Genomic DNA, 56,250 nt, shown 5'->3' with positions numbered 1-56,250 from the left:
GGCGGCACCTCCCGCATCACCCTCTATTTCGATCCCCTGGTGGAGAGCCTGAACCAGTGGCGCATCATCGATGCGCAGGGCTTCCAGACGGTGGTCGTCCTCAACAAGCTCGAGCGCGGACGCCGGATCGACCAGGATCTGTTCAAGATCCAGTACGAAGCCATCGTGGGCGGGAACAAATAGGCGCCACGCGTTCTGCCACGCTTCCCTCCAGCCCAAATCTGTCGTAGCCGGATAGGGTCTTTCGAAGGGCTCTTCCCGTGCAACTGACCGTCTCGACCTGGAACATCAATTCCGTTCGCCTGCGCCTCGATCAGGTAGGCCGCTTCCTGAAGGAGCGCCGCCCCGACATCCTGTGCCTGCAGGAGACCAAATGCCCGAACGACAAGCTGCCCCTGAAGGAGCTGCAGGCCTTCGGCTATCCCTTCGTCGTCCATATGGGCCAGAAGGGCTATAACGGCGTCGCCATCCTGTCCCGCTATCCGTTCTCCGAGAACAGCGTGATGGAGATGTGCGGCCGGCAGGATGCGCGCCACATCACCGTCACCTTGAGCCGGGAGGCCAAGGCGGCCGCGGGCCTGACGATCCATAACTTTTATGTCCCCGCCGGCGGCGACATTCCCGATCCGGGACTGAACGAGAAATTCAAGCACAAGCTCGATTTCATGGCCGAGATGCGCTCATGGGGCAGCAAGGCGAAACCCACCTCCGCACCGGCCATTCTCGTGGGCGATCTCAACGTAGCGCCGCTCGAACACGACGTCTGGAGCCACAAGCAGCTTCTCGACGTGGTGAGCCATACGCCTGTCGAGACGGAAATGCTGGAGGAACTGCGCCAGGAGGCCGAATGGATCGACGCCATGCGCGTCCTGCGCCCCGAACCTGAAAAGATTTATTCCTGGTGGAGCTACCGGTCACCCGGCTGGGCCGCCGCCGACAAGGGCCGCCGGCTTGATCACATCTGGCTGTCGAAGGGCATGAAGGACAGCCTACGCTCCATCGACGTCACCCGCGAAACCCGCGGCTGGGACCGTCCCTCCGACCATGCCCCTGTGACGGCGGTGCTGGAACTTTAGGTCTTATCATCCTCCGGGGTCTGCGCCGGGATTTCCTCGCCGTCGATGGCGATGAGCTGCTGGCGCACCCGCTCCAGGCCTTCCGTGAGGCGGTTCAGCTCCTCGGCCATGGTCTCCTGGATGGCCGCGGCAGCGTCCGGAAACTCCTCCAGCACCCGGCGCATGAGGCTCGGCGTCACGCGGATGATCGCCGAGGGCTCGCGGGCGGTGGCGGTGGCGCGACGTTCGATGCGGGCGAACAGGGCAGCCTGTCCGATGAGGGAGCCCGGACCGGCCAGGAAAGCTTCGGGCGAACCGTCATCGCTGGCATCGAGCGCGATGGCACCGCGACTCACCACGTAGCCGCCGTCCGAGCGGTCCCCTTTTTTGAACAGCACGTCGCCTTCGCGATAGGTCCGGTTCTCCGACGCGAAGGCGACGAGGCGCAGGGCATCCCGCTCCAGCAGGTTGAACAGCGGAGCCTGGCTTAAAACTGCGATATCGTCGTCGAGCGCCATGGGGTTTTAGGGAATCAGCTTGTAGCCGCCAGGCTCGGTGACCAGGATGCTGGCATTCGATGGATCGGATTCGATCTTCTGGCGCAGGCGATAGATATGCGTCTCAAGGGTGTGGGTGGTGACGTTGGAATTGTAGCCCCAGACCTCGGTGAGCAGCGTGTCGCGTCCGACGACCGCCTGACCGGCGCGGTAGAGATAGCGCAGGATCGCCGTCTCCTTTTCCGTCAGCTTGAGCTTGGAGCCCTTCTCAGTGGTCAACAGCTTCGAGCCCGGGCGGAAGATATAGGGCCCGATCTGGAACACTGCATCCTCGCTCGCCTCGTATTGGCGCAGCTGCGCCCGGATGCGGGCGAGTAGCACGGCGAACTTGAAGGGTTTGACCACATAATCGTTGGCGCCGGCTTCCAGGCCCATCACCGTATCCGTGTCAGATCCTTGGGCGGTGAGCATGATGATCGGGCTACGGAAGCCGTTCTGGCGCATAACCTTGACCGCCTCGCGCCCATCCATGTCGGGCAGGCCCACATCCATGATGGCGAGATCGACCCGGTCCCCCTTCACCGCCTCGATGGCGCCCGTGGCCGTCTCGGCGGTTGCGACCTGAAACTCGTCATAGAATCCGAGCTGTTCGGCTAGGGTGTCGCGCAGGTCCTGATCGTCATCGACGACGAGGAGGCGGCTGGCATTCGACATCTCAAACCTTTCAACACGATGAATCGTAAAGGCGTCAGCACGGCTTTCAAAAAGCGAAAACACGTCAGCCTTGAGCCGGTTCGTTCGCTCCCTTGTCGCCGCACATGATCCCGATCGAAAAATCGCAGCCTAGCGCGAGCTGGCGCGAACCTTGAGCTTTTAGATCATGCTTGACGCATAAGAGTAATCATTCCCAGCTTGACAACAAGGGGGCGTTCAAGGCCCTTCCACTGCCTATGAAATTGTCTCACGTCAATGTCATCCGCGTCTTCCGCTCCCCGCTCGACCACCGGCGCGGGCGGCTCGAGGCCGGCAATCTCGTCCTTCCTTGCGCGCTCGGACGCTCCGGGACGGCCCGAGCCAAGCGCGAGGGTGACGGCGCCTCGCCGGTCGGGCGCTTCAAGATTCTGCAGGCTTTTTACCGTCCCGATCACGGCCCGCGCCCCCGGACCGGCCTGCGCTTAAGGCCGATCCGTCCCACCGACGGCTGGTCCGACGACGTGAGGGACCGCCGCTACAACCGCCTCATCCCCCTGCCCAGTCCCACCAGCCACGAAAAGATGTGGCGCAACGATCATCTCTATGACGTGGTGCTCGACATTGCCTGGAACCGCGGCCCCATCGTCAAGGGCCGCGGCAGCGCCATCTTCCTGCATCTGGCCCGCCCCGGCCTCCTGCCAACGGAAGGCTGCGTCGCCGTGGAGAAACGCATGATCCGCCGGCTCTTGGAGCGGATCGGGCTGCAGACGCGGATCGAGATCGTGGGCTGATGACGGCCATCCTGATCGCCACCTGCTTGGAGTACCCGCATCCGACGCCGAACCTTGAGGCTTTGCTTGGTGCCCTGCGGTCCAGCGGTGCCGAGGCCTCCTATCTGCCCTGGAAGACAACGCCGCTGGAAACCTTCGCGGCGGCCGATGCCGTTCTGCCCCTATGCTGCTGGGACTATTACGACGATCCCGAGCGGTTCCTTAGGTGGGTCGATGCGCTTGAAGCCAAGGGTACACAGCTCATTAATCCCCCCACGCTTCTGCGTTGGAATTTCCGCAAGACTTATCTTCTGGAGATGGCGAAAGCAGGTCTTGCCGTCCCCAATACCTTTCACCTATCCGAGGTCAGCCGCGAGGCCATCGAGCAGCGGATGGAGGAGAAAGGCTGGCGCATCGCCGTTCTCAAGCCGGTGTCGGGCCAGAGCGGACACGGCGTTCGCAAATTGGATTGGGACAAGCGCGCCGAATGGTCTCTCAAAGGGATAACCGGTGAGTCGCTGCTGCAGGAGTATCAGGAGGATATCGGGGCGCTTGGCGAGACGACCCTGACCTTCATCGAAGGCGCGTTCTCCCATGCCGTCCGTCGTGTGCTCAAAGCCGGCGAATGGCGGGCCAACCAGCAGTTTGGCGCGACCTATGAGCACGTGGACGTGAGCCAAGACGTGATCGATGCCGCGCGGGACTACCTCAGCCATCTCGCGCAGGTGCCGCTTTACGCTCGTGTTGACGGACTCGTTCGTCCCGATGGCTTCATACTGACGGAGTTGGAGCTGATCGATCCTTATCTCTATCTCGAATTTTCTTCAGGGAGCGCCGATGTGTTGGCGCGGGCGCTCCTACGGCAGCTTGGATCATAGAGCAAGGAATCGCCGTCATGGCCGGGCTTGTCCCGGCCATCCACGTCTTCATCACAAACTCTCTCACCTCCTCAGGATGAGGATTATGCCAGGAAGAAGACGTGGATGCCCAGCACGATGCAGGGCATGACGCGTTGTGGTTTGCCAATACTGCTCAACCGACCACTGTCTCATAAAACATCTCCGGCCCGTCGATCTCGCGCAGCCTGCCCTTCTCAATAAGCAGGAAGCGTGTGCCGACGGTTTTGACGAAGCTGCGGTCGTGGGAGACGAGGATGCACGTGGCTTCCGTATCGAGAATTTCCGATTCTAGCTGCTCGCGGCCCGGAATGTCGACGTGGTTGGTGGGCTCGTCCATGAGATAGAAATTCGGCTCGGACAGGCGCAACGCCAGCAACCCAAGTCGCGCCTTCTGACCGGGCGACAATTTCGCGATGGGCAGCTTCTGCTTCTCGACGGAAAAGCCCGCTTCCGCCAATACCGCGCGGCTGCGCTGATCGCCGAGGCGGAAGCGCGACAGGATGAAATCGTGCGCCGTGTCCTTCCCGGGCAATTGCTGCATATCCTGATCCACATAGCCGAGGGCGAGGCTCGGACTCACGCGGATGCCGGCTAAACCATCGGGCTCATGCATCGCCTTGTGCAGTAGGCAGACGAGCTGCGACTTGCCCGCACCGTTGCGACCGAGCACCACGATCCGGTCGCCCTGCGCCACATCGAGCTTTGGAATCGCGAAGAGCTTGCGCCCGTCCGGCGCCTGCACGGTAAGGTTCTCCAGTGCCACCAGCACGCGCGCATGGGTGCCGCGGTTACCGAGCCTGATCTCGCCCGGCCGCTCCTTGTGCACGGCGCGCGCGCACTGCTCCAGCGCATCGGCGCGCCGTCTGATCTGCGCCGATTTCAACTGCGCTGCGTCGCTGCCGCTGTTGATGCCGACATTGCGCAATTCCTGCGCGCTTTGGCGCAGACGCTTCACCTCGCGCAGGGTCTTGTCGCGCTGCGTCTGTGCAACTGAATCGTGTGCGTCGAGCAGTTCGCGGGCGCGGCGATAGGGATGCGCGAAGGAGATCGATTCCTCCGGCCGCAGGAACAGCGTTTTCGTCGTGCAAGCATCGAGAAAGTCGCGGTCGTGGCTCGCCACCACGATCGGCGCCCTATAGCCCGCCGCATTGATCCAGGCTTCCAGTTTGAACAGCTTTTCGAGATCGAGATGGTTCGTGGGCTCATCCAGAAGCAGCAGATCGGGCTCGGTGATCCAGGCGCGGGCGATTAGCGCCAGCCGCTGCCAGCCGCCGCTGAGTGCGCGCATCGGAAGAGTGCGCAGATCGATGGGTGTCTCGAACTCGTCGAGCACCATGTCGACGCGCCATGCCTGATTTTCCCGCTCATCCGGCGGTAGGACGTTGAGCAGGACATCGTGCAAGGACAGGTTGAGCAGGCTGTCGGGAATGTCCTGCTCCACGAGCGCGACGCGCAATCCGCGCGAGCGGACGATGTCACCGTGCGTCGGCTCGATGAGACCCGCGAGACATTTCAGAAGCGTCGATTTTCCGGCGCCGTTCGCGGCGACGAGCCCGAGGCGGTCGCCCTCGCCGATGACGAGGTTCAGGTTCTGGAACAGGGGTGTATGGGCAATGACGGTGACATTGCGAAGGCTCAAGGAAGCCATGGGGTAAATCTCACTGGTGCGGCGCGCTCGGGTTCTGGGCCATCACAAGCGCGAAAAGTCTGGAACGTGTCGGACGCGCCGGATCCTTGCGGAGCTACGAGCGCGTTGAGCCGTTCAGAGCTGACCAGAATGAGGTGAGGACAATCAGAAGATTGTCAGATCCGCTCGGTGGTCGGCCCTGCAACAAGCTGCTGCAGGGCATGCCAGGGGCCGAACTTGCGTTGATGCATCGCTTCCAACATGCAGCCCTCCCTGGTTCGAATGAGATCGGAGCGTGAGGCTTAACCGGAAAATACCGTGGATGCAATGTCGCCGATGGGCGGATCCGGTCGGCGCTTGATGAAATCGACAAAGGCACGCAGGGGCGCCGGCATGTGCCGACGGCTCGCGTAATAGAGGAAGGGTCCGGAAAATGGCTGCAGCCAGTCTTCCAGCACTGGCACCAGGGCGCCGCTCTTCACATGCGGTTCGACGAATCCCTCAAAGGTGGCGATCAGCCCAAGTCCCTGAACAGCTGCCGCGATCTCGAGATCGATGCTGTTGGCGATCACGCGGGCATTCGGCGTGATCTTCACGATCTCGCCGTCGCGCTCGAACTCCCAGGGGTGCATGATTCCACTGGCGAAGCGGTGGCGGATGCAGGTGTGATTGAGAATGTCCTTCGGATGCGTGGGTCGGCCATGGGCGGCGAAATAGGCCGGCGCTCCGGCGACCACAAAGCGCTGCACGCGTGGGCCGATGGGCACGGCGATCATGTCTTTCTCCAGCCGCTCGTCATAGCGGATGCCGGCATCGAACCCGGCCGCCAGCACATCGACGAAGCTGTCCTCGGTGGTCACCTCGAGGATGATGCCTGGATGAGCGGCGAGGAACAGCCCGATGATCGGTGGCAGCACCAGCCGCGCCACGGCGGTGGGTACGTTGAGGCGCAAGGTCCCGGTCGGCGAATCGCGAAAGCCGTTGACCGCATCGAGCGCGGCCGCGACCTCGCCCAGGGCGGGGCTCAGACGCTCCAGAAGTCGCTGTCCGGCCTCTGTGGGCGTGACGCTGCGGGTCGTGCGGTTCAGCAATCGCACACCGAGCCGTGTCTCCAGTCGGCGCAGGGCCTCGCTCAGAGACGAGGCGGAAACCCCGCGTAGGCGGGCCACGCTGCGAAAGCTCCGCGCCCGCGCCACCGCCGCGAAGGCATCGAGATCCGCCAGATCCACATCGCTCATTGTTCGAAAATCCAAACAGCCTGTTCTTGTTATGCCGGATTATCGCACGAACCGGAAGCGGGCATATCCATTGACGCCAGCGAATACGCTGGCCGACATTTTCAGGAGATCATCAGATGCAACAGCGCCGTTTAGGAAAAACCGGCCCCTCCGTGTCCGCCCTCGGTCTCGGCTGCATGGGCATGTCAGGCATGTATGGACCCTCGGACCGGGCGGAGAGCATCGCCACCATCCATGCGGCTCTGGAAGCGGGCGTCACCCTGCTCGATACGGGCGATTTCTACGGCATGGGCCATAACGAGATGCTGATCGGCGAAGCGCTCCAGGGCCGCAGCCGCGATCAGGCGCTGATCAGCGTGAAGTTCGGCGCCCTGCGCGATCCGGCCGGGAACTGGCTCGGCTACGATGCACGGCCGAAAGCCATCAAGAGTTTTCTCGCCTATACCCTGCAGCGTCTGCGGGTCGATCACATCGACATCTACCGTCCCTCGCGTCTCGATCCGGATGTGCCGATCGAGGACACGATCGGGGCCGTCGCCGATCTGGTGAAGGCCGGCTATGTGCGCCATATCGGCCTCTCGGAGGTCGGCGCCGACACCATTCGCCGCGCTGCCAGCGTGCACCCGATCTGCGACCTGCAGATTGAATATTCCCTGATCTCACGCGGCATCGAGGACAGCATCCTGTCCACCTGTCGTGACCTCGGCATCGGCATCACAGCCTATGGCGTTCTCTCCCGCGGCCTGATCAGCGGCCATTGGCAGAAGGGCGGTCAAGGTCAGGGCGATTTCCGCAGTCACAGCCCGCGCTTCCAGGACGGCAATGTGGAGAAGAACCTCACGCTGGTCGAAGGCCTCCGGCGCTTGGCCGAGGCCAGGGGCGTCAGCGTCGCGCAGATCGCCATCGCCTGGGTGGCGGCGCAGGGCGAGGACATCATCCCCCTCGTCGGCGCTCGTCGGCGCGATCGGCTGACGGAGGCTCTCGGTGCGCTGGATGTAAAGTTCACGAAGGAGGACCTCGCCGCCATCGAGCAGATCGTCCCTAAAGGAGCGGCGGCCGGCGACCGCTATCCGTCCGCACAGATGGCGATGCTGGATAGCGAGCGGGTGTGAACGAGCGGAACACCGGCCTTGTGCCGGTGATGGCGATGGATTGAGGCCCCGCGCTTTTCACAATCGGGATGGCCGGGACAAGCCCGGCCATGACGAAGAGGCAGCAGATTTCCTACCCAGCTTCCACTTCTGGGCTGTGTGGGCATGCTGATGGTGTGCGATCTCACCGTCGGAAGGCATTTGTTCTGTTATAGCGAGCACTCCCTTGGTGAAGCGATCGCGAGGACATCCATGAAACGCGGACTGATCCTGGCCGTCGTGAGCGCCGGCCCCTCCTCGCTGCCCGTCTCAAGCACTCTATCGCAAGATTTCGGTTTCTGGCGAGCGCTCACGACCGAAGAGGAGAAGGCTCGCATTGGGGATGCGTCGGCCAATTCCATTGACCCTACGATGATCGAAGCCGACTTCGATGGCGATGGAAAGAAGGACAAGGCGCTAATCGCGATTCGAAAGATCGACGGGGCCCGCGGCCTCATCGCAGTCCTGAACGGTCGCGTTCATGTCATCAGTCCAGATGGCATGGAGCCGTCAGACGGCCTTGGATTGGCCAAGCGGGGCCCCTGGGATACGATCTGCGGCAATGCTTTTCGTGAGTTCCACGACTGCACGCATTATCCAAGTCGCGTCATGCTCAAAAATCCCGGGATCCTCTGGATCGGAAATGGCCGGACCAGCCTCCATTTCTGGGACAGGAAAAAGAAGCAGTTCGATACTGTCCTGATGGTCGATTGATGGCTCAAGCCTTCGGCCGGCTCCCGAAGATCGCGCTGCCGACCCGCACATGGGTGGCACCGAGCTGGATCGCGGCATCGAAATCGGCGCTCATGCCCATGGAGAGCCATGTCAGTCCGTGGCGCTTCGCGATGGTGCTGAGCAGGGCGAAATGTGGCGACGGTGGGTCCTCCGCCGGCGGGATGCACATCAAACCTTCGACACTCAGGCCATATTTGTTGCGGCAGGCATCGAGGAAAGCATCGATCTCGGTCGGGATCACGCCGCCCTTCTGCGGCTCCTCGCCGGTGTTGACCTGCACGAGCAGACGCGGCCTCCGGCCCTGCTTGGCGATTTCCTTTGCCAGCGCTTCAGCCAGCGACGGTCGGTCGAGCGTATGAATCACGTCGAAGAGCTCTACCGCCTCCTTGGCCTTGTTGGATTGGAGCGGACCGATCATGTGCAGCTCCACGCCGTCATAACGCTCGCGCAAGGCGGGCCACTTGGCCTTGGCCTCCTGCACATAGTTCTCACCGAAGACCCGCTGGCCCGCGGCGAGCACCGGCTCGATCGCTTCGGACGGAAAGGTCTTTGAGACCGCCACGAGGGTGATGGACGACGGGTCGCGACCGTAATCGGAGGCCGCGCGACGGATGCTCGCCCGTACCTGTTCCAAGCCTTCGACCGCGCTGTTCTCGCTCATGGACGTCCTCTCCTGCTCCTGTCATCCCCGGCCGGAGATGGCGAAGGCCATCGTAGGGGAAGGGGGTCCACGGTCAGGCACACCGCAATAGATCCCCTTCCCAGCCCTTCGGGCCGCCGGGGATGACACATGCGTCGAAACTTGACCGCCTCCGCGACGCGAAACCGTTGACCGCGCGGGAGAGCTGTGTCCTAGTCCGCGCCAATGCTGCGGCGCAAGCCGCTTGAATCGCTAAACGACGGATGGCTTAAGAAAAATGAGGCCTGAGCGCTACAACGCCAAGGAAGCCGAGCTGAAATGGCGGAAGGTCTGGAACGACCGCGACCTGTTCAAGACGAACAACGACGACCCGCGTCCGAAATATTACGTGCTCGAGATGTTCCCCTATCCGTCGGGGCGCATCCATATGGGCCACGTGCGCAATTATACCATGGGCGACGTGGTGGCCCGCTACAAGCGCGCCCGCGGCTTCAACGTGCTCCATCCGATGGGCTGGGACGCCTTTGGCATGCCAGCCGAGAACGCCGCCATGCAGAACAAGGTCCATCCGAAGGAATGGACCTATGCCAATATCGCCACTATGCGCGCCCAGCTGCAGTCCATGGGTCTCGCCATCGACTGGAGCCGCGAGATCGCAACCTGCGATCCGAGCTATTACAAGCATCAGCAGCGCATGTTCCTGGACTTCCTGGAAGCCGGGCTCGTCGACCGTAAGACCGCCAAGGTGAACTGGGATCCGGTCGATCATACCGTGCTCGCCAACGAGCAGGTGATCGACGGGCGCGGCTGGCGCTCAGGCGCACTCGTCGAGCAGCGCGAGCTGACCCAGTGGTTTCTGAAGATCACCGATTTCGCGCAGGATCTGGACGACAGGCTCGATACGCTCGACCGCTGGCCGGAGAAGGTGCGCCTGATGCAGCGCAACTGGATCGGCCGCTCGGAAGGCCTGCTGGTGCGCTTCGCCCTGAAGCCTGAGACCGTGCCGAACGGCGAGACCGAGCTGCAGATCTACACCACGCGGCCTGATACCCTGTTCGGCGCCAAGTTCATGGCAGTTGCGCCCGATCATCCGCTGGCGAAGGCCGCAGCCGAGAAGAACCCGGAGCTCGCCGCCTTCATCGAAGAAGCCAAGCGCATGGGCACGGCGCAGGAGGCCATCGACAAGGCCGAAAAGCTCGGATTCGATACCGGCATCCGCGCGGTGCATCCGTTCGACCCGGACTGGACGCTGCCGGTCTATGTGGCGAACTTCATCCTGATGGAATACGGCACCGGCGCCATCTTCGGCTGCCCGGCCCATGACCAGCGCGACCTGGATTTCGTCAATAAATACGGTCTGGGCAACACCCCTGTCGTTTGCCCGCCGGACGTGGACCCCGCCAGCTTCGTGGTCACGGACGTGGCCTATGATGGCGAAGGCCGGATGATCAATTCCCGCTTCCTCGACGGCATGACCATCGAAGAAGCGAAGGAGGAGGTCGCCCGCCGCCTGGAGAGCGAGGTCCGCGGCAACCGGGCGGTCGGCGAGCGCAAGGTGAATTTCCGCCTGCGCGACTGGGGCATCTCACGCCAGCGCTACTGGGGCTGCCCGATCCCGGTCATCCATTGTGATGCCTGCGGCGTGGTTCCGGTGCCGAAGGATCAGCTTCCGGTGGTGCTGCCGGAGGATGTGTCCTTCGACGTGCCGGGCAATCCGCTCGACCGTCACCCGACCTGGAAGCATGTCGACTGCCCGCAATGCGGCCGAAAAGCCCGGCGCGAGACGGACACTATGGACACCTTCGTGGATTCGTCCTGGTATTTCGCGCGCTTCACCGATCCGACCCTGACCGACAAGCCGGTCGACCGCGCGACCGTCGATTCCTGGCTGCCAGTCGACCAGTATATCGGCGGCATCGAGCATGCGATCCTGCACCTGCTCTATTCGCGCTTCTTCACCCGCGCGATGAAGAAGACCGGCCATGCCGGCCTCGACGAGCCCTTCGCGGGCCTGTTCACGCAGGGCATGGTGGTGCACGAGACCTATAAGGATGCGAGCGGCGGCTGGGTGCTGCCCTCCGACGTGCGCTTCGAGGCGGTAAGCAACACGCGCAAGGCCTTCCATGTGGAGACTGACGCACCGATCGAGATCGGCTCGATCGAGAAGATGTCGAAGTCGAAGAAGAACACGGTCGATCCGGACGAGATCATCGCGTCCTACGGCGCTGACACGGCCCGTTGGTTCATGCTGTCAGATTCGCCGCCTGAGCGTGACGTGATCTGGACAGAGGAAGGCGTGCAGGGCGCAGGCCGTTTCGTGCAGCGCGTGTGGCGCCTCGTCGGCGAGATCGCCGAGCGCATCGGCAGCGCCGACGGCGTTTCTGGTGATGGTCCGATTGCGCTCGCAGTGCGCAAGGCGGCACATAAGGCGCTCGCCAGCGTGGAAGAGGATGTGGAGCGCCTGCGCTTCAACCGCTGCGTCGCCCATCTCTACGAACTGGCCAATTCCCTGCAGGATCTGGCGAACCAGGCCAAGGCGAGCGACGAGCCGGGCGTGAATTCGGCCTTTGCCGAGGCCGGACGCATCTTCGTGCAGTTGCTGGCGCCGATGATGCCGCACCTGGCCGAGGAATGCTGGGAGTCGCTGGGCCAGCCGGGTCTCGTCTCCGACACGGCCTGGCCCGTTGTCGACCGTTCGCTTCTCGTCGAGAACACGATCACCCTGCCGGTGCAGGTCAACGGCAAGAAGCGCGCCGACGTGACGGTTGCCCGCGATGCGGATCAGGCTACTGTCGAGGCGGCTGTGCTCTCGCTAGACGCCGTGCAAAAGGCTATGGAAGGCAAGCCCGCCCGCAAGATCATCGTGGTTCCCCAAAGGATCGTGAATGTCGTCGCTTAAGTTCAAGGCTCTCGCCCACGTCGCTCTCGTGGCAGGCCTGTCTCTCGGCCTGTCCGCCTGCTTCCGGCCGCTCCATGGGCCGACCGTCTCGGGCCAGTCGCTTCAGACGGTGCTGGCCTCCATCGACGTGCCGGAGATCGAGTGGCCGCCGGCGCTCGCGAATACGGGGCATTACCTGCGCAGCGAGATGATCTATGCCCTCAATGGGTCGGGGTCGGATACGCCGAAGAAATACAACCTGAAGATGTCCATGCGCGAGAGCCAGTCGAGCCCGGTCGTCGACAGCGAGACCGGCACGGCCAGCTCCGTCATCGTCGGCGGAACGCTGACTTACACCCTGACGAGCCTGGACGGAAAAACCGTTGTGACGCAAGGGGTTGCGACGTCGTCGACCAGCTTCGACCGATTCCCACAGCGGTTCGCCAACATTCGGGCGGCGCGGGATGCGGAGATCAGGCTCGCCAAGGATCTGGCGCAGCAGGTGAAGACCCGGTTGTCGGCGACACTCGCAACTCAAAGCTGAGTCGATGGTCGCCGTCAAAGCGGGTGACGTGGATGGGGCGCTGCGGCGCCCCGATCCGCGCATCGGCGTGTTTCTGTTCTACGGGCCCGATATGGGCCTGATCAATGAGCGGGCGCGCATGGTCGCCGAACGCTCAGTGGACGATGCGTCAGACCCCTTCCAGCTCATCCGCATCGACGGCGACGACATCGCCGCCGATCCCGCCCGCCTCGCGGACGAAGCCGGGACGATGGGCCTGTTCGGGGCGAAGCGCGCGATCTGGGTGAAATCGACCTCGCGCAACATCGCACCCGCCGTCGATGCGGTCCTGAAGGGCGAGTTGCAGGATACGGTCATCGTCATCGAGGGCGGTGATCTGCAAAAATCCTCGCCGTTGCGGACACTCTGCGAGCGCTCGCAAAAGGCGCTCGCCCTGCCCTGCTACGCCGATACGGGCCGCGATCTCGGCACCGTCGTCGATGACACCTTGAAAGCCAACGGCTTTTCGATTCAACGGGAGGCCAGGACTGCTTTGATCGCAAGCCTCGGTGGCGACCGCCTCGCCACCCGCGGGGAGCTCTCAAAGCTCATGCTCTATGCCCACGGTCAGCATGAGATCACCGTCGCCGATGTGGACGCGATCATGAGCGACGTGTCGAGCCTCGCCATGGATGCGGTGGTCGATGCAGCCTTTGGCGGCGAAGGCACGGGCCTCGAGACCGGCTCCCGGCGTCTCGCGGCCGAAGGCGTGAATGCGTCCGTGCTGCTCGGCGCCGCACTCCGTCATGCCCTGATGCTGCTGAATGCCCGCTTTTCCGTAGAGGAGGGCCGCCCGATCCCGGCCGTGATGGAATCCATGCGTAGCCTGCATTTCCGGCGCAAACCCCTGGTCGAGCGTCATCTCCAACGCTGGACCAGCGACAGTCTCAAGAACGCCATCACGCTCCTGCAGACGAACCTTCTGCAGACCCGCCGCCTGTCCGATCTCGACGATACGATTGCGTCGAAGACCTTGCTCGACATCGCGCGCGCGGCACGGCGGTAGCCTTTATGTGATGCCTGGGCTTGTGCCGGCCATCTCGATACGGACACGCGCTTACGGGACGGGCGTGTCATTCCCGGCCGGAGATGGCGAAGCCATCGCAGGAGAAGGGAATCCATAACACTGAGCGCAGGACTGGATCCCCTTCCTGGCCCTGCGGGCCGTCAGGGATGACGCCCATCACGTCATGGCCGGCTTTGTGCTGGCCATCCCGATTTGAAGAATATCGCGCCTCATAGAAACGAGATCACCGGCATGAGACCGGCGATGACGGGGAATGTGACTTGCCTGATCGGGCTTCTTACGGATTCAGTCGCCGGCACAACCCGTCGAGCTGCTCCAGGGACTTGTATTTGATGCGCAATTCGCCGCCCTGGCCTTTATGGTCAATGCTGACGGTAAGACCAAGCACGTCCTGCAGTGCCTTTTCGAGGGCGCGGGTGTCCGGGTCCTTCTCGGCCTTACCGGGCTTGACCGACTTGGTTTCGAGCTTCGGCTGCGCATTGTCGCCCTGAGCGATCTCCTCGACCTGGCGTACGCTCAGTCCCTCGTTCAGGACGCGCTTAGCGACAGCAACCGGGTCCTGCACGGCCAGCAGCGCGCGGCCGTGTCCGGCAGTGAGCTTGCGGTCGACCAGGAGGGATTTGACCGGCGTAGGCAGATCCGTCAGGCGCATCATATTGGCGATGTGGCTACGACTCTTGCCGATGATCTTGGAGAGATTCTCCTGCGTGTAGGAGAATTCGGCCATCAGACGTGCATAACCATCCGCCTCCTCGATCGGGTTGAGGTCGGCGCGCTGGACGTTTTCGAGAATGGCGTATTCGAGCGAGGTCTTGTCATCGATATTGACGATGACCACCGGCACTTCATGGAGACCCGCCTTCTGTGCCGCGCGCCAACGGCGCTCGCCGGCAACGATCTCGTATGAATCGGCCTTGTTCGGCAGGGGCCGGACCACGATGGGCTGGATGATGCCGCGGTCCTTGATGGACTGTGTCAGCTCCTGAAGCTCCGAATCCTCGAAAGCCTTTCGCGGGTTGCGCGGGTTCGGGCGCAGGAACTCGACGGGCACCTTTTTCTGCCCGCCCTTGCTGCCCTGCTGCATGGTGCCGATTTCGTCACCGACCTCGCCGATCAATGCGGCCAACCCCCGGCCCAGCGATTTCATTTCCTTCGCCATGTCTTGTTCTCAACTCTCGTTACGCGGCGCGCAGAGCGCGTTCACGCTGAATGACTTCGGATGCTAAACGGAGATAGGCCTGCGAACCGGCGCATTTCAGATCGTAGAGCAGCACCGGCTTGCCGTGCGACGGAGCCTCGGACACGCGGACGTTGCGCGGGATCATGGTCTCGTAAACTTTGCTGCCCATGAACTCGCGCACATCGGCCACCACCTGGCCCGAGAGGTTGTTGCGCGGGTCGAACATGGTCAGCACGACGCCATGGATCGACAGATCCGAATTGAGGGCCGAGCGGACCTGTTCGACCGTCTTGAGAAGCTGACTGAGGCCTTCCAGGGCAAAAAATTCGCATTGGAGGGGGACCAGAACCGCGTCAGCAGCCACCAAGGCATTGATGGTCAAAAGATTAAGCGATGGCGGGCAATCGATCAAAACATAGGTAAAAGGTTCGCTTACCTCGGAGGCCGAAAGGCTCTGAATCGCCGAGCGGAGTCGATGCGACCGATTCCGTTCATTCGCGATCTCCAATTCAACGCCGAGCAGGTCGAGCGTCGAGGGCGCGACCGCCAATCCGGGCACGACGGTCTCGGTGATGCTCTCAGCCAGCGACGCTTCACCGGCGAGCACATGATAGGTCGACACCTTGCGGCTCTTGCGGTCGATGCCGAGACCGGTCGAGGCATTGCCCTGCGGGTCGAGATCGATAATCAGCACCTTCTCGCCGATGGCGGCGAGCGCCGTGCCGAGGTTGATCGCCGTCGTCGTCTTGCCGACGCCACCCTTCTGGTTGGCAAGCACGAGAACGCGCGGCTTCACGCCATGCGCACCTGCTTCGGGTCCGTTGCGGTCGGTCATCATGAATGGCTCTCGATGGAGGTTATGCGAAGAATCCTGGCGTCAGAATCGGTCAGGCTTGGCAGGATCTCTGCCTCGAATGTCCACTTTTTCCGAGCCTCGGTCAATTCGGTCTCGACGTCGCGACCCTTGGGAAACAGGCCCATTGTCCCCGCTTTCAACAAGGGTGCCGTCCAATCCAGCAGCATGCTTAATGACGCCAAGGCGCGGGCCGAGACCACATCGGCCTTGCCGACGAAGCCGGGCACCACAGTTTCCAGCCGCGCCTCGTGCACCGTAGCCGGAGCCTCCGTCAGGCGCGCGATCTGGCGCAAGAAAGCACATTTGCGCGAATTGCTCTCGACCAGATGGACCTTCAGCCCCCTCTCTGCGCCGACGATAGCGAGAACGAGACCGGGAAATCCAGCGCCAGAACCAAGGTCAAGCCAAGTCCTGGCATCGGGCGCAAGGTCCAGAAGCTGGAGAGAATCGACGATGTGGCGGTCCCAGATTTGGTCGAGCGTAGCCGGTCCGACGAGGTTTTTGATCGCCTGCCAGCGGAGAAGCTCGCGCTCCAGGAGTTCCAGCTTCTCGAATGTTTCACGTGAAACATTGAGGTCCGAGGCGGTGATTATGGCGGATTTCGTCACGATAGTGCCCCAGACGCGCGGGCGCTTCGTCCCGACCCTTTACGGGCATGAGCAGCCAACAAGGTCAGGGCTGCCGGCGTGATCCCTTCGATCCGGGCCGCTTGCCCAAGAGTCTTGGGGCGGACCAGATCGAGCTTGGCCTTGATCTCGTTCGACAGTCCGGGCAGCCCCTGGAAGTCGATGCTCTCCTCTAGCACCACACCCTCATCGCGGCGATAGGCGGCAATGTCGGCCTGCTGGCGGTTGAGATAAACCGCATAGGTGGCATCCGTCTCCAGCCGCTCCTGCGCCGATAGGCTCACCGGTCCCAGATCCGGCCAGACGCGCTTCAGGTCATTCCAGCCAATATTCGGATAGGACAGGAGCTGATAGGCGGAGCGGCGAACGCCATCCTGATTCAGTTCCAGACCATGGCGGGAGGCCTCTTGAGGGGTGAGGCTGAGAGCCTGCAGCCGCTGCCGCGTCTCGCGGATCTCATCTTGCGAGCGCCGGAAATGCGCCTCGCGCTCTGAGCCGACGCAGCCGATCTCCAGGCCCTTGCCGGTCAGGCGCTCATCCACATTGTCGATGCGCAGGCTCAGGCGATACTCAGAGCGTGAGGTGAACATGCGATAGGGCTCGCTCACCCCGCGGGTGATTAGGTCATCGACAAGCACGCCGATATAGGATTCGGCCCGGTCGAACACGATGCCGTCCTGACCGGATGCCCGACGCGCGGCATTCAAGCCGGCGACGAGCCCCTGAGCCGCTGCTTCCTCATAGCCCGTGGTGCCGTTGATCTGGCCTGCGAGGAAAAGACCCTGAACCGCCTTGGTTTCGAGCGCGGCCGTCAGGTTGCGCGGATCGACATAATCGTACTCGATGGCATAGGCCGGCTGGAGCATCCGGACTCTCTTCAGACCCGGGATGTGCGTCAGGAAAGCAAGCTGCACATCCTCGGGCAGGGAGGTCGAGATCCCATTGGGATAGACCGTGATGTCGTCGAGACCCTCCGGCTCCAGAAAGATCTGATGCCCATCCCGGTCGCCGAAGCGCACGACCTTGTCTTCGATGGACGGGCAGTAGCGCGGCCCCCTGCCCTGGATCTCGCCGGAATACATGGCCGAGCGGTGCAGGTTGTCCCGGATCAACTCATGCACCTTGGCGGTCGTGCGGGTGATGCCGCACTCGATCTGCGGGTTTTCGATCCGGGTGGTGAGAAGAGAAAACGGCACCGGCTCATCGTCCGCTGCCTGCTTGTCGATACCCGCCCAGTCGATGGTACGGCCGTCGAGGCGTGGCGGAGTGCCAGTCTTCAGACGACCGAGAGTGAAGCCGAGCCGCTCGAAGGTCTTCGGCAGGCCGAGGGAGGGACGCTCACCCATGCGGCCAGCCGGGATCTTCTTCTCGCCGATATGGATCAGTCCAGAGAGGAAAGTGCCGGTGGTGATGACCACGGCTCCGGCTGTGAGAACACGGCCGTCGGTCAGCAGCAGGCCAGTGACGCGACCGTCCTGCACAACGAGATCGTCCGCCTCCCCTTCCACGATCGTCAGGTTCGGCGTCTGCAGCAACTCCGCCTGCATGGCGTGGGCATAGAGCTTGCGGTCGGCCTGGGTGCGCGGCCCTCGAACCGCCGGTCCCTTGCGACGGTTGAGCAGGCGGAACTGGATGCCGGCCCGGTCGGCGATGCGGCCCATGACGCCGTCGAGGGCGTCGATCTCGCGCACAAGATGGCCCTTGCCGAGGCCGCCGATGGCCGGGTTGCAGGACATGGCGCCGATAGTCGATAGCTTGTGGGTGACGAGGGCCGTGCGTGCGCCTATGCGCGCCGCCGCCGCCGCCGCCTCGGACCCCGCATGGCCGCCGCCCACGATGATCACATCGAACACCTGACTCATGAAATTCTCCATGTCAGAGCATCGGACCCAAAAGTGGAATGCACTTTTGGGATCGATCCGATGCTCCTTTTCCTGCCGAGCGCATCGCTTGGCGCGGAAAACCGAAAACACTTTTTCGCACGATGCGCTTGGATCTAAGTCCCGGCGCCACGGAGGTCAAAAGGGCAAAATGTTTCACGTGAAACATTTTGGGCCTGATCTCGGATGCGCACAGCCTGTTCACAGGCTGTGCGCATCCGATTCAACATTGTTCCACCGATTCGTGAACAGACGAAAATCGACTCTCACAGATTCGAGTCAGGGTTACTGATGACGGATCACTTGCCAATGCAGAAGCTGGAAAACAGGCGGTCGAGCACATCCTCGACATCCACGCGGCCCGTGATCTCGCCGATGGCGCGGGCGGCCAACCGCACCTCTTCCGCCGCCAATTCGAGCGGACCGTGGCTGACCAGCATGGCGCGGGCACGCTCCAAAGCGGCATAGGCGCGCTCTAGAGCCTTACGGTGACGCTCACGGGTAACGATGGCATCGCCCTGCCCCATCAATGCTGCAGCCTCCTGCTCCAGACGTGCGATGAGTTTCGGCAACCCCTCGCCGGTGGCGGCCGCAATCATGAGGTCGCAATCGCGTCGGATCCGATTCAAATCGGATTTCGTGCCCACGCGCAGAAGACACTTGGCCTGAGGCGGCTCGCTTTCCCCGCCTTCCGGCGGAACGAGCCAGAGCACGAGGTCGGCATTTTCCACTCGGGCGCGGGCGCGGGAGACGCCCTCCTGCTCGATCAGATCGCCGCTCTCCCTGAGGCCCGCGGTATCGACAATGATCACAGGCAGCCCGCCGAGATCACAATGGACCTCGATCACATCGCGGGTCGTGCCGGCAATCGGCGAGACGATGGCGACGTCCCGCTGAGCGAGCGCGTTCAGCAGAGTCGACTTGCCCGCATTGGGAGGTCCCGCCAGCACGACCGTGAGCCCCTCGCGCAGGCGCTCGCCGCTGCGGTTCGCCATGGCGCGGCCGATCTCGCCCCGCACTCGATCGATCATCTCAAGAATCTCCGCTTCCAGATCCTCCGGCACATCGCCCTCGTCGGAGAAATCGAGGCTGGCCTCCAGCAGTGCCAGAACCTGCAGCACGTTCTCGCGCCAACCCTCGGCGGCATTGCCCAGACGCCCGCCGAGCTGAAGCATGGCTTGGCGACGCTGTGCCTCCGTCTCGGCATCGATGATGTCGGCAAGGCCTTCGACTTGGCTCAAGTCCATCCGCCCGTTGAGAAAGGCGCGGCGGGTGAACTCGCCGGCTTCCGCCAGTCGGCAATTGTCGATGGTGCCGAGCGCCCGCAACACGGCCGCGCGGGTCGCCAGGCCGCCATGGATCTGGAGCTCGGCCTGATCCTCGCCAGTGAAACTTCCCGGCCCCGGCATCCACAGAACCAGGGCTTGATCGAGAGGCTCCCCGGTGGTCGGATGCTTCAAGGTCCGCACGACAGCGCGCCGGGGCTCGGGAACCCTCCCCGCCATCCGTTCCAGAATGGTGCGGCTCTCCTTCCCACTGATCCGGATTAGGCAGACGGCGGCGCGGCCGTGACCGGAGGCGGTGGCGAAGATAGTGTCGTCCGAACGCATGAACGTGAACCTCGTACAGGCAAGAAGATTTAAGGTTGATGAAGTCTTAAAAACATGAGGCGTGGTCAGAATCGGTTCTGATCCGAATCGATTGAGCCCGAAGCCGGAGCAGAACCCATGAATCGCCTGAAAGAGGCCAGCTCCCCCTACCTTCTGCAGCACAGGGACAATCCTGTCCATTGGTGGGAATGGGGTCCCGAGGCTTTGGCCGAGGCCAAGCGGCAGGGCAAGCCGATCCTGATCTCCATCGGCTATGCCGCCTGTCACTGGTGCCATGTGATGGCCCATGAGAGCTTCGAGGATCCGGACGTGGCCGTGGTCATGAACGAGCTCTTCGTCAACATCAAGGTCGACCGGGAAGAGCGGCCGGATGTGGACCATGTCTATATGAGTGCGCTTCATCTGCTCGGCGAGCCGGGCGGTTGGCCGCTCACCATGTTCCTGACGCCGGAGGGCGAACCGTTCTGGGGCGGCACTTATTTCCCGAAGGAGCCGCGCTTCGGGCGGCCAGGCTTCGTCGGCGTACTGCGGGAGATCAGCCGCCTGTACCACGCCGAGCCCGAGCGCATCCTCAAGAACCGGGATGCGATCAAGCAGCACCTCGCCAGGACCGACGGGAGCGATAGCGGCACGCTTGGCCGCGACGATCTCGACCGCATGGGCCTCAGGCTCACCGAGCTGATCGACACCGAGAATGGTGGGCTGCAGGGCGCTCCGAAATTCCCCAACCCGCCGATCCTCGAATATCTTTTTCGCTATGCCCGCCGCACCGGAGATGACGAGGCGAAGAGACGTTTCCTTCTCACCTTGGAGCAGATGGCACTCGGCGGCATCCACGATCACCTCGGCGGCGGCTTCGCCCGCTATTCCGTCGACGAACGCTGGCTCGTACCGCATTTCGAAAAGATGCTCTACGATAATGCACAGCTCCTGGAACTCTATGCGCTGGCCTTTGTGGAGTCCGGCCGCGCCCTCTTCCGCGATGCGGCCGAAGGAATCGTCACTTGGCTTCAACGGGAGATGAGCACGCCCAAGGGCGCCTTCGCCTCGAGCCTCGATGCGGATTCAGAAGGTGAAGAAGGCCGCTTCTATGTCTGGTCCCTCGCTGAGATCCGCGAGACCTTAAGCGAGGAAGATGCCGCTTTCTTCGCCAAGGCCTATGACATCACCGAGGAAGGAAACTTCGAGGGCCGCAACATCCTGAACCGGCTCATCTCCGGCGAGGCGCTGCCTGCTGTCGAGGAGCGGCTCGCGATCATGCGCGGAAAACTTCTGGAGCGGCGAGCCTCACGGGTCAGGCCCGGCCTCGACGACAAGGTGCTGGCGGACTGGAACGGGCTGATGATCTCCAGCCTCGTACGAGCCTCTTTCCTTCTCGACCGGCCGGACTGGATGACGCTCGCGGCCCGAGCCTATCGTTTCGTGGCGGAATCGATGAGCCGCGACGGCCGGCTCGGCCATTCCTGGCGCGGCGGCGCGCTGATCTTCCCCGGCTTCGCCCTCGACCATGCCGCCATGATGCGGGCGGCACTGGCTCTCTTCGAGATGACTTCCGAACCCGCCTACCTCCAGGATGCGCAGACTTGGCGCGATGTGCTGCTCGCCGAATATTGGGTCGAGGAAACAGGCTCCCTCGCCATGACCGCTCAGGGCGCGGACCCCTTGGTCGTTCGACCACAGCCGACGCAGGACGATGCCGTGCCCAACGCCAATGGTATCTTCGCCGAAGCGCTCGTTCGCCTAGCGCAGATCACGGAAACAGAACACGATCTCCGGCGCGCCTCCGACATCCTGAGCCGGCTCGTGGGCGCCGCACGCTCGGCGCCGCTCGGCCACACCTCGATCCTCAACGCCCTCGACCTGCACCTGCGCGGCCTGAGCATCCTCGTCACGGGCAACAACGCCGCCGCTTTGTTTGAGACCGCGCTCAAAATCCCCTACCCCGACCGCAGCGTCCGGCAGCTGCACATGGGCGAAGCGCTCGACGACAACCATCCGGCCAAGGCTCTTGCCTCTTCGCACACCGAGGCCCAGGCCCTCATCTGTGCCGGCATGCGATGCTCCCTCCCGGTCACGGATCCGGAAGGGTTGAAAGCGCAGGTGGAGGAGATGCTTGAGATCCGAGGCAAGGGCTAATAGCCCTCCATGACACAACCCTTCCGTCATGACCGGGCCTGTCCCGATGCGGTGAAGCTCGGCGCTTCAATGATTTGAGATCACCGGCACGAGGCCGGTGATGACGAAAGAGGTGAATGTCCAGCCTGACTCTCTGGCATGGGCAGAATCGTTGCGAGGAGCCCTCAGCAATCAGGCTTCCGCTCCTCAACCTCCCGCTTGAGATGTGTCAGCGGCAGAGCCGCGTCGGATTTCACGCGCGTGAGGGCGAAGTTGGAGCGGATGTCGCCGATCATCGGCAGGATCAGGATCTTTTCCGTCAACAGCTTCTCGTAGGCTTTGAGATTGGTCACCACGATCTCGGCGATGAAATCGGCTGTGCCGGAGACCATGTGGCAGGCCACCACCTCGGGCATCGCGGCGAGCGCCTGCTGGAGCGCCTGTGCATTGTCGCGGGAATGTTTTTCCACCTTGATCTCGACGAAGACGGTAAGACCCAAGCCGACGGAGTCCCGGTCGAGCACGGCTCGGTAGGTGCGGATGAAGCCATCACGCTCCAGGCGTCGGATCCGCCGGAGACAAGGAGAGGGCGAGAGGCCAACCTGATCGGCCAATTCCTGATTGGTCAGCCGCCCGTCGCTCTGAAGGGCGTTCAGGATCCGCAGATCGATGGCGTCGAGATTGATATAGGGCATGGATGCGTGAAACCCAGTTTTGCGCAATTTTCTGCCAAGAATAGGCAATCATCAAGTCAAACTTCGCAAGGACATGCCATACCCTGAAAGCCTATGCTCTTAGGCAGGAGGTTTCCCATGTCCGATCTTGCCCTTGCCTCGCCCCAGGCTCAAACTCGCCCTGCCCTGATCGGCTGGCTCGCCGCCTTCGCCACAGTCACGATCTGGGCCGTCTGGGCGGTCGCCACCCGTCATGCGGTGACGCATGATTTACCGCCGGCCGCCGTCGGTCTGTTGCGCTTCGGAGTTCCCGCCCTCCTGCTGCTCCCGATCAGCTGGCGGATCGGTCTGTTCCCGAAGAATCTCGGTTTCTTGAAAGGACTCGGGCTTCTCGGCTCCGGTGCTCCGTTCTTTCTCATTGTTGCGCTCGGCATGCAGTTCGCTCCGGCAGCGGAGATCGGCCCGCTTCTGCCCGGCACCATGCCGCTCTTCGTGGCGCTGATCGGCTGGCTCGTCTTTGGCGAGCGGCTCGGACGTATCCGGATCGCGGGCTTCGCGCTCATCCTCATCGGCGTCGTCTGTATCGGCGGCTATGGATTGCTGTTTGCCGGCAACGGCACTTGGCGCGGGCATGTGCTGCTGCTCGCCGGCGCCTGTTTGTGGGGGATCTATACCCATGCCTATCGCCGCAGCGGATTGTCGTCCCTTCAGGCCGCAGCGCTCATCGGGCTATGGTCGTTCCTCGTCCTCCTGCCCCTCGGCGCTCCATCTCTCGTTCATGCGCTTGATGATGGACTTGCTGGATCTGTGATCTTGCAGGCCGTCGTGCAGGGGTTTCTCTCGGGCGTCGCCGGCATCGTGCTTTACGGCATCGCCATCGACCGCCTTGGCGCCTCGCGCGCTGCAGCCGTCTCGCCCTTGTCGATCGTGCTGGCAGCTTTGATCGCTATTCCCGTTCTCGGCGAGATCCCGGATACCGTCGCTCTCACCGGGATAACATTGGCGACGCTCGGCGTTGTGCTGGCAAGCGGCGTCTTCGGTTCCGCAAGCAAAGGATGACCCGCGACAGCATAAGGGAGCGGCGATGTTCTTGTTCTTCTCGAACCGGCTCGGCTGCGCGGGCTCGCTCCTGGTCTCCGCCGTGTTGACCCTGATCGTGCTGTGGCTGATGGGCGTGTTATAAAACACAAAACAAAAGCCCCACCCTCCTGGCTTGAGAGGATGGGGCCAAAATTCCGTAGGCGGACGTTCCGCCTTAGGTGTTCATCGAGTCGAAGAATTCCTGGTTCGACTTGGTCTGACGTAGCTTGTCGAGCAGGAACTCGATGGCATCCACCGTGCCCATCGGGTTGAGGATGCGGCGCAGCACATACATCTTCTTGAGCGTGTCGCTCGGCACCAGCAGTTCTTCCTTACGGGTGCCGGAGCGGGTGATGTCGATGGCCGGGAAGGTGCGCTTGTCGGCGACCTTGCGATCCAGGATGATTTCCGAGTTGCCGGTGCCCTTGAACTCTTCAAAGATCACTTCGTCCATGCGCGAGCCGGTATCGATCAGCGCGGTCGCGATGATGGTGAGCGAACCGCCTTCCTCGATATTGCGCGCCGCACCGAAGAAGCGCTTCGGACGCTGCAGGGCGTTGGCGTCGACACCGCCGGTGAGCACTTTTCCTGAAGACGGCACCACCGTGTTGTAGGCGCGGCCCAGACGCGTGATCGAATCGAGCAGGATGACCACGTCGCGGCCATGTTCCACCAGACGCTTCGCCTTCTCGATCACCATCTCGGCGACCTGCACGTGGCGCGTCGCCGGCTCGTCGAAGGTGGAGGCCACGACCTCGCCCTTCACCGAGCGCTGCATGTCGGTCACTTCCTCCGGACGCTCGTCGATGAGCAGCACGATGAGGTAGCACTCGGGATGGTTGGTGGTGATCGACTGCGCGACGTTCTGCATCAGCACGGTCTTACCGGTGCGCGGCGGCGCGACGATGAGCGCGCGCTGGCCCTTACCGATGGGCGAGACGATGTCGATGATGCGCGGCGAGAAATCTTTTCTGGTCGGATCCGCAATCTCGAGATTGAAGCGCTCGTGCGGGAAGAGCGGCGTCAGGTTGTCGAAGTGAACCTTGTGCCGGATCTTCTCGGGATCCTCGAAATTGATCGTGTTGACCTTGAGCAGCGCGAAATAGCGCTCGCCCTCTTTCGGACCACGGATCGGACCGTCCACCGTGTCGCCGGTGCGCAAGCCGAATTTCCGGATCTGCGAGGGCGAGACATAGATGTCGTCGGGGCCGGGCAGGTAGTTCGAATCGGCGGAACGAAGGAAGCCGAAGCCGTCCTGCAGCACCTCGACGACGCCGGCGCCGATAATTTCCACCTCGCGCGCCGCCAGCTGCTTGAGGATGGCGAACATCAGCTCCTGCTTACGCATGGTGCTCGCGTTCTCGACCTCGAGCTCTTCAGCGAAGGTGATCAGTTCGGTGGCGGATTTGGATTTCAGGTCTTGAAGTTTGATTTCCCTCATCGGGGAACACTCTCGGGGTAAAATCGCGGGCAGATGGAGCTGTACGCGGGAAGGTCGGGGAAACGTTGGACAGGGCCGCTCAGTTCACGAAGGGTGACTTGAGAGAGCCCTGTCGGGCCCGTGCAGCGCAACCTGTCTTTAGAGGAAGAGGACTCCCTTTTAGCCTTATTCGGGCCAAGGCTCAAGAGGGTTTAAAACACGACGTCGCGAGCACCGGGGCGGGCAGGACGTCTCTTCCCTCCCCCTTGCGGGGAGGGATTGAGGGTGGGGGTCGAAAAGTCGGAGCGCTGCATTTTCCAGCTGGATCAATGGCTACTACAGTATCCGGCTGGACTGATCGCTCACCTCGTCACACCACCACCGCCCCTGCCCCTCCCCGCAAGGGGGAGGGAAGATCGCGCCATACTCGTCCTGCGATCCCGGATCGGCTGCACCGTCCGGGATGACAGTTGTGTTGAATGTGTTGAACAAAAAATCAAAATGGCTTCACGATCACCAGGATCACGATGCCGATCATGAGGATCGTCGGGACCTCGTTGATCATCCGGTAGAACTTCGCCGGTCGCACATTCGCGTCGGCGGCAAAGACTTTCACGGTCTTCGACAGGAAACCGTGGACGCCGGACAGGATCAGCACCAGGAGCACCTTCGCGTGCAGCCAGCCGGAGGTGTACCAGCCGCCTTGCCAGATTAGGATCAAGCCCAGGATCCAGGCCAAGCTCATGGCCGGGTTGATGATCGCCTTGAGCAGACGCCGCTCCATGATCTTGAAGGTCTCGGACTGGATCGAGCCTTTCGGCACATCGCAATGATAGACGAAGAGACGCGGCAGATAGAGCATGCCCGCCATCCACGCGATGATGGCGATCACGTGGGCCGCCTTGATCCAAAGATACAACATCTCATGCCCCCCGCACGCGAGCGATCATCTGTTCCACGTGTTCGATCGGTGTCTCCGGCAGGATGCCGTGCCCGAGATTGAAGATATGCGGCTGTCCGCGCACCGCATTGAGGATATGATCGACACCTTTGGTCAGCGCCTCGCCCCCGGCAATCAGCGCGAGTGGATCGAGATTGCCCTGGGTCGCGACCATGCCCGGCAGGGTCGGCAGCACGACGGCTGGATCGAGGGTCCAGTCGAGGGCCAGGGCATCGCCGATCCCGGCTGCCGCGAAGCGATGAAGGTTGGCACCGCCGCCGCGCACGAACACGATGGCCTTTGCCTGCGGCCGCGCCGCCTTCAAGCCCTCCACCATCCGGCGGATCGGGCCGAGCGACAGCCGGTCGAAAAGCGCGGGTGGCAGGGCGGATCCAAAACTCTCGAAGATCTGGACCGCCTCCGCGCCTGCATCGATCTGGCGGATGAGATAGGCAGTGGAGGCTTGGACCAGCCGGTCGATCAGTGCATCCATGAAAGCCGGATCGCGATAGGCGGTCAGCCGCGCCGGTGCCTGATCGGGCGTCCCCTTGCCGGCGATCATGTAGCTCGCCACCGTCCAGGGTGCGCCGCAGAAGCCGAGGAGCGTCGTTTCCTTCGGCAGGCTCTTGCTCAGGCGGTCGAGGGTCTCGAAGACCGGATCGAGCCGCTCCAGCGGCAGCTCCTCGGCGAGTCTCGAAAAATCTTTCTCGGAAGTCACCGGATCGAGCTTCGGTCCTTCATTCTCGACGAAGCGCACGTCCTGGCCCAGCGCATGGGGGATGACCAGGATGTCGGAGAACAGGATCGAGGCGTCGAAGCCGAAGCGGCGGATCGGCTGAAGCGTTACCTCCTCGGCAAGCCTCGGCGTGTAGCAGAGATCGAGAAAGGAGCCCGCTTGGCTTCGGGTGGCTCGATATTCCGGCAGATAACGGCCGGCCTGACGCATGATCCAGATCGGCAGCGGCCAGACCGGCTCGCCGTTCAGCACGCGGAGGATCGCTTTGGTGGGACGCTCGCTCACAGGCCCTCTCTTAAAATATAATCTTTGAATCAAAGAATCTGATGTTTCTCTTGGGCCGTGAATCGCAAAGCCGCAACCCCGTCCACAGGCGTTCCACATGGGCTGCGCTGTTAACGGGTCATTAACGGTTGGGGCGGACGTGCCACAATCCTTTCCGAATTGTTAAACCTTAACAGCCCGTTAACGAAGATTAACCAAATCTGAATCGAAAATTTGGGGGTGATTCGTGCCGGATTCTCCCAATTGGACAGTTTCAGAGTCGCACAACGATGAGCCCTGTTGATGGCTTGAGACGAATCCCACAGGCCCCTCCGCTGGACCTCGGGACCGGGTCGTTTTATCCACACTGATCGACTCCTCTCCATGGAGAGCATCCGCCGTGGGACGCAGCTATTTCCATCTCCATCTCGTCTCGGATTCGACTGGCGAAACGCTGATCACCGTCGCCCGCGCGGTGGTGGCGCAATATGAGGGCGTCGCCGCCATCGAGCATGTCTATCCGCTCGTGCGCTCCAACACGCAGCTCGAGCGCGTGATCAGCGAGATCGAGACCGCGCCCGGCATCGTGCTCTACACCCTGGTCGAGCAGGATCTGGCTCATCGGCTCGAAGAGGTTTGCCGCGCCACCGGCTCGCCGCATCTCTCCGTGCTCGAGCCGGTGCACGCCCTGCTCTCCTCCTATCTCGGTACGCATTCGACCGCGCGCCCCGGTGCGCAGCACATGCTGAACGCAGAATATTTCAAGCGCATCGACGCGATGAACTTCACACTTCTCCATGACGACGGGCATCTGCCGCATGATCTCGATGAAGCGGATGTGATCCTCGTCGGCGTGAGCCGCACCTCGAAGACGCCGACGGCGGTCTATCTCGCCAATCGCGGCCTGAAAACGGCGAATATTCCTCTCGTGCCCGGCGTGCCGCCACCACCGGTTCTGGAATCGGCTAAAAAAGCCCTCATCGTCGGGCTCGTAGCAACGCCGGAACGCATCGTGCAAATCCGGCAGAACCGCCTCCTCAGTCTCAACGCCGATGACGACACGTCTTATGTGGATCGCGACGCGGTGGCGGAGGAACTCGCAGCGTCACGGCGGCTCTTCGCCCGCAACGGCTGGCCGGTGATCGACGTGACCCGCCGCTCCATTGAGGAGACCGCGGCGGCGATCATCGATCTCTATCGCGACCATCGGCTGCGTTTTATCGCGGAATAGATTCATGCCCGCACTCTGGACCCATTCCGAAAAGCTGCTTCTCGCCTCGACAAGCGCGACACGCCTTACGCTGCTCGTGAGTGCGGGCCTTCCCGTCGAGACGCAGAATGCGGGTATCGACGAGCGCGCCATTGAAGAGGCGGCCGCAGCGGAAAAACTCGATCTGCCTGCGCTTGCCACACGCCTTGCTGCGGAAAAGGCGCTTGCGGTGAGTCGCCGTCATCCTGAAAGGGTCGTGCTGGGGGCTGATCAGGTGCTCGAATGCGAAGGAGAAATTTTTCACAAATCGGTAGACCGGGCCGCCGCACATGCGCAGCTCAAGCGCGTGGCGGGGCGTCAGCATGCTCTCCATTCCGCAGGAACTCTCGCCATCGGCGGGCAGGTGGTCGAGGATTTCGTGGCGAGCGCCTATCTGACCATGCGGCCTCTGACGGATGAGGTCATCGATCTCTATCTCGACCTCGCCGGTCCGGATGTGCTCAAAAGCGTCGGCGTTTACCAGCTCGAAGGGTTCGGCGTTCATCTCTTCGAGACGGTCGAAGGGGATCACTCGACGATTTTGGGCCTTCCTCTCCTCCCGCTTCTCGCCGCCTTGCGCCGTCTCGGCTGCCTTGCCCTTTAAGGATTTTGACTTCATGACGAAGGCCTTCGTCGTCGGCCATCCGATCAAGCATTCCCGCTCGCCGCTGATCCATGGGTATTGGCTGCAGCAATACGGGCTCGACGGCTCCTATGAGCGCATCGATGTCGCGCCTGTTAACTTCGGGGATTTCTTGAAGGGCTTTCGGTCGCAGGGCTTCGCCGGAGGCAACGTCACCATCCCGCACAAGGAGATAGCTTTCCTCGGCGTCGAGCGTCGCACAGCGCAGGCGGAGAGGGTGGGCGCCGTCAACACCCTCTGGATCGAGGATGGCGTGCTCTGGGGCGACAACACGGATGTCACCGGCTTCATGGCCCATCTCGATGCGACCCTGGGGATAGGCTGGGAACAGGATGTGGAGACGGTTCTCGTGCTCGGGGCCGGCGGAGCCGCCCATGCCGTGGTGGCGGGTCTTCAGAACCGGCCTTGCAAGCGCATCTTCGTCGCAAACCGTACCCTGTCGAAGGCCGAAGACTTGGTCCGGGATCTCAGGCCCGGCAGTTCCGTCGGCTTGGAGACCTCGGCCTGGGAGGCTCTTCCGCGGGTGATCCCGCATGCCCAGCTCATCGTCAACACCACGTCGCTCGGCATGGCGGGCCAGCCACCGCTCACCCTCGATTTGTCCAAGGCGCCGCGCAACGCCGCCGTGGCGGACATCGTCTATGTTCCGCTCGAGACCCCCCTCCTGGCTGCGGCGACGGCGCAGGGTTTAAGAACAGTCGATGGTCTCGGCATGCTGCTTCATCAGGCAGTGCCTGGATTCAAACGCTGGTTCGGCGTGACGCCCGAGGTGACGCCTGAATTGCGCGCGCTGATCCTCGCCGATATCGAGGGCAAAAGATGACCTTCGTGCTTGGCCTCACCGGCTCCATCGGCATGGGAAAATCGGCCACCGCCGATCTGTTTCGCAAGCTCGGTGTGCCGGTTCATGATGCCGACGCTGCCGTGCACAAGCTCTATCGCGGCCGTGCCGCGCCGTTGATCGAAAAAGCCTTTCCCGGCACGGTCAGCGACGATGCCGTCGACCGGGCAAAGCTCGGAGCGGCGGTCCTCGACAATCCCGAGCGTATGACGCAGCTGGAGGCCATCGTGCATCCGCTGGTGCGCGAGGAGGAGGAAGCCTTTCTCAAAAAGGTCTCGGTCCTGTCGCCGGTGGCCGTGCTCGACATTCCCCTCCTGTTCGAGACCGGAGGCGAAACGCGCTGCGACGCGGTTCTCGTCGTCACCGCGCCAGCCTCCGTTCAGCGCGACCGCGTGCTCGCCCGTCCTGGCATGACGGATGAAAAATTTCGTGCCATCCTGGCCAAGCAGATGAGGGACGAGGACAAGCGTCGGCGCGCCCATTTTCTGGTTGATACCAGCCGCGGTTTCGACTCGGCGGAGGCGCAGGTGCGGTCCGTTCTCGCCTGTCTCGCCGGCCGGCCGGGACGGCGTCATCCTTTTTTGATGAAGAGTTAGTCAACGATGTTGCGTGAAATCGTTCTCGATACCGAAACTACCGGCACCAACCATGCGAATGGCGACCGGGTGATCGAAATCGGCTGCGTCGAGCTTCTCAACCACATCCCGACCGGCAAGAGCTATCACGTCTATATCAACCCGGAATGCCCGGTTTCGCCCGGCGCCTTCGCGGTCCACGGCCTGTCGGACGAGTTTCTGGCCGACAAGCCGGTTTTCGCGGCGGTTGCGGACGAGTTCGCCGAGTTCGTCCGCGATGCGCGGCTCGTGATCCACAATGCCGCCTTCGACATCGGCTTTCTGAATGCGGAATTCGCCCGCACCGGGCACAGGCCATTCAACCTTCCCGATGTGGTCGACACGCTCTCGATGGCCCGGCGCAAGCATCCGGGTGCGGCGAACAACCTCGATGCGCTCTGCAGCCGTTATGGAATCGACAATTCCAAGCGCACCAAGCACGGAGCATTGCTCGACGCCGAGATCCTGGCCGAGGTCTATATCGAGCTGATCGGCGGCCGGCAGGTCGGCTTCGACCTCGCGATGAAGCCTGCCGCGCGAAGCCGCGCGACCGTGCAGGGCGAGATTGCGGCACGAGAGGCCCGTCCGCGCACCCTGATCTCGCGCCTGACCGACGCCGAGCGCGCGGCGCACGAGGCCTTCATCAAGTCCCTCGGAGAGAACGCTCTCTGGCGCGAATATCTCGGTGAGACCACGCCTGAGGCGTCCTGAGATCGATCCCAGGGTGGATCGACTGCCTCAATGTGTGCCGAAGCGCCAGACGAGGTTGCCTTTGAGCGCATGGTCCTGCGCGCGTTCGTCGATCTGACCGGAATAGGCCACACCAAGGCTCAGGGCGTCCGAGGCCTGCCAGTCGAGACCGGCCTCCACCGCGAGTGCGTTTCGACCCACGGGCACGCCCGCCACCGCAAAGGCCGAGGCGCTACCCGCAAAGGCGAGAAGCGTTTCAGGCTCGACATCGAAGGCATGGCGCCAGCCGAGCATGCCGCGGATTGTCAGTGGAACGTCGGCGCTCAGGCGCGTCTGAGCCCGCAGGCCCAGCGTGGTGGTGGCGAGATCCTGATCCTGTCCGAGACCGGTGAGTGCGGCCGCCCCGCCCTCCTCCTGGAAGGTATCCATATGTAGCCGCAGCACGGAGGCGCCGATGAACGGCTCCAGCTGAAAGCCTGCGAGATCGAAACGATAGCTGAGTTCGGCGAAGGCCTGTGCGGACCAGCCGTCATAAGATGCGCCGGTCGAGTCCGTGAAGCCCGGGAACTGTACCCGACGCTGGATATCGACATCATACCAGGCATAAGCCGCGCCGAGTCTTAAAGAGAGGGCGCCCCAGGTGCTGGACCCGTAGAGCGCACTGAAGATGCTTTCGTTGGTGCCTGAGGACAGGCGCCCATCGATATCGAAAGTCGTGCGAGTAAAGCCGCCGGCGACGCCGAGGCGCCAGGTCGGATCGAGCGCGGCATCCGCGCCGAGGATGAAGCCGCCGGTGGACGTGTCGAGAGAGGCCGCGTTGCCGTTCGAATCCGCCTTGCCCCAGGACCCGAAACCTTCGCCCCAAAGGGCGAGGCGGCGCGGATCGAGGCTGAGCCCCGGCACGGCGATTGTTTGTGGCCCCGCGCCCGGCAGATCGGCGGCATAGGCGGCGTTGTATGAGCCCTGCTCGAGTGTCGGCAGATTCGAGCCCGCCGGCTGGCGCAGGCGGGTGAGGATCGCCTCGCGCACCCGTCGGCCATCCTCATAGGCCACACTCATGGCCGAGGCATGCGCCTCCCCGGAGAGAGCATCGAAGGCCTGGCGCGCCGCGCCGACGCTGGCACCCAGCACCGTGCGATAGAGGGTGTCGCCCGCGCCCAGCGCCTCGACCGCATCGGCGGTGCGGTATTGGTTGATGGTCTGGGCGACGGAGTGGAAGGCCGTGGGGGTTGGCTCGTCCGGGTTTGTCGGATCGGTCGGGTCCGTTGGATCCGTCTTGCGGACGAGGGTGAGGGTCACCGTGTCGTTGCTATAACCGAGGGTGGGTGTGACGAAGGCGAAGGGACCGCCGCTCGTGCCTGCGAACTGCCCGCTCACGCCGCGCTGGGCAGCGAGGATCGTATAGGGCCTGTTCTCGACATAGCCGGTGCCCTGGTCTGGTAGGATCTGCACCGTGCCGCCGGAGAGCGTCGCCGCGCCGGTGGCGGCGATCCTGTCGGACCGTCGGGCCTTGTCGATCTCGAGCGCATAGACCGAGCCGGGCGCAAAGGAGACGTTGCCGTTCACGTTCAAGGTGCCGATGGAATTGCCCGGCGCCACCGTGCCGCCCGACAGCACCGACAGGCTGCCGACGATGCCGGTGCCGCCAAGCGTGCCCTTGCCATGGGCGTCAACGCTCACCGAGACCGGAGACGAAGCCAGAGATCCGTTCACCAGCAGGAGACCGTTCAGAACCTGCGTCGGTCCCGTGAGTGTGTTCCTGCCGTTCAACGTGAGCGTAACGGGGGTGACCTTCTTCAAAGTGGTGTTGCCGCTGATAGTGCCGTCGAAGATGCCTTCGCTGATCGTGAAGGTCGCGCCGTTGCCGGTCAGCGTGCCCCGCCCACGCAGGTCGAAGAAGGTGGAATCGTAAGTCGTCAAATCGACGGTGGCGTTCTCGTGGATGGTCAGCGCCTGCGCGCCGCCACTGAGAAGCGTGCTGAGCGCCCGAGAACCCGCCCTCAGCGTGCCGCCGACCACATCGATCCAATATATCCCATAGCCGTTGCGCAGCGGACCGACGACGCTCACCGTTCCGGTATCCGATGCGGTACCGAATCTCAGGGTTGCACTATTGCCGACGAAACCGAAATTGATGTTGAGCGTCTGGCCCATCGCAGCCGAGATCGTTCTGACGGGATCGCCGGCTCTGATGATGATGGGGTTCGAGAGCGTCGCCGTGCCGGCGATGTTGGAGCGCAGGTGACCGCCTGCCAGGAAGATGTCTCCCATTCCAAGCGCAGCGGCGTTCCGGATCTCGATGGTGCCGTCGTTGATCGTCGTGCCGCCGGTGTAGGTATTGCTGCCCGAAAGCGTCAGCGTGCCGATACCGGTCTTCGTCAGAGAACCTGACCCGCTTAAGACATTCGCGATTCCGATAGTGTGGCCATTGCTGTCGAGAAACGCTCCGCCACCATTGATGACGACATTTCCAGGTGCAAAGCCGGAAACAAAGCTGCTCTCATCGCGGGTGGCACGCAGAATGCCTCCATTAAACGTCAGCGTGCCGTCACCCCGGTCTTTGATCACTTGCCCGGTTGTCAGGATCCCGCGCGATATGTTTGTCCCGTTTAGGGTCAGTGTGCCTTGCCCACCCACATTGAATCCCAATGTCGTCACATCGGAACTGACAGCACCGCCATTCGCAATGGTCAGTGTGCCGGTGCCGTTACCGCCGACATATAGAATGTTATCGGTGGTCCATCTGGAGCCTGCCCCGCTCACCGTCACCGTACCCGATGAGCCGGTATTGTCACCAATCAGGCTTGTGCCGCTGTGGACGCTGCCACCATCCTCAATGGTGAGCGTGCCGGTGCCGTGATTGCCAACAGACAGATTGCCCTCAGTGCTCCATTGCGAGCCAGGGCCTCTCACCGTCACCGTACCCGATGAGCCGGCGACAAAACCGATATAGCTATTGTTGTTGATGACATTGACGGTGCCGCCATTCTCGATGGTCAACACGCCGGTGCCAGAATCGCCAACACTGAGAAGGGCGTTGGACCTGAGGCGCGAGCCGGCTCCTGTCACCGTCATGCTGCCGGATGAAGTGTCTACGTGGGAGCCGAGCGCGACACCGGTACTGGTGACGCTGCCGCCGTTCTCGATGGATAACGTGCCCGTGCCCCCTGTACCGAGATAGAGACGGGTAGTGATCCATTGGGAGCCGTTGTCTCTCACGGTTACCATCCCGGAGGAGCCAAAGGTCGCGCCGATCACACCGTCGACACTTCTGATCACACCACCGTTCACGATGACCAAAGTGCCGGTGCTTGTGTCGCCAACAGTGAGGACCCCTCCAGCATCCCACGGCGACGGATGGGTGCCGGGAATGGTGACCACTGCGCCATTATCGATGATTTCATCAGCATGAACGGCAGGCGGCAAAGGCAGCAGGGCTGCCAAAGCTGTTCCGGTCAACAGCAACCGCTTGTGAAAATTGATGGGCCTCTCGTTTCGATGGTCCCGAGCGAACAGCATGCCAGCCTCCCCAGCCGGACAGATTCATGCGGTGCGAAGCACCCCGACGCCTTTTTCCCTCATACAAGGAATTGCTTCTCAGGAGACTTGCCTTTGGGGCAAACAGCGAAGGTTTTGCAAGGGTGTATTATTACCGCAACATGTTTGCTTGGAGAGCAAGACTGTGCTCTCGCAGCCCAGAGAGCGTCTCCAAAAACAAATCGGGCGAAGCGGAGGCCGCTTCGCCCGATCCGATAATATTTTGAAACGCGTCCGAGCGCTTACGACAGCGTCTGGCCGTTACCCGGCTGGCCCTGCACCTCGGCAGCGCGCTGGCGGTAGAGGGCGACGAAGTCGATCGGGTCGATATAGAGGGGTGGGAAGCCGCCGTTGCGCACCGCATCCGCCACCATCTGGCGGGCGAAGGGGAAGAGCAGGCGCGGGCACTCGATCATCACCACCGGATGCAGCTGCTCCTGCGGGATGTTCTGGATGCGGAACACGCCGGAATAGGTCAGCTCGAAGGCAAACAGCACGTCCTTGCCGCCGATCTTGGCATCGCCTTCGAGGGTCAGGTCGACCTCGAAATCGGCCTCGGCCAGCTGCTTGGCATTTACGTTGACCTGCAGGTTGATCTGCGGGCCTTCCGATTGCTGCTGCAGGGAGCGGGGGGCGTTGGGGTTCTCGAAGGAGAAATCCTTGCAGTACTGCGCAAGGGCGTTGAGCGCGGGCGCTCCGTTGTTTGCCGGATTCTCGGCCATGGGTTTCTTGCTCCCTAAGGGGTGTCTCGTGGGGCCCGGACGGGATACGTCGTCAAGCAAAGCGCCGGCTCGCTTCGGGCCATGGGCCTTCGCGCTATCAGCTTCTCAGAGCTGAGGCAAGATTTGCGCGAAGCGAGATTTGAGCCCATGCATTCGCTTGTCGGGCGCAGAGGTGGATGTTACGACCTCAAGACCCCATATGCGAAGGATGACACCTTCGCCTCCTTGACACAACGCCCGGCGGCAACCGGGCGCGGGCAGGCTCACAACGGATCGACGATGCAGGATTCCTTCGACATCACGACCCTTATCTTTATCGTACTCGCCGTTTTCGTGATCTGGCGTCTTCGCTCCGTCCTGGGGCAGAAGACCGGCAACGAGCAGCCGCCCTTCGACCCGATGTCGCGCCGCGATGCGCCACTTCGCCCTGGCAATGCGCCGGCCGAGCCGGATCACAATGTGGTGCGTCTGCCCGGCGCCAATGGCACCCGTCCCGCCGCCGAGGTTCAGTCCCCTGAGCGTTGGAAAGGCATCGCCGAGCCCGGCACGCCTATGTCCCAGGCCCTCGACGGGATTGCCCGTCTTGAGCCGAATTTCAATCCGACCGAGTTTCTGGAAGGCGCCAAGGCCGCCTACGAGATGATCGTCTCCGCCTTCGCGCAAGGGGATCGCAAGACCCTGAAGGATCTTCTCTCCCGCGACGTCTACGAGGGCTTCGAGCGGGCGATCACCGAGCGTGAGCGCCGGGGTGAGACGGTCGAGACCACCTTCGTGTCCATCGACAAGGCCGAGATGGCCGGTGCCGAGCTTCAGGGCAAATCGGCCCAGATCGTGGTGCGCTTCCTCTCCAAGCTCATCACCGCGACCCGCGACGCCTCCGGCAACGTGGTCGACGGCAGCCCTGAGACCGTGGCCGACGTCACCGATGTATGGACCTTCGCCCGCAATCTCGGCAGCCGCGATCCCAACTGGCAGCTCGTGGCGACCGAAGCGGGGCAATGAGGCATGCCGGGCGGGCCCTCCTCGCTTGTTCTCTCGTCTGGACGCTGAGCATGTCCGCTGCCGCCGGATCGGCACTCAAGGACCAGGCGCGCCTTGAGCCCCTGCCCTTCACGGAACTTGCCGGCTGGGTGGCGGATGATCACGCCGCTGCCTTCCAGGCCTTCTTGCGCTCCTGCCGGGCGTTCGATGCCAAAGCCGCCACGCTTCGTCCGGCTCAGGCGCCTCAAGAAGACCTCCTGGCCGTCTGTCGCGAGGCCCTGAAGACGCCTCGTCTCGGCAAGGCCGAGGCGCGGCGCTTCTTCGAGACGCTTTTCCAGCCCGTCAGCGTGGCCCCGCTCTCCGGAAACGGCTTTCTCACCGGTTATTACGAGCCTGAGTTCCAGGGCTCGCGCACGCCGGACGCCATTTATCGCGTCCCCCTGCTCGACCGCCCTGGCGACCTCGTCACTATTCCGCAGGGCGAAACCCTCCCCGGCCTCGACGGGGGCCTACAAGCCGCCCGACGGACCAAGGATGGTTACGAGCCCTATCCGGATCGCGCCGCCATCGAGGAAGGGGCCTTAGGCCAGCTCGCCAAACCCATCGTTTATCTCCGCGAGCCGGGCGAAGCCTTCATCATCCATGTACAGGGCTCGGCCCGCATCCGCCTGAACGATGGCTCGGTCATGCGAGTGGCCTATGCCGGCCGCAATGGGCGGCCTTACACGTCCATCGGCCGTCTGCTGGTGCAACAGGGCGAGATGGATCTGGAGACCATGACGCTGGCAAAGCTCATGGGCTGGCTGAAGGGCAATCCAGAACCGGCCAAGGCCCTGATGCGGCAGAACCAATCCTACATCTTCTTCCGCGAGGCGAGCGAACTTGCCCCCGAGGACGGACCCATCGGCGGGGCCGGTACCCCGCTCGTGCCCGGCCGGAGCCTAGCAGTTGACAGGTCGCTTTGGGCTTACGGCCTGCCCGTCTGGCTCGACGGGCAATTGCCGCTGACGCTCGACAAGACCGAGCCCCTGCAGCGGCTGATGATCGCGCAGGACACGGGCTCGGCCATCGTCGGCCCGGCGCGTGGCGATTTCTTCTTCGGCAGCGGCGAGGAGGCGGGGCGGCGTGCAGGCCTTCTGCGCCACGCGGTCCGCTTCGTGGTTCTGCAGCCCAAACCCCGTTCATGACCAAGAAAAGCCGCACCCGCCAGCTCAGCCCCGAGGAGAAGCGGCTCTGGTCGCATGTGGCTAGGCACGTAAAGCCCATGACGGGAAAGCTCCTGCCGCCCGAACCGGAACCCGAGGCGAAGCCCGCGACAACTCCTGCCCCGCAGATCGTGGCCCTCGCTCCTGTTCTGCCCCCGCTCCCACCCCAGGCGAAACCGGCCCTGCCACCGCTTTCTCCCGTGGAGCGCAAGACGCTTCAGGCCCTCCGGCGCGGCCGCAAGGATGTGGACAGCGTCATCGACCTGCACGGGATGCGACAGGAAGAGGCCCATTTCGCTCTTCTGAGCTTCCTTCGCCGGGCACAAGGCTCCGGCTACGGGCTCGTTCTGATCATCACCGGCAAGGGTGGCGCAGCCATCAGCAGCGGGATGTTCGAGGAGCGTGGAGTCTTGAAGCGCATGGTTCCCCATTGGCTGCGCCTGCCCGACCTTCGCTCGCTCGTGATCGGCTTCGAGGAAGCCTCTCCTCAGCATGGCGGATCCGGTGCACTCTATGTCAGGCTCCGCCGCCGGCGGGGTGCGGGATAGATCCATGACTCCTTTCGGTGAACGGGTGCGGCAGCTGCGCCAGGAGCGCAGGCGGATGTTGAAGGACATGGCCGCACATCTCGGTGTGTCGAGTGCCTATCTCTCTGCGCTGGAGCGCGGCGAGCGCGGTAAGCCGACCTGGGCGCTGATCCAGGGAGTGCTGCAGTATTTTCACATCATCTGGGACGAGGCCGATGAGCTGACCCGCCTCGCCGATCTCTCCGACCCCAAGGTGAAGATCGACACGGCCGGTGGCGATCCGAAGGCGACCCTGCTCGCCAACCGCCTCGCTCGCGAGATCCGCAACCTCTCCGAGGCCGAACTCGCGGACATGCTCGCCATTCTCGACAGCGCGCAGAATCGGGATCGCCGCGCGCCCGTGCCGATCCAGGCGGTGCAGGACGCGGTCTGAAATGGCTAAGCATCGGACCTAAAAGTGGATTCCACTTTTAGGATCTATTCGATGCTCATCTCTCAGCGATGCATCGTTGAGCGCGAAAAACCGGATCCACTTTTCCGCACGATGCGCTGGACTTGACCGCGGGGGCGGTGGATGCGAAAGCGCCCCGTCTTTTCATAATCCCGGTTGCCTAATGTCCCAGACCCGCATCGACGTTCTCACCCTCGGCAACGCCATCGTTGACGTGCTCGCCCATACCGACGAGGCCTTCCTCCTGCAGAAGAAGGTCCACAAGGGCGCCATGCAGCTCATCGACGAAGCCCGCGCCGAGGAGCTCTACGGCGACATGGGTCCGGCGATCATCGTGTCGGGCGGCTCCGGTGCCAACACGGCGGCGGGTGCCGCTTCCTTCGGCGTCAAGGCCGGCTTCATCGGCAAGGTGAAGAACGACGAGACGGGCAAGCTCTTCGCCCACGACCTCAAGGCCATCGACGTGCATTATGATGTGGCTCTTGCCGAGGACGGCCCCGCCACCGCGCGCAGCTTCATCCTGGTGACGCCGGACGGCGAGCGCACCATGAACACCTATCTCGGGGCCTGCCAGAACCTCACCCCCGACGACGTGAACCCGGAGACGGTGCGCGCCTCCTCCATCGTTTATCTCGAAGGCTATCTATGGGATCCGCCAGCCGCCAAGGAAGCCTTCCGCAAGGCGGTGAAGATCGCCCACGAGGCCGGCAACAAGGTGGCGCTCACCCTCTCCGACGCCTTCTGCGTCGACCGTTACCGCGACGAGTTCTTGGGACTCATGCGCGACGGCAGCCTCGACATCCTCTTCGCCAATATCCACGAATTGCAGAGTCTCTACGGCACGTCTGACGCGAACACCGCACTTGCTGCGTTGCGTGAAGAAAACGTCCTCGGCGCCATCACCCGCTCGGCGGAGGGCGCCCTGATCGTGAGCCGCGGCGAGACAAAGGCCGTGCCGGCCTTCCCCGTCGAGCGCGTGGTCGACACCACCGGCGCCGGCGACCTCTTCGCCTCCGGCTTCCTCGCCGGCCTCGTGAAGAACCTCGACCTCACCGATTGCGCCCGCCTCGGGGGGCTGGCCGCCGCCGAAATCATCAGCCACCTCGGCGCCCGCCCGCAGACGAACCTGCGCGAGCTGGCGCAGCAGGAAGGATTGTTCGCCTGAGGGAAATCTCCGGAACGATGCCACGGCCGTAAGTTCGCGGCATCACCTGTCCGCCATCTCGTCGATCTTTGCCGCTACGAGCTTCTGCAATCGCCAGAGGTTGCTGTCGTGGATGCCGTGCTCTTCCAGATGCATGACCGTGTTGTGGAGATATTCGGCGCCTGAACCCCAATGTCCGCAGGCTCTAGCAAGCACATCGGCCACCTCCTCGGGTGCAAGGCGTCCGACATAAGCCGGTGCCTTGCGGTTCATGACGAAGGTAAGGGCTGTTACAGGGCCGTCTTCGATCGTGACTCTGATCCAACGCGGCATGCTATTGGGTGGCTTCGCGGTGAACTCGCGGCGAAATAATTTCCCCAATTGAGCTTGCAACGATGCGCCCGGAAGCCGGTAGAGAAGTCCCTGGCATTGCCCTCCTCGGTCGAGCGCCATCATGAGGCCGGGTCGATCCTTCGTCGCGCGAAAGCGGGTGATCCTGAAACAGAAGGATCGGTGCCATCCATGGGCCGTGCCCCGCCGCGCCTCCACATGATCCACTTCCGGTTTCCAGATCAGGGAGCCATAGACGAAGAGCCAGGCATCATCGCCGGCAGGATGCGACGACAGCATGGCTTGGACGATCGCGTCGTAATCGTCCTCGGTGTGATAGACGAGACCGGGTTCGGGGCCGGGATCGTCCAGGACACGATGAACAAGCGCCACAAGGTCGCGCGTGAGCGCCATCTGTCGGGCTTTCATCGGGACATCCTTTCGGCATGAGGCCGCGATTGGCAAAGATTAGCTCAGGCCGAATGGTCGGTCCAAAGGTGTAAAGGGTTTGCCTCAATCCCCGCCCGTGCGCCCGAACCAGATGCTGAGCAGGGCGGCGAGCGCGACGAGTACCAGGAAGCCGTTGAAGATCACGAGCAGGAACGGCGGGATCCGCTGTACGTCTGGCTGCGGCGGCTGTGCGCCCGTAAAAATCTGGCGCCAGACCGCAGAGGCGAAGCAGAAAGCGCTGAAAAACACAAGGATTGAGCCGGTGGAGATGATCATCCAGTCCGGAACCACACCTTCCAAAAGCTTCTTCGCGCCGATGCCGGAGGCCAGCGACGCCAGACCGGTGCGCACCCAGGCAGCATAGGTGCGCTCGGCGGCAAAGACCGTACGGTTGGCGGCCAGTTCCGTGCGCCGGTCGGCGCTGTCCTTCATCTGCACGCTGGCGACGGCGGTGGTTGTGGCGGCAGCCTGCGTATGTTCGGCCGCTTCCTGCGTCTGCTCGGCGGCCTCCTGGGTCTGAGCCGCCGCCTCCTTGGCGTGCTCGGCACTGCGCTTGAGTTTTTCGTCGACCGGCTGCGATGTCATGGGGCCTCCGTTCATCTGGAGGCACAACGCCCACGGTTACGGAATGGTTGGCGCTTTTCCGTTTACCTTTGTCGCCAACTTCTTGGCCCGGCGGGACCTGGCGTTCGCCGAGGGGTTGCGTTCCGCCACTTGCCATAGAAAGATCCTCCCAGGGGGCGTTGGAAGAGGATCGACCAATGCGGGTGGTCGCCTTTATCGCTTGTCTTGCAGTCCTGGGCGCCGTTTTGCGCCCTGAGATATCCCTGGCACAACCGAGCGGACCATCGGAGTCCCGCTCGGTGGTCCGAGCGAAGGGGCAATCTGCGAGACCGCCTGCGGTCGTGGCCACCACCACGGCTATGCCGACTACGAAGGCAAGCCTTGAGCCGACGCCAATCCCTCCGACATTCTATTCAGTCAGCCAACTGGGCGATCATTTGCATGCGATCCGATGGGAGCTGGCCCTCGTTGGAGCGGGATTTGCTGTCGTCGGCTTCAAGGATTGGGACTGGGGCAACACCTCCGGGTTTCAGACCATCGAGGAAGGATGGTTCGCCAAGAACACCCGCCACGGCGGAATGGACAAGATCGGCCATTCGTTCTCGACCTATGTCATCGCCGACCTCCTGACGGACCGGATTCGGGCCAATGCCTCGAATCCCATAGGAGCCCCGATCACAGCCGCGCTCGTCGCATTCAGCATCATGGGGCTCGCCGAAACCATGGACGGGTTCACGGGCCGGCATCGCTTCTCGCGCGAGGATATCGTGGCGAACGGCGTCGGTGCGCTCTTCTCGATCGTCCGGAACTCTGTTCCCGGGCTGAGTGAGAAGCTGGACTGGCGGTTCATGTACACGCCCGCAAGCTACGAGCGGCCCGGCATCACGGGGGAGAATGGTATTCTCCCCCCGTACGAGCGTCAGCGCTACATCATGGCGCTGAAAGGCAGCGGGTTCGAAACGCTTAAAAATACTCCCCTGCGCTACGCAGAACTGCACGTCGGCTTCGATGCACGTGGTTTCGAGGAGAAGGAGCGCGAGCTCGGCTATCCGATCGAGCGATCCTTCTATGTCGGGGTGGGGCTGAACCTCAACGAGGTGCTCTTCGGAACGGGACCCAATCCGAATTTCGCCCGGTACAGGGACACGTTGCCGGGCTGGGCTGCCCGCAAGACCTTGGAATACGTTCAGGTGCCCTACACGTCCGTTTACGCCAAGAGCCGCTTCTCGACGGTGCGCCGCGTGGGAACGACGTTTCAGGACTAGCGCATCGTGCGGACCTTTTGGGTCCGATGCTCTAGAGTCGTCTCAGCGCCACCGTCTCGATCCGGTGGCTCGGGCCCTTTTTCAGGATCAGGCTCGCGCGCTGACGGGTCGGCACGATGTTTTCCTGCAGGTTCACCAGGTTGATGCGATTCCACAAGCCATCGGCAATGTTGATAGCTTCCGCCTCGGGCAGTTCCGCATAGCGCCGGAAATAGGACAGCGGATCGCGGAAGGCTGTGTGGCGCAGGCGCAGGAATCGACTCACATACCAGCGGTGCAGATCTTCCTCGTCCGCGTCGATATAGACCGAGAAGTCGAAGAAATCGGACACGAAGGGGATGGCGGTTCCGTCCTTCGGCATGCGCGCCGGCTGGAGCACGTTGAGGCCTTCGACAATCAAAATGTCCGGCCGGTCGACCACGGTTTCCTCGCCGGGCACCACGTCATAGACGAGGTGGGAATAAAGCGGCGCCTTCACGTTGCGTTTGCCGGCTTTGATGTCGGCGAGGAAATGCAGCAGCTTTCCGGTATCGTAGCTCTCGGGAAAGCCCTTGCGCTCCATGAGGCCAAGCCGGGTCAGCTCTGCATTGGGCAGCAGGAACCCGTCGGTGGTGACGAGATCGACCTTCGGCGTGTTCGGCCAGCGGGCGAGAAGAGCTTTCAGTACGCGGGCGGTGGTGGATTTGCCGACCGCCACCGACCCCGCCACGCCGATGATGTAGGGCACCTTCTCCTGCTGCTCGGCGAGAAGGAAGCGCTGGGTCGCCTTGAACAGCCCCTGGGTTGCCGCAACGTAGAGCGAAAGCAGGCGCGAGAGCGGCAGGTAGATCGCCGCGACCTCATCGAGGGAGATCGGATCGTTGAGGGATTGCAGCTGCAGCACCTCGTCGGCGGCCAGCGTCATCGGCGCATCGGCGCGCAGCTTGGCCCATTCGTCGCGGGAGAAGGTGCGATAGGGCGAGAGGCCGTCATCGTCCTCATCGGCGGAAATCAGGTTGGGCTGGTCCATGCGAACCACCTCTTTTCCATGTTTTAAGTCTTGCGTGCGGCCTTCTCCGCAAGACCCGACTGCGCCGTGCGGCGCTCCAGTTCGGCCATTACGTCACTTAGCGGAATGTTTGCGCCCTGCAACACGACCAAAAGATGATACAGCACATCCGCCGCCTCGGCCGTGAGGTTTTGCCGATCGCCCTCGACGGCCGCGATGGCGGCCTCCACCGCCTCCTCCCCCAGCTTCTTGGCCGCCTTGGCCGGCCCACCGGCGATGAGCTTGGCCGTATAAGACTCGGTCGCCGGAGCCGCCGCGCGCTCGGCGACGATGCGGGCGAGGTCGTTGAGGGTGAAGGAGGTCATAGTCTGTCCTTCTGCTCAGGCGGCGTTCTTCGCCGGCTTGTCCAGCCGCATCTTCAGACCCTTGTCCGCCATGTAGCCCTTGGCTTCCGAAATCGTGTGGGTGCCGAAATGGAAGATCGAGGCCGCGAGCACGGCGCTGGCATGGCCGTCTTTCACGCCGTCGACCAGATGGTCGAGATTGCCGACGCCGCCGGAGGCGATGACGGGCACGGAGACCGCGTCGGCGATGGCGCGGATGAGCGCCAGGTCATAGCCGCCCTTGGTGCCGTCCCGGTCCATGGAAGTGACCAGAAGCTCCCCTGCCCCCAGCTCCGCCACCTTTCTGGCAAACGCGATGGCGTCGATGCCGGTGGCGTTGCGCCCGCCATGGGTGAAGATTTCCCAAGCCGCGGGCTCGCCCTCCCCCGACACCTTCTTGGCGTCGATGGCGACGACGATGCATTGGTTGCCGAACTTTTCCGCCGCCTCGCGCACGAAATCAGGGTTCTTCACCGCGGCCGTATTGATCGAGACCTTGTCGGCGCCCGCGAGCAGGAGCTTGCGGATGTCCTCGACGGTACGCACGCCGCCGCCCACCGTGAGCGGCATGAAACAGGCCTCGGCCGTGCGCTGCACCACGTCGAGCAGGATCCCCCTCGCCTCGTGGCTTGCCGTGATGTCGAGGAAGCACAATTCGTCGGCGCCGGCCGCATCATAGGCCTTGGCCGCCTCGACCGGATCGCCGGCATCGACGAGATTGACGAATTGCACGCCCTTCACGACACGGCCGTCCTTGACGTCGAGACAGGGGATGAGGCGGACTTTGAGCATCGGCTGCGTTCCCAAGAACAATGCCGGTCAGATGCCAAATTTCTCGCGCGCTGTCACCCATGACGGAAAGATGGTCATCCATGACGGAAAAAGGCGCCTGTCAGATCACGAGGAATTCCGCCGCATTCATGGCGAGCTTGAGCTTCTTGTCGAAGGCGGCGATCTGATAGGCCGCACCCTTGCCGGAGCCATCCGCATCGTAGAGCAGGACTTTCTTCTTCGAGTCGAAGACCAGGTAGTCGTTCTTGTCCTTCGCCTTCGAGCCCGCAGCGAAGAAGTCCTTGTTGAGCTTGCCTTTCTTCGTCAGGCTGCCCTTGCCAAGCTTCTTGAAGACGGCGTTGTCGAGCAGGATCGTGTCGTCCTTCGTCTTGTAGTCCGTGATCTTGTCGAGATTGGCCTTCCAGGACTTCTTGTCGACCTTGGCGGTGAAGACGAACTCATCCTTCCCGGCGCCGCCGGTCAGCGTATCGTTGCCCGCCCCGCCATTGAGCTGGTTCTTGCCCGCATTGCCGACGAGAATGTTGGCCTTGGCATTGCCGGTCAGGTTGAGCGCCGTTCCGGCGCCGATCTCGCGCGCCATCAGGATCTCGATCTCGGAGAAGTCAGCAAGGCTGAAGCTTGCATCGGTGAGAACCGTGTCGATTCCGCCACTGGCTGCTTCGACGATCACATCGCCCGTATCCGCCAGATAGGTATCGTTCCCGCCGCCGCCGATGAGCGTATCGGCTTCCGCACCGCCGGCAAGCATGTCATTGCCGAGGTCGCCCGAGAGATGATCGGCGCCCTCGCCGCCCTCCAGACCGTCATCGCCGCCGGCGCCGAACAGGGTGTCATTGCCCTGGGCTCCGATCAGCCTGTCCGCCCCCTCCCCGCCGACGAACCTGTCCGCCGCGGCCGTTCCCGTCGCGATCTCCGGATTCACGTCGGTGACCGTGATCGTGAGTTCCTGCTCCAGGGTCTTTCCGCCCGCATCGGTGACGCGCACCTTGATCCGGTGGGAAGAGGCCTGCTCGAAATCGAGAGCCAGGCCGTTCTTCACCAGGATCGTATCCTCGGACAGCATGAAGCGCCCGCCGGCATCGTCGAGAAGCTCGAAGGTGAATTCCTCCTCCGCGTCCGCATCCTCGGCTGAGAGCGCGCCCACCCGCGTTCCCGGTGCCGAGAGTTCGCTGACGCGCCCGCCCTCGATCACGATCTCGGTCGGCGCGGCGTTGACATACACGCCATCGGCATCCTCGATGACTTCAATTCCCTGGCGGAACAATTGTCTTCGCTGAGCCAGCGAGAAAACATCGTCGGTATCGAGGACGACGCGGTCGTTGCTGCCTGCCTCGCCGTTCAGGAGAAGCGCCGTCGCCTTGTCGACAACCGTGACTGTTGTGCCCGACGCGTCCGTCAGAACAGTCTCGGAAAAATTCGTGACTGTCGTCGAGGTCAGGTCGAGAGCGCCTCCACCCACGAGGCGCAGAACATTCGTGCCGCCCTTCCCGTCGATGGTCAGAAGGTCTGCAATCTGGGCATCACCGGCGATGAAGGTATCGTCGCCCTCCGAGCCCTCGACGGTCTCGAACCATTGGCTGACGGTTAAGTCGTGGGTACCGGATGTCGTCAGTCGGAGCGTATCGAGGCCGTCACTCCCATAGATGGCCGTCAGCTCAGAAAGCTGATTGGCGCTGACGATGATGGTATCGTTGCCGACTGATCCCTGAACGATTTCAAACCCGGCGAAGATGGCTGGAGCCGTGAGGTCGAGAGCGCCGGCCTCCTCCATTCGCAATGTATCTTCGCCGCCCTGGGCGTTGAGCTCATCGCCGGCATTGAGGGTGCCGGACGCAACGTACAATGTTTCGTCGCCATCCGTCCCTGTCGCCTTGTCGACGGCGACCGTCAGGAATTCGCCGGAGGCGCGCTGCTGGTAGATGTCGGCGCCCGCTCCCTCCTGATCGAGCGAGGACCACCACGCGGTGACCCAGGAGCCGTCCTTCAGCACCGTGATGACGGGGGAGAACTGCCGTCCGTCCGTTGTCGTGTTGACGATGGTCTCGCCGCCGACCTTGCTGCCGTTCGCGTCGTAGCGCTGCTGCAGGACCGCATAGTCGGAGCCGTCCTTGCCGTCGGCCCCCCAGGTCACGATCCAGCCGCCGTCCGGCAGGGCCTTAACCTGCCCGTTCACATGACCGCCCGCCTTGGTGGTGTTGACGCTTTCAATGGGTGTCACCGATGCTATCGCCGTCCCATCTGCCCGGAAGCGTTGCTGTTTGACGGTCCAGGTCGCTCCGCCACTGTTTTCGAAAGCCGACCAGGTCACGACCCAGTTGCCATCCGCGAGAACCGTGACGTTGGGACCCTGGAGAAACTGTCCCTGGTCAGAATGGATGGCGACGGCTTTTCCGGCGGTGCCATCTGCGTAGCAGCGCTGCTGGTAGATCGCGCCACCCATCGGGCCGCCGGCTGCCCAGGTGGCGATCCAGCTGCCATCGGGCAGAGCCGCGGTGCTCACCGAGAGCTGGATGCCGGTGCCGGTTGTCCCTTGGATTGCGACGGGATCTTCGACGGGATCGCCCTTAGAATCGTAATACCGCTGATAGATCGTGGTGTCGGAAATATCCCCCGACACCCAGCTGACGACCCAGCCACCCTCATTCTCGCCATCCAGAGCAGTGACGACCGGGTAATCCTGAGATCCAGAGAGCGTGCCGCTGACGAGAATCTCGCCGCCGGCCTTACCGCCGTCAGAAGCATAGCGCTGCTGATAGACCTGGTAGTTACCGTCGCGATCGTGATCCGACATCCAGGTGACAACCCAGCCGCCGTTAGGTAGCGCAGTCACCTGAGGGGCTTCCTGATGCCCGGCAATCGTGGTGTTGATCTGGGTTTCTTCCCCGACCTTCGCCCCATCGGCCGTGTAGCGCTGCTGGTAAATGCCGCGGCCGTTGCCGGTCCCTTCCTTGGCACTGTCGCGCCAAGTGACGACCCAGCCGCCATCCGCGAGGGCGGCGATGCTCTGCTCGACCTGGGTGAAGTCCGTCGTCGTGTTGACGCGGATCTCGCCGCCCTGAATTACTGTGAACGCCATGGAAGCCCCCGATATGTAACTTTATCTCGAGGTTTTATAACCTATGTTGGCGTCGTTAGGGAAGAATCCTAGCCGTTCGACTTGAGCTTGAGAAATCCATAGGATTTGAATTTAAGCCGGCACCGATTTCAGCAGCGCCAGCGCTTCTGTCGGATCGATCCGCCCGTCATAGAGCGCGCGGCCCGAGATGGCACCGTTGAGGACGGCGCAATCGGGCTCCGTGAGGCGCTCGATGTCGGCCATGGAGGCGAGGCCACCCGAGGCAATGACGGGGATCGAGACGGCGCGGGCGAGCCCCAAGGTCATCGGGAAGTTGAGACCTTTGAGAATGCCGTCGCGGGCGATGTCCGTGTAGATGATCGCGGCGACGCCTGCATCCTCGAAGCGCCGGCCGAGTTCCTCCGCCGACAGCGTGGAGGTCTGGGCCCAGCCCTCCACGGCGACGAGCCCGTCCTTGGCGTCGATGCCGACCGCGATCTTGCCGGGATGGAGGCGCGCGGCCTCGCGCACGAAGGCGGGATCGCGCACGGCGGCCGTGCCGATGATGACGCGCGACACCCCCTTCGACAGCCAGCCCTCGACCGTCTTCATGTCGCGGATGCCGCCGCCGAGCTGCACCGGGATCGTCACGCGCTTCAGGATATTCTCGACGGCCGCGGCATTCATCGGCTTGCCGGCAAAGGCGCCGTCGAGATCGACCACGTGCAGCCACTCGAAGCCCTGGCGCTCGAAGGTCGCGGCCTGGTCGGCCGGATCGTCGTTGAACACGGTCGCCTGGTCCATGTCGCCTTGAATGAGGCGGACGCAGCGGCCTTCTTTGAGGTCGATGGCAGGGTAAAGGATCACGGGCGCCACCTTAGGAAATTGGCGATGAGCTTGAGGCCGAGGGCCTGGCTCTTTTCGGGGTGAAATTGCGTGCCGACGAGATTGTCGCGGCCGACGATGGCCGTGACCGGGCCGCCGTAATCGGCGGTGGCGACCACGTCGTCCGGGATGGCCGGCGAGAGCGCATAGGAATGCACGAAATAGGCGTGCAGCCCATCAGGTCCGGTCGGAATACCGTCGAGCAGCGGATGCGGCTTCACCTGTTGCAGCGTGTTCCAGCCCATATGCGGGATCTTTAAGCTGGGGTCGCTCGGCGTAATCGCCTTCACGTCACCATGGATCCAGTCGAGGCCGTAGCTCGTCGTGTGCTCGAGGCCGCGCGTCGCCATGAGCTGCATGCCGACGCAGATGCCGAGGAAGGGGCGCTTGTCCTCATGGACGCGCCGTTGCAGCGCTTCCACCATGCCCGGTACGGCATCGAGACCGCGGCGGCAATCGGCGAAGGCGCCGACGCCCGGCAGCACGATCCGGTCGGCCTTGGCGACGAGGGTTGGATCGGAAGAAACCGTGATGGTGAGATCGAGCTCCGCCTCGCGCGCGGCCCGCTCGAAAGCCTTGGCGGCGGAGTGCAGGTTGCCGGACCCGTAATCGATGATGACGACGCTCACCGGGGACGCTCCGCATCGGGAAAGAGGCCGATCACCGGTTCGGACCTCCGAGGAGTGGACAGGATGGATGTGGACGCCGGGCTGCGGGGCAGGGAGGTCGGCCTGGCCTCGAGCCAGCGGGCGAAGGCTTTGGTCTCCGCTTCGTCCCGGTCTTCTGCTGTGACCGCATCGACCATGGGCAGGCCGCGGCGCGCCAGGGTCCAGCGCCTCAGGCTATTGGCCTCGAGCCCGATCAGAACCTGCAGCAGAAGCTGCGCGACGGTGCCGGCAAGCGGATGCACGTCGAGCAGGGCCATGAGGCCGCCGAAGGCGAAGACGAGGATCAGCACGCCGATTCCGGCAAGCCAGAGCCGGTGGTAGAAGAACCACAGGAAGGTGAAGAAGAAGGCGCCCCAGGAAAAGGCATCCTTCACGAGCTCCGACTCGTCCAGAGCTGTCGGATCACCCGGCCGCGCATCGCGCGCGAGGTGCAGAGTAAAGGTGGTCATGGCGACGTTTCCTCAGGCCTCGTCCGGTGAGGTGACGCTGGCGTGCCCGCCGGACAAGGGATCTTAAAGGGATTTAGAGTGTACCCTTGGTGGAGGGAACGCGGCCCTCTTCCCTTGGGTCCAGTGCCACGGCCTGACGCAAGGCCCGTGCCAAGCCTTTGAAGCAGCTCTCGGCGATATGGTGGCTGTTCTCGCCATAGAGCGTCTCCACATGGAGCGTCAGGCCTGCGTTGATGGCGAACGCCTGATAGAATTCACGTACCAGTTCGGTGTCGAAAACGCCGATCTTCTCCGTCGGGAAGGTGGTCCGGAACACGAGGAAGGGGCGGCCCGATATGTCGAGGGCGACGCGCGTCAAGGTCTCGTCCATCGGGAGATGAATGTCGGCATAGCGCGAGATGCCCTTTTTATCGCCAAGCGCCTGCAGGATGGCCTGGCCGAGCGCAATCCCGGAGTCCTCGGTCGTATGATGCTGATCCACATGCAGGTCGCCGGTCACCTTCACGGTCAGGTCGAAGTGACCGTGTCGGGCAAACAGTTCGAGCATATGGTCGAGGAAGCCGACCCCCGTGGAGATCTCGGCCTTGCCGGTGCCATCGAGGGCAATCGACACGGCGACATCGGTCTCGGCGGTGCGACGGCTAACGCTCGCGGAGCGCATCATCAAAATCCTTTGCGGAACAAGAGACGAGGCCTTCTAGCAAGACCTGCGCAGAAATGCCACCCGCGTTGCTTTTGCCCGATCAGTGATTAAGTCAGGCCTTGAAACGGCCGTGTGGCCGATGCTGATTAGATCCTGCCCTCCGGAGTTTGACCCTCGTGTCTGAAGACGCCACCCCCCGCATGCATGCCACCACGATTCTTATGGTCCGCAAAGGCGGCCGCGTCGTCATCGGCGGCGATGGGCAGGTCAGCCTTGGCCAGACTGTCGTGAAGGGCAATGCGAAAAAAGTCCGCCGTCTCGCCAAGGGCGGCGTGATCGGCGGCTTTGCCGGCTCAACGGCGGATGCCTTCACCCTGTTCGAGCGGCTCGAGGCCAAGCTCGAACAATATCCTGGCCAGCTTACCCGCGCCTGCGTCGAGCTCACCAAGGACTGGCGTACCGACCGCTACCTGCGCCGCCTGGAAGCGATGATGTTGGTGGCCGATAAGGATGTGGGCCTGCTGCTCTCCGGTGCCGGCGACGTGCTGGAGCCGGAAAACGGTATCATGGCCATCGGCTCCGGCGGCAATTATGCGCTCGCTGCCGCGCGGGCGCTCGCCGATTCCGACATGGATGCGGAAGCCATCGTGCGCCGGTCTCTCGCCATCGCCGCCGAGATCTGCGTCTATACCAATGCGAACATCGTCATCGAAACATTGGACGCCGCATAGAACCGTTCGTGTCATCCCCGGCGGCCGCAACGCGGCCGGGAAGGGGATCCGGACACGGAAAGCCTTGATTGTGGATTCCCTTCCCCTCCAGCAGCTCTCGCTGCTTCCGGCCGGGGATGGCACCGGAAGATGAAGTTATGACCACGTTTTCTCCCCGCGAAATCGTTTCCGAACTCGACCGCTACATCGTTGGCCAGAACGACGCCAAGCGTGCGGTCGCCATTGCTCTGCGCAACCGCTGGCGCCGGCAGCAGCTCGAAGGAAACTTACGCGAAGAGGTGGCGCCGAAGAACATTCTCATGATCGGCCCCACGGGTTGCGGCAAGACAGAGATCTCGCGTCGCCTCGCCAAGCTCGCAGGCGCGCCTTTCATCAAGGTTGAGGCGACGAAGTTTACGGAGGTCGGCTATGTCGGCCGTGACGTGGAGCAGATCGTGCGTGACCTCGTCGAGATTGGCATCGGTCTCGTGAAGGACGAACGCCGCCGCCAGGTCCAGGCAAAGGCGCATGTGTCGGCGGAAGAGCGTGTGCTCGATGCGCTCGTTGGTTCCACTGCCAGCGCCGCCACCCGCGATGCCTTCCGCCGCAAGCTGCGCGCCAACGAGCTCGACGATAAGGAGATCGAGGTCGAGCTGCAATCGGGTGGAGGGCAGGGGATGCCGATGTTCGAGATCCCCGGCATGCCCGGCGCGTCGGTCGGTGCGATCAATCTCTCCGACATGTTCGGCAAGGCGTTCGGCGGTGGCCGCTCGAAAACCCGCCGCACCACCGTGCGCGAAGCCTATGAGCCGCTGGTGACGGAAGAAGCCGACAAGCTGATCGACCAGGACGCCATCGTCCAGGAGGCGCTGCGCCAGGTGGAGAACAACGGCATCGTGTTCCTCGACGAGATCGACAAGATCGCCGGCCGCGAAGGCCGCACCGGTGCCGATGTCTCCCGCGAGGGCGTGCAGCGCGATCTGCTGCCGCTGATCGAAGGCACGACGGTGTCGACGAAATACGGGCCGGTGAAGACCGACCATATCCTCTTCATCGCATCCGGCGCGTTCCATGTCTCGAAGCCGTCGGATCTGCTGCCCGAGCTGCAGGGTCGTCTGCCGATCCGTGTCGAGCTCGCACCGCTGACGGTAGAGGATTTCAAGCGCATCCTCACCGAGACGGAAGCGAGCCTGATCAAGCAATCGGTCGCGCTGATGCATACCGAGGGCGTGAATCTCGTCTTCACCGACGATGCCATCGATGCGCTCGCTCAGGTCGCTGTCGACGTGAACAACTCGGTCGAGAATATCGGCGCCCGCCGCCTGCAGACGGTGCTGGAACGCGTGCTCGACGACGTCTCCTTCACGGCCCCCGATCGCTCCGGCGAGACAGTGACCATCAACGCCGCTTATGTGCGCGGCGAGGTGGAGATGCTCGCGAAGAACACGGATCTGAGCCGGTTCATTCTGTGAGCTGAAGAGTTACGTAATCACAATGGCCGGGCTTGACCCGGCTATTGTCGTTTTCGGTCTTACAATCCTCATCCTGAGAGGGTGGCCTACAATCATGAAACCGCCCTCTCGATCCTCACGTTCCCGCGAGAGATAGACCGAAATTCCTCAAAAGGGGAACGACCCGAGGTTTTTTGCGTTCGCCTCCCGAGATTGGAGGAGTTGTCCCATGCGTAAATTCTTCATGGCTGTCGCGGCTACGGCTGCGCTCGGCACCTTTGGCCTCGCCGCTCCGGCTTTTGCTGCCGAGGCTCAGACCACACCAATGAATGAACTTGTCGCCGCGGTGCAGAACGGCAACGTGAAGACTGCGTACGCGCAGGATTACTATCGTGGACGCGCCATTCGGCGTGCTTATCGCGGTGGTGGCCCGCGCTATGTAGACCGCCGTTACTATGGCGCGCGCCGCGGCTACTATGGCTCCCGTTATGGCTATTACGGCCCACGTTACTACCGCCGCGACTATGGATCAGCTGCCGCAGCAGGCGCCATCGGCCTTGCGACCGGCGCCATCATCGGCGGCGCCATTGCCCAGTCGCAGGCTGCGCCGGTCTATGGCGGTAATTCCTATTGCGCTCAGCGCTACCGGTCCTATGACCCGGCCTCGGGCACCTATCTCGGTTATGATGGCCGACGCCATCCCTGCCCGTAACGAGATCGAAGGGTGAATGAAGAAGCGGGCCATATGGCCCGCTTCTTTTTGCTGAAAACTTAACTTGGCAGCAAAGCTTACTTGGCCGCGATGACCGCGATCTCGACCTTGAAGGCCGGGGCTGCGAGCTTGGCCTCGACGGTCGCGCGGGCAGGGGTGTTGCCGGGCGAGACCCAGGCATCCCACACGGCATTCATCTCCTGGAACGTGCCCATGTCGGTGAGCCAGATATTTGCCATCAGGATCTTCGACTTATCAGTGCCGGCCTCACTGAGCAGGCCGTCGATGATCGCGAGGATTTCCTTGGTCTGCTCGGTGACGCTTTGCCCGGCGGTCTGATTGGCGACCTGGCCGGCGAGATAGACCGTGTTGCCGTGAACGACGGCGCCGCTCATGCGCGGGCCGGGCTTGATGCGTTGGATCGTCATGGAATGTCCTTGTGCCTTTTCCAGAACAAGTGGGATCTGCCTTTTCGGGGGCAGGGGACTTCAGGTCAAGCGCATCCTGCTCAATAAAGGGTTGTACGCTGCCTTTCCGGCAGTTCCTTGTCATAAGCTTCGCCGCCCACCTCGTTGTTCGACAGGGCCGCGAGGATCTGGCCCGCGCTCGGCAATGAGCCGCGCGCCACGTGCTTTCTCGGGTTCCATAACTCCGAGCGCAGGATCGCGCGGGCACATTGGAAATAGACGGCCTCGACCGTGACGGCGATGACGGATTTCGGCGCCTTGCCGTCGATGGCGAAGCTTTCGAGCAGAGAAGGATCGACCGAAATCACCGCTCGACCGTTGACGCGCAGAGTCTCGCCGATGCCGGGAATCAGGAACAGCAGGGCGACGCTCGGATCGCCCACGATGTTGCGCAGCGAATCGAGGCGGTTGTTGCCGCGCCGGTCCGGCAGCAACAGGGTCTTTTCTTCCTGAACGCGCACGAAGCCCGGTCCGTCGCCGCGGGGCGAGCAATCGAGACCCTCCGGTCCCCGGGTGGCGAGTGCCACGAAGGGCGCGGCCTCGATGAAGGCGCGATACTCGGGCACAACCCGATCCGTCTCCTTCAGGAGCGAACCCTTGCTGACCTCGCCGTAAAGGGCTTCGAGTTCCGCGAGGCTGGTGATGAGATGAGACATAGAAGAGGAGCCGATGCAGGGATCGTGATTTGACAATCCGCACCTTGGTGCAACTGCATAGCGGCAGGCAAGCCTGAAAGCCTTTGAAGCTGGGCCGATGTGAAAGACGCGTATGAAAAGCCTGCAAGGCAAACTGGCACCGGAGCCGCCCGTCTCTGAGATCACGATCCGGACGCGCGAGATTCGCCTGTTCACAGGCTTGGTGCTCGGGGCCTTTCTCCTCACCCATTTCAGCAATCACGCGCTCGGCCTCGTTTCCATCGAAGCGATGGAAGCAGGACGCGTCTGGTTCAACCGCCTTTGGCGAAATCCCGTCGGGACTGTGCTTCTTTACGGCTCCATTCTCGTGCATTTCCTGCTGGCGCTATTGGCGCTCTATCGGCGCCGCACCCTGCGCATGCCGGTCCGCGAGGCGGCACAGCTGGCCTTGGGGGTGAGCCTGCCGTTCCTGCTGATCGCCCATGTGGTCGGGACCCGGGTGGAATGGGCCCTGACCGGGCAGGATTCCGGCTACCCGGACGTGGTTCGCAATCTCTGGATCAACAATCCCGAAGTTGGTGCCAGGCAGGTGATCGCTTTGGTGATTGCCTGGCTGCACGGATGTCTCGGGATCTATTTCTGGCTGCGCCCGAAAACCTGGTTCCCGCGCTCCGCACTGCTTCTCTACACGGGCGCCGTCCTTGTTCCCGTCCTCGCGCTGCTCGGCTTTGCCGAGGCGGGGAGGGAGATCGCGGACGAGCCGGGACGGTTCGTGCAAAGTCCGGCTCCCGCTGCCTCCGGCTTGATACCGATGGCCGGTCCTGTCCTTTATGCCTTCTTCGGGGGGCTGCTTGCGGCCACTGTCGCAGCCCGCATCATTCGCAGCGGATTGTTGTGGTCACGGCGGGTGCGTGTCTTCTATCCCAACGATCAGATCGCGACCGTGCCCCAGGGATTCAGCGTGCTGGAGGCAAGCCGTATTGCCGGCATTCCGCATGTCGCCGTCTGTGGCGGAAGAGGGCGCTGCTCCACCTGCCGGGTGCGAGTGCTCGATGGTCATCAGCGCCAGCCGCCGCCAACCGCCCAGGAGCGCGGCACACTAGCGCGCATCAAGGCCGGCCCCAATGTGAGGCTCGCCTGCCAGTTCCGGCCGACCCACGACGTCTCGGTGGTGCCGATCCTGTCCACGGGGCGCAACGGCGTGACCTCGCTCGTCCGCAGCGGCCGCGCCCAGGGACAGGAGCAGGAAATCGCGGTCCTGTTCTGCGACCTGCGCGGGTTCACGACGCTGGCGGAGCGGCGCCTGCCCTTCGACACGGTCTTCATCCTCAACCGCTATTTCGAGGCAGTGGGTGAATCCGTCGAGGATGCGGGCGGCTATATCGACAAGTTCATCGGCGATGGCGTACTCGCCCTCTTCGGCCTCAAGACCACGCCGCAGCAGGCGGCGAAACAGGCGCTCGATGCCGCGCTGCGGATCAAGGCAGCGCTCGTCCATCTCAACGAGGAATACGAGAGCGAATTCGAGCATCCCTTAAAAATCGCCATGGGCCTCCATGCTGGCCCTGCCATTGTCGGGCAGATGGGCTACGGCCAGGCGACCAGCCTCACCGCCGTTGGTGACACCATCAACGCCGCAAGTCGCCTGGAAGGGCTCGCCAAGGAACTCAACGTCGAACTCGTGATCTCCGAAGACCTCGCCACCCGCGCCGGCCTCGACCTCACTGCCCGCGACCGCCAGATTGTTCAGATCAGGGGGCGCGCGGCGCCCCTAGGGAGCTGGATTATTCCGGAGGCGGATAGCCTTGGCACTTAGAGCTGACGCAAAATCCTTTAACTTACTTGCATACATTCACGACAATGTAGTTTTAGCGCAACGTGGCTTGTGATCGCTTAGGGAACATGTCCGCGCTTCCACACTTTTACCCACCGGCTCGCCTGTGGATAAGTGAGGCATCCAAAGTCCAGTGGACTCTAAATACACGAGTCTCGACAAGGACTTGACTCTCAGCGAATCATTGAATTGAAAAATGTAGTTTAAAGTTATATATTGTTTATGCGGAGTAG

At 62.9% G+C, this 56,250-nt stretch carries 54 protein-coding genes (1 of these 54 running past the window's edge); 26 read left to right on the top strand and 28 right to left on the bottom strand.

From position 1 onward, the window contains the following. Together JO965_RS01100 and xth are read left to right on the top strand one after the other, a co-directional pair. Window positions 1-183: the end of an outer-membrane lipoprotein carrier protein LolA gene (locus JO965_RS01100; RefSeq protein WP_246776703.1), read on the top strand. 744 nt of this gene lie to the left of the window's left edge; the window shows 183 of its 927 coding nt (coding positions 745-927); its start codon lies beyond the left edge, outside the window; it ends in the stop codon at window positions 181-183. A gap of 77 nt (window positions 184-260) precedes the next feature. Continuing rightward, window positions 261-1,076: an exodeoxyribonuclease III gene (gene xth, locus JO965_RS01095; protein ID WP_203441890.1), complete on the top strand. Its 816-nt coding sequence runs from the start codon at window positions 261-263 to the stop codon at window positions 1,074-1,076. Here the strand turns inward: xth and JO965_RS01090 are convergent. Together JO965_RS01090 and JO965_RS01085 are read right to left on the bottom strand one after the other, a co-directional pair. After that, window positions 1,073-1,573, bottom strand: coding sequence for a cyclic nucleotide-binding domain-containing protein (locus tag JO965_RS01090; protein ID WP_203441889.1), 501 nt, complete (start codon window positions 1,571-1,573; stop codon window positions 1,073-1,075). The two genes, xth and JO965_RS01090, sit on opposite strands and share 4 nt — an antisense overlap. 6 nt (window positions 1,574-1,579) lie before the next feature. Next, the gene (locus JO965_RS01085) at window positions 1,580-2,266 is read right to left on the bottom strand and encodes a response regulator transcription factor (RefSeq protein ID WP_203441888.1); all 687 of its coding nucleotides are present in this window, start codon (window positions 2,264-2,266) and stop codon (window positions 1,580-1,582) included. A gap of 236 nt (window positions 2,267-2,502) precedes the next feature. Here JO965_RS01085 and JO965_RS01080 point away from each other — a divergent pair, with 236 nt between their 5' ends. After that, window positions 2,503-3,036, top strand: coding sequence for a L,D-transpeptidase (locus tag JO965_RS01080; protein WP_203441887.1), 534 nt, complete (start codon window positions 2,503-2,505; stop codon window positions 3,034-3,036). Beyond that, the gene (locus tag JO965_RS01075) at window positions 3,036-3,893 is read left to right on the top strand and encodes a RimK family alpha-L-glutamate ligase (protein ID WP_203441886.1); all 858 of its coding nucleotides are present in this window, start codon (window positions 3,036-3,038) and stop codon (window positions 3,891-3,893) included. Before JO965_RS01080 ends, JO965_RS01075 begins: the two co-directional genes overlap by 1 nt. Before the next feature lie 154 nt (window positions 3,894-4,047). On the opposite strand, the gene JO965_RS01070 is transcribed toward JO965_RS01075, so the two are convergent. Continuing rightward, window positions 4,048-5,562: an ABC-F family ATP-binding cassette domain-containing protein gene (locus JO965_RS01070; RefSeq protein WP_203441885.1), complete on the bottom strand. Its 1,515-nt coding sequence runs from the start codon at window positions 5,560-5,562 to the stop codon at window positions 4,048-4,050. A gap of 281 nt (window positions 5,563-5,843) precedes the next feature. Further along, the gene (locus tag JO965_RS01065; protein ID WP_203441884.1) at window positions 5,844-6,779 is read right to left on the bottom strand and encodes a LysR family transcriptional regulator; all 936 of its coding nucleotides are present in this window, start codon (window positions 6,777-6,779) and stop codon (window positions 5,844-5,846) included. Window positions 6,780-6,895: 116 nt separating this feature from the next. Between JO965_RS01065 and JO965_RS01060 the strand changes: the two genes are divergently transcribed. Both JO965_RS01060 and JO965_RS01055 read left to right on the top strand, forming a co-directional pair. Then, window positions 6,896-7,891, top strand: a complete 996-nt coding sequence (locus JO965_RS01060) for an aldo/keto reductase (protein ID WP_203441883.1) — start codon at window positions 6,896-6,898, stop codon at window positions 7,889-7,891. Between the two features lie 231 nt (window positions 7,892-8,122). Beyond that, window positions 8,123-8,623: a hypothetical protein gene (locus tag JO965_RS01055; protein WP_203441882.1), complete on the top strand. Its 501-nt coding sequence runs from the start codon at window positions 8,123-8,125 to the stop codon at window positions 8,621-8,623. A gap of 4 nt (window positions 8,624-8,627) precedes the next feature. Here JO965_RS01055 and JO965_RS01050 read toward each other — a convergent pair whose 3' ends face one another. Continuing rightward, a complete protein-coding gene (locus JO965_RS01050; protein ID WP_203441881.1) occupies window positions 8,628-9,305 on the bottom strand; it encodes a YggS family pyridoxal phosphate-dependent enzyme in 678 nt (225 codons plus the stop codon). Between the two features lie 256 nt (window positions 9,306-9,561). On the opposite strand from JO965_RS01050, the gene leuS reads away from it, so the two are divergent. The 3 genes from leuS to holA are packed head-to-tail and all read left to right on the top strand — an operon-like array spanning window position 9,562 to window position 13,730. After that, complete coding sequence (gene leuS, locus JO965_RS01045) at window positions 9,562-12,183, top strand: leucine--tRNA ligase (RefSeq protein ID WP_203441880.1); 2,622 nt, start codon at window positions 9,562-9,564, stop codon at window positions 12,181-12,183. Beyond that, on the top strand, window positions 12,170-12,706 hold the full coding sequence (lptE, locus tag JO965_RS01040) for an LPS assembly lipoprotein LptE (RefSeq protein ID WP_203441879.1): 537 nt from the start codon (window positions 12,170-12,172) through the stop codon (window positions 12,704-12,706). The genes leuS and lptE overlap by 14 nt, the downstream gene beginning before the upstream one ends. A gap of 4 nt (window positions 12,707-12,710) precedes the next feature. Then, entirely contained in the window at window positions 12,711-13,730 is a 1,020-nt protein-coding gene (gene holA / locus JO965_RS01035; RefSeq protein WP_203441878.1) for a DNA polymerase III subunit delta, read from the top strand. 298 nt (window positions 13,731-14,028) lie between these two features. Here holA and JO965_RS01030 read toward each other — a convergent pair whose 3' ends face one another. From JO965_RS01030 to mnmE, 5 genes are all read right to left on the bottom strand, one after another. Next, window positions 14,029-14,910: a ParB/RepB/Spo0J family partition protein gene (locus tag JO965_RS01030; RefSeq protein WP_203441877.1), complete on the bottom strand. Its 882-nt coding sequence runs from the start codon at window positions 14,908-14,910 to the stop codon at window positions 14,029-14,031. Between the two features lie 19 nt (window positions 14,911-14,929). Continuing rightward, complete coding sequence (locus tag JO965_RS01025; protein WP_203441876.1) at window positions 14,930-15,769, bottom strand: ParA family protein; 840 nt, start codon at window positions 15,767-15,769, stop codon at window positions 14,930-14,932. Beyond that, on the bottom strand, window positions 15,766-16,395 hold the full coding sequence (gene rsmG, locus JO965_RS01020; protein ID WP_246776702.1) for a 16S rRNA (guanine(527)-N(7))-methyltransferase RsmG: 630 nt from the start codon (window positions 16,393-16,395) through the stop codon (window positions 15,766-15,768). The genes JO965_RS01025 and rsmG overlap by 4 nt, the downstream gene beginning before the upstream one ends. Continuing rightward, window positions 16,392-18,275 carry a tRNA uridine-5-carboxymethylaminomethyl(34) synthesis enzyme MnmG gene (gene mnmG, locus JO965_RS01015; RefSeq protein WP_203441875.1) on the bottom strand — a complete coding sequence of 628 codons (1,884 nt, stop codon included), beginning with the start codon at window positions 18,273-18,275 and terminating at the stop codon, window positions 16,392-16,394. The genes rsmG and mnmG overlap by 4 nt, the downstream gene beginning before the upstream one ends. 317 nt (window positions 18,276-18,592) lie before the next feature. Further along, entirely contained in the window at window positions 18,593-19,903 is a 1,311-nt protein-coding gene (gene mnmE / locus JO965_RS01010) for a tRNA uridine-5-carboxymethylaminomethyl(34) synthesis GTPase MnmE (protein ID WP_203441874.1), read from the bottom strand. A gap of 117 nt (window positions 19,904-20,020) precedes the next feature. On the opposite strand from mnmE, the gene JO965_RS01005 reads away from it, so the two are divergent. Beyond that, the gene (locus tag JO965_RS01005; protein WP_203441873.1) at window positions 20,021-22,039 is read left to right on the top strand and encodes a thioredoxin domain-containing protein; all 2,019 of its coding nucleotides are present in this window, start codon (window positions 20,021-20,023) and stop codon (window positions 22,037-22,039) included. A 164-nt stretch (window positions 22,040-22,203) separates the two neighbouring features. Here the strand turns inward: JO965_RS01005 and JO965_RS01000 are convergent, their stop codons facing one another. Next, window positions 22,204-22,713, bottom strand: a complete 510-nt coding sequence (locus JO965_RS01000; RefSeq protein ID WP_203441872.1) for an Lrp/AsnC family transcriptional regulator — start codon at window positions 22,711-22,713, stop codon at window positions 22,204-22,206. Between the two features lie 117 nt (window positions 22,714-22,830). Here JO965_RS01000 and JO965_RS00995 point away from each other — a divergent pair, with 117 nt between their 5' ends. Continuing rightward, a complete protein-coding gene (locus tag JO965_RS00995; protein ID WP_203441871.1) occupies window positions 22,831-23,751 on the top strand; it encodes a DMT family transporter in 921 nt (306 codons plus the stop codon). 196 nt (window positions 23,752-23,947) lie between these two features. On the opposite strand, the gene rho is transcribed toward JO965_RS00995, so the two are convergent. The 3 genes from rho to hemE form a co-directional block, all read right to left on the bottom strand. Further along, window positions 23,948-25,213, bottom strand: coding sequence for a transcription termination factor Rho (gene rho, locus JO965_RS00990; RefSeq protein ID WP_036354999.1), 1,266 nt, complete (start codon window positions 25,211-25,213; stop codon window positions 23,948-23,950). A 475-nt stretch (window positions 25,214-25,688) separates the two neighbouring features. Beyond that, entirely contained in the window at window positions 25,689-26,114 is a 426-nt protein-coding gene (gene hemJ / locus JO965_RS00985) for a protoporphyrinogen oxidase HemJ (protein ID WP_203441870.1), read from the bottom strand. A 1-nt stretch (window position 26,115) separates the two neighbouring features. Beyond that, entirely contained in the window at window positions 26,116-27,153 is a 1,038-nt protein-coding gene (gene hemE, locus JO965_RS00980; protein ID WP_203441869.1) for a uroporphyrinogen decarboxylase, read from the bottom strand. A gap of 379 nt (window positions 27,154-27,532) precedes the next feature. Here hemE and JO965_RS00975 point away from each other — a divergent pair, with 379 nt between their 5' ends. The 5 genes from JO965_RS00975 to dnaQ are packed head-to-tail and all read left to right on the top strand — an operon-like array spanning window position 27,533 to window position 31,190. Continuing rightward, window positions 27,533-28,363 (top strand): pyruvate, water dikinase regulatory protein, encoded by an 831-nt coding sequence (locus tag JO965_RS00975; protein ID WP_203441868.1) that lies wholly within the window; start codon window positions 27,533-27,535, stop codon window positions 28,361-28,363. A gap of 4 nt (window positions 28,364-28,367) precedes the next feature. Then, the gene (locus JO965_RS00970) at window positions 28,368-28,985 is read left to right on the top strand and encodes a nucleoside triphosphate pyrophosphatase (RefSeq protein WP_203441867.1); all 618 of its coding nucleotides are present in this window, start codon (window positions 28,368-28,370) and stop codon (window positions 28,983-28,985) included. Between the two features lie 13 nt (window positions 28,986-28,998). Beyond that, window positions 28,999-29,847, top strand: coding sequence for a shikimate dehydrogenase (locus tag JO965_RS00965; RefSeq protein WP_203441866.1), 849 nt, complete (start codon window positions 28,999-29,001; stop codon window positions 29,845-29,847). After that, entirely contained in the window at window positions 29,844-30,461 is a 618-nt protein-coding gene (gene coaE, locus JO965_RS00960; protein WP_203441865.1) for a dephospho-CoA kinase, read from the top strand. The genes JO965_RS00965 and coaE overlap by 4 nt, the downstream gene beginning before the upstream one ends. Before the next feature lie 6 nt (window positions 30,462-30,467). Then, complete coding sequence (dnaQ, locus tag JO965_RS00955; RefSeq protein WP_203441864.1) at window positions 30,468-31,190, top strand: DNA polymerase III subunit epsilon; 723 nt, start codon at window positions 30,468-30,470, stop codon at window positions 31,188-31,190. Window positions 31,191-31,217: 27 nt separating this feature from the next. On the opposite strand, the gene JO965_RS00950 is transcribed toward dnaQ, so the two are convergent. After that, a complete protein-coding gene (locus tag JO965_RS00950; RefSeq protein ID WP_203441863.1) occupies window positions 31,218-34,688 on the bottom strand; it encodes an autotransporter domain-containing protein in 3,471 nt (1,156 codons plus the stop codon). 260 nt (window positions 34,689-34,948) lie between these two features. Further along, entirely contained in the window at window positions 34,949-35,428 is a 480-nt protein-coding gene (gene secB / locus JO965_RS00945) for a protein-export chaperone SecB (RefSeq protein WP_203441862.1), read from the bottom strand. A gap of 279 nt (window positions 35,429-35,707) precedes the next feature. On the opposite strand from secB, the gene JO965_RS00940 reads away from it, so the two are divergent. The 5 genes from JO965_RS00940 to JO965_RS00920 all read left to right on the top strand — a co-directional run bounded on the left by JO965_RS00940 (window position 35,708) and on the right by JO965_RS00920 (window position 39,757). Beyond that, complete coding sequence (locus JO965_RS00940; RefSeq protein ID WP_203444012.1) at window positions 35,708-36,430, top strand: Tim44/TimA family putative adaptor protein; 723 nt, start codon at window positions 35,708-35,710, stop codon at window positions 36,428-36,430. A gap of 50 nt (window positions 36,431-36,480) precedes the next feature. Continuing rightward, entirely contained in the window at window positions 36,481-37,596 is a 1,116-nt protein-coding gene (locus tag JO965_RS00935; protein ID WP_246776701.1) for a murein transglycosylase A, read from the top strand. Then, a complete protein-coding gene (locus JO965_RS00930; RefSeq protein WP_203441860.1) occupies window positions 37,593-38,162 on the top strand; it encodes a Smr/MutS family protein in 570 nt (189 codons plus the stop codon). The genes JO965_RS00935 and JO965_RS00930 overlap by 4 nt, the downstream gene beginning before the upstream one ends. A gap of 4 nt (window positions 38,163-38,166) precedes the next feature. Then, a complete protein-coding gene (locus tag JO965_RS00925) occupies window positions 38,167-38,574 on the top strand; it encodes a helix-turn-helix domain-containing protein (RefSeq protein WP_203441859.1) in 408 nt (135 codons plus the stop codon). Between the two features lie 181 nt (window positions 38,575-38,755). After that, a complete protein-coding gene (locus tag JO965_RS00920) occupies window positions 38,756-39,757 on the top strand; it encodes an adenosine kinase (protein ID WP_203441858.1) in 1,002 nt (333 codons plus the stop codon). Between the two features lie 42 nt (window positions 39,758-39,799). On the opposite strand, the gene JO965_RS00915 is transcribed toward JO965_RS00920, so the two are convergent. Together JO965_RS00915 and JO965_RS00910 are read right to left on the bottom strand one after the other, a co-directional pair. Continuing rightward, window positions 39,800-40,495 (bottom strand): gamma-glutamylcyclotransferase, encoded by a 696-nt coding sequence (locus JO965_RS00915; RefSeq protein ID WP_203441857.1) that lies wholly within the window; start codon window positions 40,493-40,495, stop codon window positions 39,800-39,802. An 84-nt stretch (window positions 40,496-40,579) separates the two neighbouring features. Next, complete coding sequence (locus JO965_RS00910; RefSeq protein WP_203441856.1) at window positions 40,580-41,101, bottom strand: YidH family protein; 522 nt, start codon at window positions 41,099-41,101, stop codon at window positions 40,580-40,582. Window positions 41,102-41,421: 320 nt separating this feature from the next. On the opposite strand from JO965_RS00910, the gene JO965_RS00905 reads away from it, so the two are divergent. After that, the gene (locus JO965_RS00905; protein ID WP_203441855.1) at window positions 41,422-42,345 is read left to right on the top strand and encodes a DUF2279 domain-containing protein; all 924 of its coding nucleotides are present in this window, start codon (window positions 41,422-41,424) and stop codon (window positions 42,343-42,345) included. A 31-nt stretch (window positions 42,346-42,376) separates the two neighbouring features. On the opposite strand, the gene coaA is transcribed toward JO965_RS00905, so the two are convergent. The 8 genes from coaA to hisB all read right to left on the bottom strand — a co-directional run bounded on the left by coaA (window position 42,377) and on the right by hisB (window position 50,226). Continuing rightward, complete coding sequence (coaA, locus tag JO965_RS00900; RefSeq protein ID WP_203441854.1) at window positions 42,377-43,354, bottom strand: type I pantothenate kinase; 978 nt, start codon at window positions 43,352-43,354, stop codon at window positions 42,377-42,379. 23 nt (window positions 43,355-43,377) lie between these two features. Beyond that, entirely contained in the window at window positions 43,378-43,698 is a 321-nt protein-coding gene (locus JO965_RS00895) for a phosphoribosyl-ATP diphosphatase (protein ID WP_203441853.1), read from the bottom strand. Between the two features lie 15 nt (window positions 43,699-43,713). Further along, window positions 43,714-44,508 (bottom strand): imidazole glycerol phosphate synthase subunit HisF, encoded by a 795-nt coding sequence (hisF, locus tag JO965_RS00890; RefSeq protein ID WP_203441852.1) that lies wholly within the window; start codon window positions 44,506-44,508, stop codon window positions 43,714-43,716. Between the two features lie 100 nt (window positions 44,509-44,608). Further along, window positions 44,609-47,584, bottom strand: a complete 2,976-nt coding sequence (locus JO965_RS00885) for a cadherin domain-containing protein (protein ID WP_203441851.1) — start codon at window positions 47,582-47,584, stop codon at window positions 44,609-44,611. A gap of 111 nt (window positions 47,585-47,695) precedes the next feature. Next, the gene (gene hisA / locus JO965_RS00880) at window positions 47,696-48,439 is read right to left on the bottom strand and encodes a 1-(5-phosphoribosyl)-5-[(5-phosphoribosylamino)methylideneamino]imidazole-4-carboxamide isomerase (protein WP_203441850.1); all 744 of its coding nucleotides are present in this window, start codon (window positions 48,437-48,439) and stop codon (window positions 47,696-47,698) included. Next, entirely contained in the window at window positions 48,427-49,077 is a 651-nt protein-coding gene (hisH, locus tag JO965_RS00875) for an imidazole glycerol phosphate synthase subunit HisH (RefSeq protein ID WP_203441849.1), read from the bottom strand. The genes hisA and hisH overlap by 13 nt, the downstream gene beginning before the upstream one ends. Then, entirely contained in the window at window positions 49,074-49,565 is a 492-nt protein-coding gene (locus tag JO965_RS00870; protein ID WP_203441848.1) for a DUF2628 domain-containing protein, read from the bottom strand. The genes hisH and JO965_RS00870 overlap by 4 nt, the downstream gene beginning before the upstream one ends. A gap of 73 nt (window positions 49,566-49,638) precedes the next feature. Further along, window positions 49,639-50,226 carry an imidazoleglycerol-phosphate dehydratase HisB gene (gene hisB, locus JO965_RS00865; RefSeq protein WP_203444011.1) on the bottom strand — a complete coding sequence of 196 codons (588 nt, stop codon included), beginning with the start codon at window positions 50,224-50,226 and terminating at the stop codon, window positions 49,639-49,641. Window positions 50,227-50,408: 182 nt separating this feature from the next. Here hisB and hslV point away from each other — a divergent pair, with 182 nt between their 5' ends. The 3 genes from hslV to JO965_RS00850 all read left to right on the top strand — a co-directional run bounded on the left by hslV (window position 50,409) and on the right by JO965_RS00850 (window position 53,081). Beyond that, the gene (hslV, locus tag JO965_RS00860) at window positions 50,409-50,939 is read left to right on the top strand and encodes an ATP-dependent protease subunit HslV (RefSeq protein ID WP_203444010.1); all 531 of its coding nucleotides are present in this window, start codon (window positions 50,409-50,411) and stop codon (window positions 50,937-50,939) included. Window positions 50,940-51,076: 137 nt separating this feature from the next. After that, window positions 51,077-52,390, top strand: a complete 1,314-nt coding sequence (hslU, locus tag JO965_RS00855) for an ATP-dependent protease ATPase subunit HslU (RefSeq protein WP_203441847.1) — start codon at window positions 51,077-51,079, stop codon at window positions 52,388-52,390. A 208-nt stretch (window positions 52,391-52,598) separates the two neighbouring features. Then, window positions 52,599-53,081: a BA14K family protein gene (locus JO965_RS00850; protein ID WP_246776700.1), complete on the top strand. Its 483-nt coding sequence runs from the start codon at window positions 52,599-52,601 to the stop codon at window positions 53,079-53,081. Between the two features lie 77 nt (window positions 53,082-53,158). Here JO965_RS00850 and JO965_RS00845 read toward each other — a convergent pair whose 3' ends face one another. Then, window positions 53,159-53,509 (bottom strand): RidA family protein, encoded by a 351-nt coding sequence (locus JO965_RS00845; RefSeq protein ID WP_203441846.1) that lies wholly within the window; start codon window positions 53,507-53,509, stop codon window positions 53,159-53,161. A gap of 80 nt (window positions 53,510-53,589) precedes the next feature. Further along, window positions 53,590-54,204 (bottom strand): pyridoxamine 5'-phosphate oxidase family protein, encoded by a 615-nt coding sequence (locus JO965_RS00840; RefSeq protein WP_203441845.1) that lies wholly within the window; start codon window positions 54,202-54,204, stop codon window positions 53,590-53,592. Window positions 54,205-54,316: 112 nt separating this feature from the next. Between JO965_RS00840 and JO965_RS00835 the strand changes: the two genes are divergently transcribed. Beyond that, window positions 54,317-55,999 carry an adenylate/guanylate cyclase domain-containing protein gene (locus tag JO965_RS00835; protein WP_203441844.1) on the top strand — a complete coding sequence of 561 codons (1,683 nt, stop codon included), beginning with the start codon at window positions 54,317-54,319 and terminating at the stop codon, window positions 55,997-55,999. The last annotated feature ends 251 nt before the right edge of the window (window positions 56,000-56,250 follow it).

Origin of the sequence: Microvirga sp. VF16 (assembly GCF_016864375.1) — a bacterium.
Lineage (GTDB): Bacteria > Pseudomonadota > Alphaproteobacteria > Rhizobiales > Beijerinckiaceae > Microvirga.
The sequence above is the reverse complement of the archived record's forward strand: the minus strand, read 5'-3'. Positions and strand labels throughout refer to the sequence as shown.

Bases quoted from the DNA above. Each gene is read 5' to 3' on its own strand.
- JO965_RS01070 (WP_203441885.1), bottom strand. From the start codon at position 5,562: ATGGCTTCCTTGAGCCTTCGCAATGTCACCGTCATTGCCCATACACCC.
- hisF (WP_203441852.1), bottom strand. From the start codon at position 44,508: ATGCTCAAAGTCCGCCTCATCCCCTGTCTCGACGTCAAGGACGGCCGT.
- JO965_RS00995 (WP_203441871.1), top strand. From the start codon at position 22,831: ATGTCCGATCTTGCCCTTGCCTCGCCCCAGGCTCAAACTCGCCCTGCC.
- JO965_RS01055 (WP_203441882.1), top strand. From the start codon at position 8,123: ATGAAACGCGGACTGATCCTGGCCGTCGTGAGCGCCGGCCCCTCCTCG.
- secB (WP_203441862.1), bottom strand. From the start codon at position 35,428: ATGGCCGAGAATCCGGCAAACAACGGAGCGCCCGCGCTCAACGCCCTT.
- hisB (WP_203444011.1), bottom strand. From the start codon at position 50,226: ATGCGCTCCGCGAGCGTTAGCCGTCGCACCGCCGAGACCGATGTCGCC.
- JO965_RS01030 (WP_203441877.1), bottom strand. From the start codon at position 14,910: ATGGCGAAGGAAATGAAATCGCTGGGCCGGGGGTTGGCCGCATTGATC.
- lptE (WP_203441879.1), top strand. From the start codon at position 12,170: ATGTCGTCGCTTAAGTTCAAGGCTCTCGCCCACGTCGCTCTCGTGGCA.
- hslV (WP_203444010.1), top strand. From the start codon at position 50,409: ATGCATGCCACCACGATTCTTATGGTCCGCAAAGGCGGCCGCGTCGTC.
- JO965_RS01065 (WP_203441884.1), bottom strand. From the start codon at position 6,779: ATGAGCGATGTGGATCTGGCGGATCTCGATGCCTTCGCGGCGGTGGCG.
- mnmE (WP_203441874.1), bottom strand. From the start codon at position 19,903: ATGCGTTCGGACGACACTATCTTCGCCACCGCCTCCGGTCACGGCCGC.
- coaE (WP_203441865.1), top strand. From the start codon at position 29,844: ATGACCTTCGTGCTTGGCCTCACCGGCTCCATCGGCATGGGAAAATCG.
- JO965_RS01050 (WP_203441881.1), bottom strand. From the start codon at position 9,305: ATGAGCGAGAACAGCGCGGTCGAAGGCTTGGAACAGGTACGGGCGAGC.
- coaA (WP_203441854.1), bottom strand. From the start codon at position 43,354: ATGGACCAGCCCAACCTGATTTCCGCCGATGAGGACGATGACGGCCTC.
- JO965_RS00835 (WP_203441844.1), top strand. From the start codon at position 54,317: ATGAAAAGCCTGCAAGGCAAACTGGCACCGGAGCCGCCCGTCTCTGAG.
- JO965_RS00915 (WP_203441857.1), bottom strand. From the start codon at position 40,495: ATGAAAGCCCGACAGATGGCGCTCACGCGCGACCTTGTGGCGCTTGTT.
- JO965_RS00965 (WP_203441866.1), top strand. From the start codon at position 28,999: ATGACGAAGGCCTTCGTCGTCGGCCATCCGATCAAGCATTCCCGCTCG.
- rho (WP_036354999.1), bottom strand. From the start codon at position 25,213: ATGAGGGAAATCAAACTTCAAGACCTGAAATCCAAATCCGCCACCGAA.
- JO965_RS00870 (WP_203441848.1), bottom strand. From the start codon at position 49,565: ATGACCACCTTTACTCTGCACCTCGCGCGCGATGCGCGGCCGGGTGAT.
- JO965_RS01085 (WP_203441888.1), bottom strand. From the start codon at position 2,266: ATGTCGAATGCCAGCCGCCTCCTCGTCGTCGATGACGATCAGGACCTG.
- hemJ (WP_203441870.1), bottom strand. From the start codon at position 26,114: ATGTTGTATCTTTGGATCAAGGCGGCCCACGTGATCGCCATCATCGCG.
- JO965_RS01025 (WP_203441876.1), bottom strand. From the start codon at position 15,769: ATGATGACCGACCGCAACGGACCCGAAGCAGGTGCGCATGGCGTGAAG.
- JO965_RS01060 (WP_203441883.1), top strand. From the start codon at position 6,896: ATGCAACAGCGCCGTTTAGGAAAAACCGGCCCCTCCGTGTCCGCCCTC.
- JO965_RS01005 (WP_203441873.1), top strand. From the start codon at position 20,021: ATGAATCGCCTGAAAGAGGCCAGCTCCCCCTACCTTCTGCAGCACAGG.
- JO965_RS01090 (WP_203441889.1), bottom strand. From the start codon at position 1,573: ATGGCGCTCGACGACGATATCGCAGTTTTAAGCCAGGCTCCGCTGTTC.
- JO965_RS00920 (WP_203441858.1), top strand. From the start codon at position 38,756: ATGTCCCAGACCCGCATCGACGTTCTCACCCTCGGCAACGCCATCGTT.
- JO965_RS00845 (WP_203441846.1), bottom strand. From the start codon at position 53,509: ATGACGATCCAACGCATCAAGCCCGGCCCGCGCATGAGCGGCGCCGTC.
- JO965_RS00925 (WP_203441859.1), top strand. From the start codon at position 38,167: ATGACTCCTTTCGGTGAACGGGTGCGGCAGCTGCGCCAGGAGCGCAGG.
- JO965_RS00840 (WP_203441845.1), bottom strand. From the start codon at position 54,204: ATGTCTCATCTCATCACCAGCCTCGCGGAACTCGAAGCCCTTTACGGC.
- JO965_RS00895 (WP_203441853.1), bottom strand. From the start codon at position 43,698: ATGACCTCCTTCACCCTCAACGACCTCGCCCGCATCGTCGCCGAGCGC.
- JO965_RS00970 (WP_203441867.1), top strand. From the start codon at position 28,368: ATGCCCGCACTCTGGACCCATTCCGAAAAGCTGCTTCTCGCCTCGACA.
- dnaQ (WP_203441864.1), top strand. From the start codon at position 30,468: ATGTTGCGTGAAATCGTTCTCGATACCGAAACTACCGGCACCAACCAT.
- JO965_RS00940 (WP_203444012.1), top strand. From the start codon at position 35,708: ATGCAGGATTCCTTCGACATCACGACCCTTATCTTTATCGTACTCGCC.
- JO965_RS01075 (WP_203441886.1), top strand. From the start codon at position 3,036: ATGACGGCCATCCTGATCGCCACCTGCTTGGAGTACCCGCATCCGACG.
- JO965_RS00930 (WP_203441860.1), top strand. From the start codon at position 37,593: ATGACCAAGAAAAGCCGCACCCGCCAGCTCAGCCCCGAGGAGAAGCGG.
- JO965_RS00850 (WP_246776700.1), top strand. From the start codon at position 52,599: ATGCGTAAATTCTTCATGGCTGTCGCGGCTACGGCTGCGCTCGGCACC.
- JO965_RS00935 (WP_246776701.1), top strand. From the start codon at position 36,481: ATGTCCGCTGCCGCCGGATCGGCACTCAAGGACCAGGCGCGCCTTGAG.
- JO965_RS00950 (WP_203441863.1), bottom strand. From the start codon at position 34,688: ATGCTGTTCGCTCGGGACCATCGAAACGAGAGGCCCATCAATTTTCAC.
- JO965_RS00885 (WP_203441851.1), bottom strand. From the start codon at position 47,584: ATGGCGTTCACAGTAATTCAGGGCGGCGAGATCCGCGTCAACACGACG.
- JO965_RS01080 (WP_203441887.1), top strand. From the start codon at position 2,503: ATGAAATTGTCTCACGTCAATGTCATCCGCGTCTTCCGCTCCCCGCTC.
- mnmG (WP_203441875.1), bottom strand. From the start codon at position 18,275: ATGAGTCAGGTGTTCGATGTGATCATCGTGGGCGGCGGCCATGCGGGG.
- JO965_RS01000 (WP_203441872.1), bottom strand. From the start codon at position 22,713: ATGCCCTATATCAATCTCGACGCCATCGATCTGCGGATCCTGAACGCC.
- hslU (WP_203441847.1), top strand. From the start codon at position 51,077: ATGACCACGTTTTCTCCCCGCGAAATCGTTTCCGAACTCGACCGCTAC.
- leuS (WP_203441880.1), top strand. From the start codon at position 9,562: ATGAGGCCTGAGCGCTACAACGCCAAGGAAGCCGAGCTGAAATGGCGG.
- JO965_RS00910 (WP_203441856.1), bottom strand. From the start codon at position 41,101: ATGACATCGCAGCCGGTCGACGAAAAACTCAAGCGCAGTGCCGAGCAC.
- holA (WP_203441878.1), top strand. From the start codon at position 12,711: ATGGTCGCCGTCAAAGCGGGTGACGTGGATGGGGCGCTGCGGCGCCCC.